The sequence below is a fragment of the Streptomyces sp. NBC_00322 genome (assembly GCF_036147535.1).
GTDB lineage: Bacteria > Actinomycetota > Actinomycetes > Streptomycetales > Streptomycetaceae > Streptomyces.
The window spans coordinates 2,591,850-2,649,520 of sequence record NZ_CP108019.1 but is presented as its reverse complement, the minus strand read 5'-3'; the positions used below and the strand labels follow the sequence as shown (position 1 = coordinate 2,649,520).

The following is a 57,671-nucleotide window of genomic DNA, read 5'->3' as shown; positions in this document are numbered from 1 at the left end:
GCGGGCTATTCACCAGGCCCTGAAGGGCATCGCGAAGGCAGTTCGCGAGGCGGGCCCCGCGTACCAGGCGGGCGACAAGAAGGCTGCCGGCAACTTCTAAGAGTTGTACGGCAGGATAGGCAACAGGGTGGGCACGCGCGGGAGGTGCCCACCTCTGCTTTGCCTGGTGCGTGAGTGGGCTCACGCGGCTCAGCACCTACACGGGGGAAATTGCGCATGGAATGCCTACGCCACGACGACCCGTCACAGATCGGGTCCTACATCACCCTGGCCCGGTTCGACGCAGGGGGCACCGAAGGGACCGTTCCCGACCGCCGCTACTTTGCCCGCAGCGGCTACGGCGATCGCACGGTCTTCGTGCCCATCCCGCGTATCGGCGTCGACCCGCGCCGCTGGGCGGTTGAGGCGGAGAGGGACGCCGGCCAACACCTCCCGGGCAAGCCGCACTCAGGCAGTCGGTAGGCTCTGCTGCTGTTGTCTTGTCGACGGGGGATTCGCACATGGAACGAGCACGCCTCGATGCTCCACGGCAGATCGGCCCGTACTACCTGATCACCCGGCTCGACCCGAGCGGCCCCGGCTTCCCGCCCGCCCCTGAGTGCCGCTTCATCGCACGCAGCGCGGACGGCGACCGTACGGTGCTGGTGAGCGCTCCTCTCGAAGGCGTCCATGCTGGCCGCTTCCTCGTCGAAGCCGACGCGGCCCGCCGTCTGCTGGGCCCCTGGGTCTCGCCCGTCTCCGAAGTCTCTTCTGCGTCTTCGACTCCCTGGTACGCCTCCCCCTATCTCCCCGCGCTTCCGCTCCCCGTGGCACTTGCCGTCCACGGCGGGCCGCTGCCCGAGCGGACGGTACGGGCGCTGGGCGCAGCCTTGGCCGAGACGCTGGTGGGCGCGCACGCCACGGGCATCACGCACGCGGGCCTGTCCCCCGCGGCCGTGCTCATGGCGGGAGACGGCCCGCGCCTCACATGCTGCGGGGCGGTCCGCTCGGCGGCCCCGGACGGCGAACAGCGCACCGGCCGCCCGGGGTTGGAGCCGGGCAGCCTGCCGCCCGAGCAGGCATCGGGCGGCCGCCCACGCCCGCCGGGCGACCTCTACGCACTGGGAGCGGCCCTCGCTTACGCCGCCACCGGCCATACGATGCCCGAGCGCTCCGAACTCCCCCACTCGCTGCGGGGATTGATCTCCGCCTGCCTAACCCGGGACCCGGCTGACCGGCCCTCCGCGGCCACGCTCCTCGCCGAACTGGCTCCCGCGCCCCCACATGCCACAGTCGTGAGCTCGGCGGGCTTCCTGCTGACCCCGGGCTGGCTGCCAGGCCGCATAGTCGCGGCGATCGCCCGCCAGTCCTCCGAAGTACTCGCTGCCGAACTCCGCATCTCCCCCAGGAACTGACGCGATGCTGTCCCCTCTCACCCACGACGACCCTGCCCAGCTCGGCGCGTACCACCTGATCGCCCGCCTGGGCAGCGGCGGCATGGGCACGGTTTATTTGGCCCGTTCCGCCGGCGGCCGTACCGTCGCGCTGAAGACAATGCACGCGGGCATCGCATCGGACCCGGCCTTCCGCACCCGTTTCCGCCTGGAAACCGACGCGGCGCGTATCATCGGCGGCCACCACGGAGCAACGGTCGTCGACGCGGACCCGCTGGCCGAAACCCCTTGGTTGGCAACGGAGTACGTCCTCGGTCCGCCCCTCGACGACGCTGTCGCCCTTTCAGGCCCGCTGCCCGAGCCGTCGGTCCGGGCGCTGGGCGCAGCCCTCGCCGGAGCTCTCGCCCAGCTCCACGGCTCCGACGTCGTCCACCGCGACCTCAAGCCCTCCAATGTGATGGTCACGGCATACGGCCCCAAGATCATCGACTTCGGCATCGCCCGCGCGGCGGGCGACGACCGTCTTACACGTGCGGGGGCGGCGGCCGGCACTCCCGCGTTCATGTCTCCGGAGCAGGCGACGGGCCAGGAACACACCCCAGCCGGTGACGTGTTCGCCCTGGCGGGAGTCCTGGTCTTCGCAGCCAGCGGCCACGGCCCCTTCGGCTCAGGCCAGCCGGCCGACCTCCTCTACCGCGTGCGCTACGCCGAGCCCGATCTGACGGGCGTCCCGGGCGACCTGGCCCCGATCCTCCTGCGCTGCCTGTCCAAGGACCCCACGCAACGCTCCAGGACGACGGAGCTGGCATCCCTTCTGCACGACGGCCAGGGCCATTTCGCGGATCACCTGCCCGACCTCCTGCTGGCGGACATCGCCCGCCGCGCCACCGCGGTCTGGCAGCACCAGCCGTACCGGCTCCCCACACCAGCGGGTGCGGCACCCACGGCGGCTGATCCAGTTACCCGGGCCCTGGTGCGCCGCAAACTCCTGACCCTGGGCGGAGGTTCGGCGCTCGGTGTCGCGGCCGCGGGCTTGGGCGCTTGGGCCTGGCTCGGCTCCCGGCATGCCTCCTCCGGCTCCGGTGGCAAGCCCCGCCCGAGCAGCGCGGCCCACGGTCCCGGGAAGCCGAAGTCGAAGCTGCGCGACTACCTCTGGCAGGTCCAGATCCCTCCCTTGGACGACATCGACTACAGGATCTACCCGGCGGCCGATCCCTTCCCTGTCGCTCTGGGCGATCACGTCATGCTCGTGATCGGCACGGGACTGGCTGCCGTGGACCCCAAGACCGGCAAAGGTGTTTGGACGACCACCGACGGTGAGGGCACATGGCGCGTCGCCACGGAGGACAAACAGATCTTCCGCATCGCCGACCACGGGTTTTTCCCCCTCACGGGCGGAGTCAAGCCCCTGGTCGTCGACTCGGTCGACGCGGCGACAGGAAGGGCGGCAAAGCCACGGCAGACCTTCCCGGACTTCAACGTCCTGCACATGGAGAGCCAGTTGATCTGCTGCGCCGATGACATGCTGTATTTGGTCGGCGGCACGGGCGGGTACGTTCGTACTGGCTATAAGAGCGGCCAATCCTGGTTTCTGGTCGCCGTCGACATGCGCTCGGGAGCTGAGCGCTGGCGTCGCCGCCTCCCGCCGCACAAGATCGACACCCGCAGCCCGCACTTCCTGGCGGGCCGGGTCGTCGGCAACCGGCTGGTGCTGCTCCAGGAGACGGCCGCCGAAAGGGTGACGCTCGCGGTGCACGACTCCCGTACGGGAAAGCCCCTTTGGTCCGCCCCCGCGACCAACGCCGCGCCAGATCTGGTCCGGGGCCTGCTGACCGTGGACGACCGTCACGTCTATCTGGGATTCGGCTCCCTGCGGGCTCTGCGCCTGACCGACGGCAAGGAGGCGTGGAGCCTCGCCAAGAGCCACCCCGACACCGCCTTCGGGCCGCCGGCCGTCAAGGACGATGTCGTGTACGCGGTGCAGGACAAGCAAGGACTCGTCGCCGTTGGCGCGGCCGACGGGCGGGTGCGTTGGCAGGAGAAGGGCGGCGAAGGCGTGAAGGCGGACCGCACAGACCCCCCGGTGATCGGCACGAAGTACGTGTACAGCAAGGGGCCTTCGGGCCTTCGGCAGATCGACATCTCTACGCATACGACGACCGCCACCTACAAAACCTCCGGCACCCGCTTCATCGCCCACGAGCGCGCTCGGATCGTCTTCGCCCAAGGCGGCCCGCTCATCGCGGGGTACCCCCTGGAGTGAGCAGGCCGGCACTGCGCCGGCAGCAATCACACCTCCGACCAACTCCCGGGAAAGCCCCATGAAGCCACTCAGCACCGGTGACCCGCTCCGCCTCAGCCCGTACCGCCTCCTCGGCGTGCTCGGCGAGGGCGGCATGGGCAAGGTCTACTTCGGCCAGGACGGCACCGGCCGCCCCGCCGCCGTGAAGGTGCTGCGCCCCGAACTCGCTCACGACCAGCACCTCGCACAGCGCTTCGTACGCGAGGCCGAGATGGCGCAGGCCGTCACCAGCAAGGGCGTGGCGCGCGTCCTGGGCTCGCAGACCGAGGGCGGCCGCCCCTGGATCGCCACCGAGTTCCTGGCGGGTCCGACGCTCGACGAGGCGATCCTCGCGTACGGCCCGATGGACGAGCCGACGGTACGCGTCCTCGCCGACGCCCTCTCCCGTACGCTCCACGATATCCACACTGCCGGCCTGATCCACCGCGACCTCAAGCCCGCGAACATCGTGCTGACGTCGTCGGGCCCGCGCGTCATTGACTTCGGCATCGCCCGCCCCGAGCACGGCCTGACCCTCACCACCACTGGCCAGACCCCCGTGACGCCCGGATACGGCGCGCCGGAACAGATCCTCGGCCAGCGCGTCGGCCCGCCTGCCGACGTCTTCTCACTGGGCGCCGTTCTCGTGTACGCGGCGAGCGGCCGCCGGGCCTTCGATGCGGGCCACGTGGCAGCCGTCCAGTACGAAGTCGTCCACGGCGAACCCGACTTGAGCCAGGTCTCCGCAGAACTCCAGCCGCTGATCGGCCCCTGCCTGGCGAAGGACCCCGCCCTGCGCCCGGGTCCCGGACAGGTCGCGGCCGCGTTCACACCGCCCAAGGGCTCGGGCAATGTGTGGCGAAGCGGCCCGTTGGCGGCCGACATCAAGACGCGCGAGACAGACATCCGCCGCCTGACCACCACCGTCGACGGGCTCCACCCGGTCTCTCGCCGCCGCCTGCTGACCACTCTCGCGGCAGGCGGCACGGTCCTCGCGGCGAGCGGCGGCGTGGGGGCGTGGTGGTGGCTGCGGGACGACACCGGGACGGGCACCGGCACGAACTCGAAGGGCATGTTGGACCCCTTCGACATCCCGCCCGCCGTACAGGCCAAGCAGGCGAAGCAACTCGACCCGGACAAGGGCGAGTACATCGTCGGCAAAGCCCCGAAGCCCCTGTGGGGCCCTCTGTCGGTCGTCGCGGAGGACACACCCGTGCCCCTGACTGTCGGCGACGTCGTCGTCATCGGGGTGAAAGCGGGCGGAGTGGCGGCTTTCGACATGGTCACCGGCAAGCAGCGCTGGAGGGCCACGGACGCCGTCGCGTCGAGCCGCTATCTCTCCCTGTCCGAACGGCTGGTGGCCCTGGTCGACGCCAAGGGCACGCTCATGACCTACGTTCCCTCCTCCGGTGCCCCCAAGTGGACCGCCCCCGCCGAGGCGATCTCGCTTCTCGCGAACGACGACGACGCGGTGTACGTCGCCACGAAGGACGGCCGCCTGCGCTCCATCGGCCGCTCCGACGCGAAGATCCGCTGGACCGCCACAGTTACCGTGAACCTCCGCACGAAGGTCCACGCGCTGGGTATCGCGGCCGCCGGGCGCCTGGTCCTCTGCACGGCCGAGGGAGACGTCCTCGCCGTCGATACGTCCGACGGCCGCAAGGTCTGGGACCGCCTGAAGCAGTCGGACGAGGTCCTGCGCCCTGCACACCAAGACGGCGTTGTCTATCTGGGCGGTAAGACACTGACCGCACTGAACATCGTCGACGGAAAGGAGCTGTGGTCGGTCCCCGCCGGCAAGGACTCTCAAGGCGACTCGGAACCCTGGCGCAGTCCAACGGCCTACCCCGGCATGCTCTTCGCCTCCCACAAGGACTGGCCCACGCGCCTGGACCCCCAAACGGGCAAGTACCTGTGGAGAAGAGCCAGCGGCGAAAGCCCCATGCTGATCCAGGGCGGCGGCGTCTGGGTCATCGAGACGGACGGGTATTCGCCGAAGGTCAATGGCCTCGACCTCAAGTCAGGAAGCACCCGCATGGTGTACCAGACGGGCGAGGGAAACCGCTGGGGCGTCGCGGTCAGTGGCAACCGCGTGTTCGTCCACGACTCGCACTCACTGACGGCCCTGCCGGTGTTCTGATCCGCCTCAGGCCGAAGGCTTGGGATCGTCGACCAGGCCGACGAACTTCGATCGCTGCGACCGCGTCTTCCGGGCTCCAGTTGCGACAAGGGGCTTCCGGCGCCGGGACTTACGTAGGCAGGGAGCCGCGTCTCGCTCTGTCCGACGAGAAGCCATACTTGGTGAGGCGCTCGTCGTCTCGAGTTGTCGAACGCGTACCCGGTTCCCCCGGCTGACGGGCGGGGGGAACGGACCCTTAGGCGTCCGTGCACTCCGCACTCTTTTGCACCGACTCCGTGTAGTCGGTAATGAGACCCTTCATCGATTTTGCGTCGTCACGGCCCGATGCATATACCTGTATGGCTGTGAACATCGCCTGTCCCTCGAAAGCCGGATCCGCGCAGCTCTCCGTCCTGCCGACCGCGCCGGTGCCCGAGTACAGGTAATTGCCGCTGCTCTCGGAGCTGTCCAATTCCACATGTGCATGGGCGAATGCCACCTTCGTGATGCGCTCGTCCTTCTCCCACCATTCCCGGCTCGCCACGACAGCCAGTTGTCCGTCGACGCTGACGTTGCAGCGCTTGGTTCCCTCGACAGGCGTGGTGTCCTTGACCGAGACCTTCGAGCCCGGCGGCAGGAAAGGTGAGAGCAGATCGGCCCGAACCTTCGCACCGCACAGGGACGCGGGTACGGCGTATTCCCTCTCCTCACCGTTCGAGCAGCCGGTGAGTACACTCGCGACGACCACGGCAGTCGCGACGGGGACGACTCCGCGAAGAGCGCGCGTGAGACGTTCGGCGGCTGAGTTCTTCAACGAGATGTCCTCTTGGCTCGTTGGGGGGGGCGAATCGTTGGGGGCGGCTGGTCGAGCGTGAGTGACTCGGCCTTCCCTGACGGGGCAGCACATCAGATTTCCGTCCGGAGCTCCGGCGCGACCTGGTCCGCGTAAGTGCCGGCACTGAGATAGCCGTCCCGTGACCCCGTGCGTGCCCACTCGCCGATGTCTCCCGACTCGGGAAGATGATGGGCCTTCGCAGCAGCTTCGGCGGCGTTCCGAGTGTACTTGAGATTGCTGTCCTGGCCGTTTTCCCAGTTCTCACCCATTTTCGCACCGGCCTCGTCCTTCGCCTTGCCCTCGGCGTCCTGGAAAAGCTCCTCAAGGATCATGCTGCTCACGGTGCTTGCGCCACCACCGACGGCAGCACCCACGACCGGGCTTGCGATGAATGAGACTCCCACGCCGATTCCCGTACCGACGCCGCCCGAGATACCATTCTTCCACTGCGCCACGGACTGATCATAATTCTTGTCAGCCTCGTCCGCAGGCCCGGCAACCGCTTCCTGGCGACCCACGTTGAGCGTTCCTGACACCTCACCCGATGCGTGAGCGATTTCGCTGACGAGGAGCTGCTTGTTCTCGGTATAGCGCTGGTCCGCCGACAGATCCGGGTTGAGGTGGTAGTCCATGAGGTTGGCCATGTAGGCCTTCTGACCCACTTCGACTGCGGCGTATCCCTCGGGGTCCTGACCGACTGTGAGCAGGATACGCGAAACATCCCTGTGGTCCATCACGGCTTCGGATCCTGCGATCGGGAACAGTTTCTCGATCCTTGCGCGGGCCTCTTTGTCCTCCGGATCGGTGTCCGTGGTGGCCCGGTTGATGTCCGGCAGATACTCGGACGCGATCTGCCCGATGCTGTCCGACATGTACCCGTGCTTCGTGAGACGCTCGTTGTCGTCGGAGATTGAGTGGACGAGATTCTCCATGAGCTTGGCCTGCTCCGCGTTGTGCGGCGGCGTGTCGACGGTGGGCAGCTCGCCGGCTGGGTGACCCGTCGTCGCCGCTTCCAGGGCCAGTGCCAGGTTGTTGCGGCCCTCGATGCTGTCTTCCCGTTCGCTGTCCATCTCCGGCGGCCAGTCGCGCTCCTCGAAGAGGTAGTCGAAGTTGGAGAGCTCGTCCTTGACCTCCTTCCCGTCTTTGTCCTTCGTCTTGAAGTCGTGATCCTCGTCCTTCGTGACAAAGTCGTCGTTGAAGAAGTCGGTGGCAGCATCAGGGCTGTTGGACAGCGCCTTCAAGAAACCGATCATGGGGTCATGCCCGCTGTCTGTGCCGGTACGGTTGAGATCCGGGTCCATCCCCATCGGCGACCACACGGCCGCCCCGTGGCGGCCGTTGCTGGTGTGCTTCTTCTCGGTGTCCATCAACGCGGAGCCGTAGTCCGTGAGGAACCTGTCCTCGAAATTCCCCCAGCGCATGAGGTTGCTCATCACCTGGAAGCCCATGGGCCCGCCGTTCTTGTGCACGGGCTGGCTGCCGAGGTTCGTCATGTCGACCCGCCATTGGGACATCTCAGGCGTGTCCGCCTGGGAGGCCGTGGCAAGCGTGAGGCTGAGGTTCTTCTGCAGATCGTCGAGCTGTTCGCGGCGTTCGGTGTAGACGTCCCGGTTCTTGTAGGGGTCGGTGATGTCGGTCCAGAACTCCAGCGTTCCCTGTGCCTTGAGGGTCGAGGCGAAGTGTTCGGCGAAGATCTCATCGCCGGAGTACTCCTTCAGCCCGGCATTGAGCTCGTCGAACTCCTTGACCGTCAGATCCTCGGGATTCTTGCCGGCCAGCGCGGCCAGCCTCTCCGCCTTCTTGATCGCGGCGTCTGCCGAGTCGCGGTCCTTGTACACGGCCCCGGAAAAGCCGTAATCCGTGAGGTCAACGAGTGCCTTGAGGGCTTCGGAGGCGGAACTGTCTATCCGCGTGGCCTCCTTGAGAATCCTCTCAAGTTCATCGCGCAAGTCATTGGCATCCTTCTGACCCGTGGAGCTCTTCGAGTCCGGATTCTCGTCGACACGGAACCCGCTGCCCTCTGCCTTGACCGTCAGATGCTTCCCGCGTCCCCGTTCGATAGCTTCCTTGAGCAGGCGCTGCTGTGTCTTCAGCTCGTCACGCGTATCCTGAAGAATGTCGCGAATCGACTTCGCCTGCTTCTGCGCGTCGTCGAACTCGCCCGCGGTCTTGCCAATGAACTCGCGGGAGACCGTGGCGTTGTAGCCGGCCCAGTTGGCCTTGAAGGCCTTGCCTCGGAGTCCTTCCCGTGCGTCTTTCTCCAGCTCTTTGAGCTTGGTGAGCATGCTCGTCCAGTCGGTGACCGTGTCATCGAGCAGCTTGAAGTTGGCCGAGTGAAGGGCTTCGAAATCCATGAGGTTTACCCCTAGTCCTTCTCGTCCTTCTTGTCCTTCTCGCCGTACACCGCGTTCTCCTTGCCCGGCGGTGCGTACGACTCGTCGAAGCCGCTGTCGAGTGTGTAGATGCTGCTCACGTGGCGCTCGATGAAGATCTCGTCGCCCTGGTGCGCATTCTTGGTGAAGTCCATGTGGTTCGAGATGAGCGCGCAGGCGTCCATGACCGAGCCGAGCTGCTTGTCCCAGCGCAACGAGACATGTGACAGCGCCCCGCCGAGGGCGAAGCCCTGGGTTGTGAGACTCGTTCCGGCCGAATCGGTGCTGGTGACCCGCGCTTCCGTCCACAGCCGGTTGTACAGCTTGAACGCCTCGTCACCGATCGCGGCCAAGTCCTTCTGGTTGACCTGGAGATCACCCTGCGGGCTGCCCGCGTTGGGCCTGTCCTCCGGCGGTAGCCCGTTGAGCTGCATCCGCGTCGACTCCCTCACAGCCGCCGACGCCTTCAGCTGCTCCCACTCGTCCCACGCCATCTGCGGGTCCTTCCCCCGTGCGTACCGATGGACGGTCACATTCCGCCCAACCTATTGATGTGCTCCGACTGCTCGCAAGCGCTGTCCGTGACATCGGTTTTGAGGCCGTACATGAGGTTGCCCATCGCATACGCCTGTTTGGACTGGCCGGGCATCGGCGTCACCGTCAGGCAGATCCCGTCCACTGCGTAGGGCTCCTCGTCCCCGGACTTCGAGGCGAGGGTTGCGATCGGGTCGTTACCCGGACCCTGGAGCCTGGGATTGATGAACGAACCCCACGAGCCTTCGCGCTCGAGCCCTGAGAGCTTGTACCGACCGTCCTTGGCCGTTTCCAGATCAGCCGCCACCGACTCCACACGTTCGAGGATCTCGCCGTGATCCGGACCGGAGTCGAAAACACCTTCGAGGCGAAGCATGCCCACGCACTGCCATGCCAGGAACGCAGCGACGCCCACCAGCGCCACCCGGCGCCACTTGAAAGAAGCCGGCGACGGCTCGTGTTGCTCCGGGTTGTCGAAGCGTCCGGCTTGGAAGTGCCACCACAGCTTGCGGTGGTCCACGAGTGCAAAGGCGAAGAACGCCAGCGTGAACAGGGCCGTGAAGACCGCCGCACCGATCACGAGTGAAGGTCTGTGGCCATGAGCCCCGTCTGAACCAGCGGATTCCCCCGCTGCCGCGAGACGAAGATGCCCCGTCCCGCTGGCATCGGGCGCATCCTCGCGCCGCCGAGTACGTCTCCCTCTTGCGGGTCACCCGAAAGGAGCACACCCTGCGCGCCCAGTTCCATCATCCGCTGCATGAAGGGTTCGTACGCGGCGCGGCTGGCTCCGGCCCCGCTGCGGGCGATGATGAAGCGGACGCCCACGTCGCGTGCGAAGGGCAGCAGTTCCGTGAGCTTGCCCAGAGGGTTGCCGCTCGACGTGGACACCAGGTCGTAGTCGTCCACGACCACATACACCGACGGTCCCTGCCACCAGCTGCGGTCCCTCAGCTGCTGTGCCGTGACATCCGCCGACGGAGTACGGCGCTGCATCAGATCTTGCAGCGCGTCGACGTGGTGGTCCATGTTGTTGGACATGGGCACGTACTCGGCCAGGTGTGTGGCCGGGGTCGCGTCCAGCAGTGCGCGACGGTTGTCGATCACGAAGAGCTTGCAGGAGTTTCCGTCGTACCGCTCGGTCAGCTGCTTGATGAGCAGCCGCAGCAGATTGGACTTGCCGGACTCGCTCTCGCCGAAAACGAGGAAGAAGGGGTCGCGCTCGAAGTTGACGAAGACCGGTTCCAGGTTGTTCTCGTCGATGGCGAAGGCGACTCCGCGCTCGGGATGAACAAAGCCCGCCGGAAGGCTGTCCACCGGTAGTTCGCGCGGCAGCAGTCGCACTGCTGGGGCTCCCGGTGCCGTCCAGTGCCGGGTGACTTCCTGTGTCATGGCCGCCGTGGCCTCTGACAGGTCGCTGTCGGAGTTGATGCTGTCGATCCGCGGCACGGCTGCCATGAAGTGCAGCTTCTCCGGGCTCAGACCGCGTCCCGGTACGCCGGCGGGGACGTTGACGGCGGCCTTGCGGTCCAGCTCCGAGTCCATGGTGTCGCCGAGCCGCAGCTCCAGCCGGTTCATCAGGTGGTCCTTGAGGTTCGCGCGGACCTCCATCGAGCGCGAGGCCGTGAGGATCACATGGATGCCGTAGCCGAGACCGCGCGCCGCGATGTCCAGGACCGCCGGCTCCAGGCCTTCGTAGTCCGTACGGAAATTGCCCCAGCCGTCGATGACCAGGAACACATCACCCCACGGCTGTTCCGACACCGAGATGTCACCGCGCCCCCGCAGCCTGCGGAAAGTTCCGATGGAGTCGATGCCCGCGCTGCGGAAGTACTCCTCGCGCCGCGACAGGATGCCGTACACCTCGGCGACCGTGCGCCGTACCCGCTCAGGATCGAGGCGGGACGCGACCCCGCCGACATGCGGCAGGCCGGCGATCGAGGACAGGCCGCCGCCACCGAAGTCGAGGCCGTAGAACTGCACTTCCTGCGGCGTGTGCGTCAACGCGAAGGCCGAGATGAGCGTCCGCAGCAAGGTCGACTTGCCCGACTGCGGGCCACCGACGATCTGCATGTGGCCCGCCGCGCCGGAGAAGTCCCGGTAGAGCGTGTCACGGCGCTGCTCGTACGGCTTGTCGACCACACCCAGCGGTACGACGAGACGGCCCGCGCCCTCGAACCCGGGCTGCGTCAGCCCGCGGCCCTCCACACCCGCGAGTCCCGGCAGCAGCTCGTCCAGCGGCGGCGGGTTGTCCAGCGGGGGCAGCCATACCTGGTGGGCCTCCGCGCCCCGCCCCTCCAGCCGTCGCACGATCACATCGAGTACGGAGTCGGCCAGCGCGTCGTCCTCCGCCGCACGCGCCTCCGGCACCTGTGACTGAGCGGTCGGCTGGACGTAGCGGACCGGCACCGGAGCCGCCGTGAACGGCACGGGCCTGCGGTCCACCGGAAGCGGACCACCAATGGCGGCGGACTGCTGAGGACTCGTGCGGTACACCCCGGAGACGTACGCCGCCTTGAACCGCACCATCTCGTCAGTGCCGTACTTCAGATACCCGGAGCCGGGAACGTTGGGCAACTGGTAGGCGTCGGGCACGCCCAGCGCCGCGCGCGACTCGGCCGCGGAGAAGGTCCGCAGACCGATCCGGTACGACAGATAGGTCTCAAGCCCGCGCAGCCGGCCCTCCTCCAGGCGCTGCGAGGCCAGCAGCAGATGGACGCCCAGCGAACGCCCGATGCGTCCGATCTGCACGAACATCTCGATGAAGTCCGGCATGGCGGTGAGGAGTTCACTGAACTCGTCGATGACCAGAACGAGTGACGGGATGGGCTGCAGCGGGGCACCCGCCGCGCGCGCCTTCTCGTAGTCGTGGATGTTGGCGTAGTTTCCCGCGTCGCGCAGCATCTCCTGCCGGCGGTTGAGCTCGCCGCGGATGGAGTCGCCCATGCGGTCCACCAGCGTCAGGTCGTCCGCGAGGTTGGTGATCACCGCGGCGACATGCGGCATTTGGGACATGCCGGCGAAGGTGGCGCCGCCCTTGAAGTCCGCGAGGACGAAGTTCAGCGTCTCGGAGGAGTGCGTGACAGCCAGGCCGAGTACGAGCGTGCGCAGCAGCTCCGACTTGCCGGAACCGGTCGCACCCACGCACAGCCCGTGCGGGCCCATACCTTCCTGGGCCGCCTCCTTCAGATCCAGCATCACCGGCGTGCCGTCTTCGCCGACGCCGATCGGGACGCGCAGCCGCTCGGCCTGGGAGCGCGGGCGCCAGGTGCGGCTGACGTCGACGGACGCCGCGTCGCCCAGATTCAGCAGATCGGTGAAGTCGAGGTTGGCGAGCAGCGGTTCGTCGTCGTCCCCGCCCGAGGCCATACGAAGAGGGGCGAGCTGCCTGGCGAGTGCCTCGGCGGCCTCGCGGCTCAGCCGGTCGGGCGTCCCGTCGTACACCAGGCCGTGTCCCGACTCCAGCCGGAGCGAGTCCGGCTGCACGGTCACGGACAGGCTGCCGCGCGCCCCGGTCACCTCGCCCGGTACGACCTCGATGACGGTCACGCCCTGCAGACCCTCGGCCGCCGCCAGCGCCGATACGGCGGGCACCGACTGGCCGTCGAGTACGACGACGATGTGCGGCTGATCCATCAGCGGTTGGCCGCCGCCCTGGAAGCGGGGACGGCCGTCGAGCCGCCCGGCGAGCATCTCTTCCAGATCCCGTGCGTCGGTCGTGATGAGGCGGCGACTGCCCGCTCCGTCACCGGCCCCGGGGGCCTGGACGTGCGGAAGCCACTTCGCCCATTCCCACTGCGGGGCTGCCTCGCGCCCGGCCGCGATGGCGATGACCAGGTCTTCGGGGGAGTGCAGGGAGGCGAGCGAGCCGACCATCGCGCGGGCCGTGGAGCGGACGGACTCCGCGTGGCCGCTCACCGTCAAGTGATAGAAGGCGCGCAGCGAGACGGCCATGGGCAGGCCGTCGAGCGTGCCGTGTGCCGTCAGGAACTGCGCCATCGCACCCGCGGTGAGCGGTTCCAGCTCGTCAACGGGCGCTGTGTCGGGGGCGATGATCGGGGTCGCGAGCTGCTGGCTGCCCAGGCCGATGCGCACCTGCCCGAAGTCGTCGTCGCCCACGCGGCGTTCCCAGACGCGGCTTCCTTCGGCGACCAGCGCCCACAACTGCTCCGGGGACGGGTGCAGATAGAACTGCGCGTCACGCTGCAGGTGCGCGGTCCGCAGAACCGCACGCCGGGTCTGTGTCAGGTACTTGAGGTAGTCGCGTCGCATGTCGGCGAGCTGCCCCTGGGTGCCGCGCCGGTAGCGGACCAGCATGGCGATGCCCATGCCGACCGTCGACGCGATCATCACCATGCCCATGATCCGCATGATCGGATTCGGGGTCATGAAGAAGAAGACGACAGAACCGCCCATCCCCAGCATCGGCAGCAGCTGCATCAGCGCCCCCTCCTGCTGCCCTCGTGGCAGCTCGGGCGGGGGTTGCAACTGCACCTGCTCGCCGGGTACTTCGGAGGGCAGGGCCCGAGGTGGGCGCTTGACGACGATCTGGCTCACAGCTCACCAATTCCCTTGCCGGATGGAAATGTTCCTATCGGCGCCCCCGTGGCGACGGGTTCCATCCGCGGGGAGGGATCCTACTTGCGTGGCCGGTCAACGGTTGGCGGTAGGGTGGCGCGACGCGTTTGCTCGCCCGTGAACTACCGCAAAAAAAGGGTCATTCGGGGAGCAAAGCGAGGCTCACGATCCATGAGAATCACGAGGGGGAGCAGCAGGTGAGTATGACGGCCTCAGCGGCGGCCACCGGAACCGGTCACCCGGGTCCCGGAACTCCGTCCGGCGGCGGAACCGGTTTCTGCCGAGTCACGGTCGTCGCGCCGGACGGTCGCGTCGACGTGGCACTGCCCGAAGACATCCCCGTCGCCGACCTCTACCCGGAGATCCTCCGCCTGTCCGGGCAGAGCCCCGCGGAGGGTGCCCCGGTCGGGTACCACCTCGTGCGTCGCGACGGCACCGTGCTCGACGGCGCGCGCTCCCTGGCGGCCCAGCGCATCCTCGACGGCGAGCTCCTGTCGCTGCGGCCCTTCGCCGAATCGCTGCCCCCGGCGGTCTTCGACGACGTCTCCGATGCCGTCGCCTCCGCCGTCGCCCGCGACCGCACGCTGTGGAACGACAGCCTGATGCGCGGCGCCGGGCTCTTCGGCGGATCCGTCCTGCTGGTCCTGCTCGCCTTCGTGCTGTGGACCGCCGACCCCCGGCACGACATGCACGGCCTGCCCGGCGTCCTGGCCGCCGTCAGTGGCGTACTGCTGCTCGCACTCGCCGGTGTACGGGCACGGGTGTACGACGACCGGGCCTCGTCCGTCGCTCTGGGTATCGGTTCCATGGCCAACGCGGCGGTCGCCGGAGCCGGACTCCTGCCACTCGCCGAGGGGCAGGGAACCGGGAAGCTGCAGTTCCTGCTCGCCTGCGCCGCCGTTCTCGTCGCCGCGGTGATCCTGATGATCGTCGCCCCTGGCGGAGACGGCCCCTTCGTCGCGTTCGTCTTCGCCGCCGCCGTCGGCCTGCTGGTGACCTTCGCTGCGATCACGACCAACATGGAGCCGGCCGAGACCGCGGCCGTGTGCGCCCCGCTCTCCGTGGGAGCCCTGGCTTTCCTGCCGGGCCTCTCCACGCGCTTCGCCCGCCTCCCCATCGGCTTCGAGCCGCCTCGTACGACCGTCGGCGACTACGGAACCGAGCCCGCCCCTCAGGGCCCGGTCGACGCCGAGCGCATCGCGGCCCAGGTCCGGCGCGGTCACGAGCTGCTGGTCGGCCTGGTCGGCGGCTGTGCGCTGGTGGCCCTCGGAGCCTCGGCGGTGCTCGGATTCTCCGACAACGTGTGGGGCCAGCTGCTCGCTCTCGCCACCGGCATCGCCATGCTGATGCGCGCCCACCTGTTCCGCTACACGGCGCAGGTCGGCTGCGCCCTGGCGGCCGGCCTCGGCTCATTGGCTCTGCTCGGGGTCGGACTGTGCCTCAACCCGCCGAGAGGGCTGATGCTCGACGCCCTGAAGGGCGACGGCACAGCGCTCGACATCCGTACGGTCTGGCTCACGGCCGCGGTCGCCGCGGTCGCCGCGGTGATCACCGCCATCGGACTGATCGTGCCGCGCAAGGGCGTCACGCCCTTCTGGGGCCGCTCTCTGGAGATCGCCGAAGCCGCTGTGCTGCTGACGCTCGTACCGCTGTGCCTCGCGGTCTTCGACGTCTACCACGCCATCCGTGCGATGACCTCCTGACTCACTGGTACTGTGGGTGACGGCCGTTTGTGTACGCGCTCCCGGAGCATCTGGGTGCAGCGCTCATCGGACCTTCGCCTCCGAGTCACGGAAGCTCCCCTGAGATCAAGACCAGGGGCACTCGTGGGCGCATCGAACATCAAAAGAGGAGTACCGAGTGTCTCTCGACGCCGCTACGAAGAAGCAGATCATGGGCGAGTTCGGCACCAAGGAGGGCGACACCGGCTCCCCCGAGGTCCAGGTCGCGATGCTCTCCCGCCGGATCTCGGACCTGACCGAGCACCTCAAGACGCACAAGCACGACCACCACTCCCGCCGTGGTCTGCTGATCCTGGTGGGCCAGCGCCGCCGTCTGCTGCAGTACCTGGCCAAGAAGGACATCCAGCGCTTCCGTGCGCTGGTCGACCGCCTCGGCATCCGCCGCGGTGCGGCCGGCGGTGCCAAGTAAGACGCCGTGAAGGGAGCGGTTCCCACTCTTAGGGGGCCGCTCCCTTTGCTGTACGTGCGCGACCTGCCGGACGGCATTTAGTCTGGTCGCACAAGGCAGTACCGAACGACAACGCAATACCGAACGAACGAGAAGCCGCCTCACCGCCGCCGGTCCTCGGTAGTGGCCCCCGGAGAACCAAGCCCCGGGTGCTTCGATCGAAGACCGGCCCGCAGAACGAGCGCTTCTCGGCCACCGTCCCCCGCCACACGGGCGAGGGGACGAAGACGAGGAGAAAACGCTAGTGGAGAACGAGACCCACTACGCCGAGGCCGTCATTGACAACGGTTCCTTCGGCACCCGCACCATCCGCTTCGAGACGGGCCGCCTGGCCAAGCAGGCCGCCGGTTCCGCCGTGGCGTACCTGGACGACGACACCATGGTGCTGTCGGCCACCACCGCTTCCAAGAAGCCCAAGGACCAGCTCGACTTCTTCCCCCTGACGGTGGACGTCGAGGAGCGGATGTACGCAGCCGGAAAGATCCCCGGCTCCTTCTTCCGTCGTGAGGGCCGGCCCTCCGAGGACGCGATCCTCACCTGCCGCCTGATCGACCGCCCGCTGCGCCCCTCCTTCAAGAAGGGCCTGCGCAACGAGATCCAGATCGTCGAGACGATCATGGCGCTCAACCCCGACCACCTGTACGACGTGGTCGCGATCAACGCCGCCTCCTGCTCCACGCAGCTGGCCGGCCTGCCCTTCTCCGGCCCGATCGGCGGCACCCGTGTCGCCCTGATCAAGGGCCAGTGGGTCGCCTTCCCGACGCACACCGAGCTCGAGGACGCCGTCTTCGACATGGTGGTCGCCGGTCGCGTCCTGGAGGACGGCGACGTCGCGATCATGATGGTCGAGGCCGAGGCCACCGAGAAGACCATCGAGCTCGTCAAGGGCGGCGCCGAGGCGCCGACCGAGGAGCTCGTCGCTGCCGGTCTCGAGGCCGCGAAGCCCTTCATCAAGGCGCTGTGCAAGGCCCAGTCGGACCTCGCCGCCAAGGCCGCCAAGCCCACCGGCGAGTTCCCGGTCTTCCTCGACTACCAGGACGACGTCCTGGAGGCGCTGACCGCGGCCGTCAAAGGCGAGCTCGCGCAGGCGCTCACCATCGCCGGCAAGCAGGAGCGCGAGACCGAGCTGGACCGCATCAAGGAGGTCGCCGCCGAGAAGCTGCTCCCGCAGTTCGAGGGCCGCGAGAAGGAGATCTCCGGTGCCTACCGCGCGCTGACCAAGAAGCTCGTCCGCGAGCGCGTCATCAAGGACAAGGTCCGCATCGACGGCCGTGGCGTCACGGACATCCGTACGCTCGCCGCCGAGGTCGAGGCCATCCCGCGTGTGCACGGCTCGGCGCTGTTCGAGCGTGGCGAGACCCAGATCCTGGGCGTCACCACCCTGAACATGCTCCGTATGGAGCAGCAGCTGGACACCCTTTCCCCGGTGACCCGCAAGCGCTACATGCACAACTACAACTTCCCGCCGTACTCCGTCGGTGAGACCGGCCGCGTCGGTTCGCCGAAGCGCCGCGAGATCGGCCACGGCGCGCTCGCCGAGCGCGCCATCGTGCCGGTGCTGCCGACGCGCGAGGAGTTCCCGTACGCCATCCGCCAGGTCTCCGAGGCGCTGGGCTCCAACGGCTCCACGTCCATGGGCTCGGTCTGCGCCTCCACCATGTCGCTGCTGAACGCCGGTGTGCCGCTCAAGGCCCCCGTCGCCGGTATCGCCATGGGTCTGATCTCCGAGGAAATCGACGGCCAGACGCACTACGTCGCCCTCACCGACATCCTCGGTGCGGAGGACGCCTTCGGTGACATGGACTTCAAGGTCGCCGGTACGAAGACCTTCGTCACCGCGCTCCAGCTCGACACCAAGCTCGACGGCATCCCCGCCTCGGTCCTGGCCGCCGCGCTGAAGCAGGCCCGCGACGCCCGCCTCCACATCCTCGATGTGATGAACGAGGCCATCGACGTCCCGGACGAGATGTCCCCGAACGCCCCGCGGATCATCACCGTCAAGATCCCGGTGGACAAGATCGGTGAGGTCATCGGCCCCAAGGGCAAGATGATCAACCAGATCCAGGAGGACACCGGCGCCGACATCACGATCGAGGACGACGGCACCATCTACATCGGTGCCCAGCAGGGCTCGCAGGCCGAGGCCGCCCGCGCCACGATCAACTCGATCGCCAACCCGACCATGCCGGAGGTCGGCGAGCGCTACCTGGGTACGGTCGTCAAGACCACCACCTTCGGTGCCTTCGTCTCCCTGATGCCCGGCAAGGACGGTCTGCTGCACATCTCGCAGATCCGCAAGCTCGCCGGTGGCAAGCGCGTGGAGAACGTCGAGGACGTGCTCGCGGTCGGCTCCAAGGTGCAGGTCGAGATCGCCGAGATCGACTCCCGCGGCAAGCTCTCCCTGATCCCCGTGATCGAGGGCGAAGAGTCCGCCGACGAGAACAAGGACGACGCTGCCAAGTGACGTCCCGTAGTTCCAGGACGACGGCCCGCACCTCTTCGGAGGCGCGGGCCGTCGCCCGTACCCAAACGCTTCTCAAGGGCGAGCACGGCATCGGCACCGTCCGCCGCACCGTCCTGCCCGGCGGCCTGCGCGTCGTCACCGAAACCCTGCCCTCCGTACGCTCCGCCACCTTCGGCATCTGGGCGAACGTCGGCTCCCGCGACGAGACGCCCTCGCTCGGCGGCGCCACGCACTACCTGGAGCACCTCCTCTTCAAGGGCACGCGACGGCGCTCCGCCCTCGACATCTCATCGGCGATCGACGCGGTCGGCGGCGAGATGAACGCCTTCACGGCGAAGGAGTACACCTGCTACTACGCGCGCGTGCTCGACACCGACCTGCCGCTCGCCATCGACGTGGTCTGCGACATGCTCACCGGATCGTTGATCCTCCAGGACGACGTCGACGCCGAGCGCGGTGTCATCCTCGAAGAGATCGCGATGACGGAGGACGACCCGGGCGACTGCGTGCACGACCTGTTCGCGCAGACGATGTTCGGCGACAGCCCCCTCGGCCGTCCCGTTCTCGGCACGGTCGACACGGTCAACGCGCTGAGCGCCGACCGCGTCCGCCGCTTCTACAAGAAGCACTACGACCCGACCCATCTGGTCGTCGCGGCCGCGGGCAATATCGACCACGCCACCGTCGTACGCCAGGTCCGCAGGGCCTTCGAGAAGGCCGGCGCCCTGTCCCGTACGGACGCGGCCCCCACCCCGCCCCGCGACGGGAGCCGGACCCTGCGCACCGCCGGCCGCGTCGAGCTGCTGGAGCGCAAGACCGAGCAGGCCCATGTCGTCCTCGGCATGCCCGGCCTCGCCCGCACCGACGACCGCCGCTGGGCGCTCGGGGTACTGAACACCGCCCTCGGCGGCGGCATGTCATCCCGCCTGTTCCAGGAGGTCCGCGAGAAGCGCGGCCTGGCCTACAGCGTGTACTCGTACACCTCGGGCTTCGCCGACACGGGCCTCTTCGGCGTCTACGCGGGCTGCCGCCCCAGCCAGGTCCACGACGTCCTGAAGATCTGCCGCGACGAGCTCGACCGGGTCGCGTCCGAGGGGCTCTCGGACGAGGAGATCGGCCGCGCCGTGGGCCAGCTCTCCGGATCCACCGTGCTGGGCCTCGAGGACACAGGCGCGCTGATGAACCGCATCGGCAAGAGCGAACTGTGCTGGGGCTCGCAGATGTCGGTCGACGACATGCTGCGGCAGATAGCCTCCGTCACGCCCGACGAGGTACGCGCGGTAGCAGGCGAGGTGCTGGGACACCGTCCCTCCCTGTCGGTGATCGGCCCGCTCAAGGACAAGCAGGCGGACCGCCTCCACGAAGCGGTCTCCTAACGTTAAGGAAGAGAGCAATGAGCAAGCTGCGCGTGGCCGTTCTCGGCGCCAAGGGCCGTATCGGCTCGGAAGCGGTACGAGCCGTCGAGGCCGCCGACGACATGGAACTGGTCGCGGCTCTCGGCCGGGGCGACAAGCTGGAGGCCCTGGTCGATTCCGGCACCCAGGTCGTGGTCGAACTGACCACGCCGGCCTCGGTGATGGGCAATCTCGACTTCTGCGTACGCCACGGCATTCACGCGGTCGTCGGCACCACCGGCTGGACCGATGAGCGCCTCGCGCAGCTGGGCACCTCGCTCGCCGCATCGCCCGGGACCGGTGTCCTCATCGCACCGAACTTCTCCATCGGCGCGGTCCTCACCATGAAGTTCGCACAGCAGGCCGCGCGGTACTTCGAGTCCGTCGAGGTCGTAGAACTGCACCACCCGAACAAGGCCGACGCCCCGAGCGGCACCGCGACCCGCACCGCACAGCTCATCGCGGCGGCGCGCGCGGAGGCGGGCTGCGCCCCGCAGCCGGACGCGACCGTCACCGCGCTGGACGGCGCCCGCGGCGCGGACGTCGACGGCGTCCCCGTGCATGCCGTACGGCTGCGCGGTCTGCTCGCCCACCAGGAAGTCCTGCTGGGCGGCGAGGGCGAGACCCTGACCATCCGCCACGACTCGCTGCACCACAGCAGCTTCATGCCGGGCATCCTGCTGGGCGCCCGCCGTGTCGTATCCACTCCGGGCCTCACCTTCGGCCTGGAAAACTTCCTCGACCTGGGCTGACGGCCATGGGTGGAAAGATCACGTACTTCTTCCTCGCCACCGCGCTGGTGCTCGTCTTCGGCGTGGTGGCGCTGGAGGGCGTGCTGCTCCTCCTGACCGGTGAGCCCGCCGCCATGGGGATGGGCGCGGTGGCGTTCCTGCTGCCGGTCGTCGGCGCCTGGTTCCTCTGGCACAACACCAGCTTCGCGCGCAACGCGCATCGGCTGGCCCGCGAGCTGGAGTCCGAAGGCGGGCTGCCGGTTCACGAGTCGAGCCGTACGCCCGGCGGGCGGATCGACCGTGACGCGGCCGACGAGATCTTCGCGCAGCGGAGGGCCGAGACCGAGGACTCGCCGGACGACTGGCGCTGCTGGTTCCGGCTGGCCGTGGCCTATCACGATGCCCGCGACACTCCGCGCGCCCGCAAGGCGATGCAGCGCGCGATCACGCTGCGCAAAACAAGCCCCTCCGGCGTTTGAGGAATGGGTCCGGGGCCGATCCGTCGGTCAGGCCCCGCGGTATTCGGCCCCCCAGGCCTCGACGGAGTCCGCCGCCCGGTCGAACGCCTCGGTGCGTGACAGGAAGTCCGCGTTGTGATCGGTCAGCAGGGGCAGCGCTTCCCCGCCCTGCGGTATGGCGACGAGCGCCTGCCCCTGTACGGTGCGCGGCAGCCCGAGCCAGCGCACGGGCTGCTGCACGGTTCGTACCGCCACGACGCGGTTCCACGGCACCGTCGTGGTCGCGAAGAAGGCCACGCGCCGCACTCCGTGCCGGCTCACCCAGACTCCCGCCCGCAGCAGCCTCAGTGAAGTGAAGATGAGCGCGAGCCCGAGGCCAAGACAGACGCCGGCACCCGGCAGCGCACCGGCGAACGCGATGATCATCGCAGCGATGAGCACGAACGAGGCGAGCAGCAGCAACAGCGCCGCGGCGCCGACCCGCCAGGGACCCGGACGGTACGGACGCCGCCAGCGGTCGTGATCGTCGAAGGGCAGCGCGACGTCGTCATCGCTCGTGCCGAACGCACGGTCGGCCGTCAGAAAAGGCAGGGGCACGACTGATCCTCACTCACCAGCACACTCGATTCGGCTGTGCCCGGTGAGGCTACCGAGGCACCCTCGGCCCGACCACCCCCGGGGGGCCATGGGGGTGCCCCCACGCCCATTAGGGCTGTGGGGGAGAGTCAGCGCCCGTCGGACGCCTCGGACTGCTGCGAATGCCCCGCCGCCCGGCCGGATTCCAGCGCGGGAAGCCCGAAGAGCAGGGAGCCGACCAGCCCTGCGACGACGGTCAGCCCGATCAGCGTGTGCCCCGCGAGCTGGGAGCCGCTGGGACGTACACGGGGCGGCGGAGTGACGTTACTGCGGAAGCGGTCGGCCTCAGCGACGAATGCGAACGGGACGGCCTCTCGCCGGCGGAACATCAGGGCACTCTCCTTGGCAACGTGTCGGTGGTCTACTGGTAGAGACGTCAAAAGCAGTCATTTGGTGCCCGCGTTCCCGGATTTGCCCAAAGGGGCCAGAGGCACTGCCGAGGCGTTCCGTCGTTAAAGTGGGCGCCGCCTATGCGTTCAACCGGAAGGACTCCTGGTGCCCGACACCCCCGCCGAGACAGCCACGCCCAATTTCCGCAGCGATGTCACCGTCGAGCTGGTGAAGCACACCGCCGGTGACTCCGACGTGCTGTGGGCCGCCCGCGTTTCCACGGCAGGCGAGCAGTCTCTGGAGGAGCTCCAGAAGGACCCCGAGCGCTCCACGGGACTGATCAACTACCTGATGCGGGACCGCCACGGCAGCCCCTTCGAGCACAACTCGATGACCTTCTTCATCAGTGCCCCGATCTTCGTCTTCCGTGAGTTCATGCGCCACCGTGTGGGCTGGTCCTACAACGAGGAGTCCGGGCGCTACAGGGAGCTGCAGCCGGTCTTCTACGTCCCGGGCCAGCAGCGCAAGCTCGTGCAGGAGGGCCGCCCCGGCAAGTACGTCTTCATCGACGGCAGCCCGGAGCAGCACAAGGTCGTCAGCGACGCCATGATCGACTCGTACCGCCGCTCGTACGAGACGTACAAGGAGATGCTCGACGAGGGCATCGCCCGCGAGGTCGCGCGCGCCGTCCTTCCCGTTGGCCTGTTCTCGTCCATGTATGCCACCTGCAACGCCCGCTCGCTGATGCACTTCCTCGGCCTGCGTACGCAGCACGAGCTGGCGAAGGTCCCGTCCTTCCCCCAGCGGGAGATCGAGATGGTCGGCGAGAAGATGGAGCAGCACTGGGCGAAGCTCATGCCGCTCACCTACGCGGCCTTCAATGCCAATGGCCGCATCGCCCCATAGGGCACAATCGTCCCGTGGAGCACAGATGTACGGGTCAGCGCGGAGAAGTGTCCGCATTGCGGTGTTTCGTGAAGTTCATCTAGGCTGATCAAACGGACCCGGCACTGCTTGAACCCCCGAGCAGGCAGTGCCGGGCTCCGCATGTCACGTCCTACGTCACGTCCCCCGAGGGGACACTGCGTACTGAGCAGCGAGTAGCGTGTTACCCATGGCTCCGATCTCCACTCCGCAGACCCCCTTCGGGCGGGTCCTCACCGCCATGGTCACGCCCTTCACGGCGGACGGCGCACTCGACCTCGCCGGCGCACAGCGCCTGGCGGCCCATCTGGTGGATGCAGGCAACGACGGCCTGATCATCAATGGCACCACCGGTGAGTCGCCGACCACCAGCGACGCGGAGAAAGACCAGCTCGTACGAGCCGTACTGGAAGCCGTCGGAGACCGGGCTCACGTCGTCGCCGGTATCGGCACCAACGACACGCGCCACAGCATCGAGCTCGCCCGCACCGCCGAACGCTCCGGCGCGCACGGCCTGCTCGCGGTGACGCCGTACTACAACAAGCCCCCGCAGGAGGGCCTGTTCCGTCACTTCTCGGCCATCGCCGACGCGACGGAACTGCCCGTCATGCTCTACGACATCCCCGGCCGCAGCGGTGTCCCGATCGACACCGAAACCTTGGTGCGCCTCGCCGATCACTCGCGTATCGTCGCGAACAAGGACGCCAAGGGTGACCTGGGCCGCGCCAGCTGGGCCATCGCCCGCAGCGGTCTCGCCTGGTACTCCGGCGACGACATGCTCAACCTCCCGCTGCTCTCGGTCGGCGCCGTCGGCTTCGTATCCGTCGTCGGTCATGTCGTCACCCCGGAGCTCCGCGCCCTCCTCGACGCCCACCTCACCGGTGACGTCCAGAAGGCCACCGAGATCCACCAGCAGCTGCTCCCGGTCTTCACGGGCATGTTCCGCACCCAGGGCGTCATCACCACCAAGGCGGCACTGGCCCTGCAGGGCCTCCCGGCCGGACCGCTCCGGCTTCCCCTGGTGGAGCTCTCCCCGGAGGAAATCGCGCAGCTCAAGATCGACCTCGCGGCCGGTGGGGTACAGCTCTAAACACAGACTTCACAACTGAATACGCGAAGAAGGCCGACCGAAACCGGTCGGAACCAAGACAACAGCAAGTGCACGAATGTCATGTACGCCACGTGCCGGAGCGGTACGTGGCGTGCGTGGTGAGGAGAGTCTTTTGAGTCATCCGCATCCTGAACTCGGCGCCCCGCCGAAGCTTCCCAAGGGTGGCCTGCGCGTCACCCCGCTCGGCGGTCTCGGCGAGATCGGCCGGAACATGACGGTCTTCGAATACGACGGCCGACTGCTCATCGTCGACTGCGGCGTCCTCTTCCCCGAGGAGGAGCAGCCCGGAATCGACCTGATCCTGCCGGACTTCACCACCCTCCGGGACCGCCTCGACGACATCGACGGCATCGTGCTCACGCACGGCCACGAGGACCACATCGGTGGCGTCCCGTTTCTGCTCCGCCTGAAGCAGGACATCCCGCTGATCGGCTCCAAGCTGACCCTCGCGCTGATCGAGGCAAAGCTCCAGGAGCACCGCATCCGCCCGTACACCCTCGAAGTCACCGAGGGCCACCGCGAGCGCATCGGCCCCTTCGACTGCGAGTTCATCGCGGTCAACCACTCCATCCCGGACGCGCTGGCCGTCGCCATCCGCACCCCCGCGGGCATGGTGGTCCACACCGGCGACTTCAAGATGGACCAGCTCCCGCTGGACGGCCGGCTGACCGACCTGCACGCATTCGCGCGGCTGAGCGATGAGGGCATCGACCTCCTGCTCTCGGACTCGACGAACGCAGAGGTCCCGGGCTTCGTCCCGCCCGAGCGCGACATCTCGAACGTCCTGCGCACGGTCTTCGCGAACGCCCAGAAGCGCATCATCGTGGCCAGCTTCGCCAGCCACGTCCACCGCATCCAGCAGATCCTCGACGCGGCCCACGAGTACGGCCGCCGGGTGGCCTTCGTCGGCCGCTCGATGGTCCGCAACATGGGCATCGCACGCGACCTGGGCTATCTGCGGGTCCCCGCGGGCCTGGTCGTCGACGTGAAGACGCTCGACGACCTCCCGGACCACGACGTGGTCCTGGTCTGTACGGGCTCCCAGGGCGAACCGATGGCGGCCCTGTCCCGCATGGCCAACCGGGACCACCAGATCCGCATCGTCCAGGGCGACACCGTGATCCTGGCGTCGTCCCTGATTCCGGGCAACGAGAACGCGGTCTACCGCGTGATCAACGGCCTGACCCGCTGGGGCGCGAACGTCGTCCACAAGGGCAATGCCAAGGTCCATGTCTCGGGCCACGCCTCGGCCGGCGAGCTGCTGTACTTCTACAACATCTGCAAGCCGAAGAACCTGATGCCGGTTCACGGCGAATGGCGCCACCTGCGCGCCAACGCCGAACTCGGAGCCCTGACAGGCGTCCCGAAGGACCACATCGTCATCGCCGAGGACGGGGTCGTCGTCGACCTCCTCGACGGCAAGGCCAAGATCGTCGGCAAGGTCCAGGCGGGTTATGTGTACGTCGACGGCCTCTCGGTCGGCGATGTCACCGAGGCCTCGCTCAAGGACCGCCGGATCCTCGGCGACGAGGGCATCATCTCGGTCTTCCTCGTGGTCGACTCGAGTACCGGCAAGGTCGTCGGCGGCCCGCACATCCACGCCCGCGGCTCCGGAATCGAGGACAGCGCCTTCGGCGCGGTACTCCCGAAGATCGAGGAAGCGATCGCCAAGTCGGCTTCCGACGGCGTCGCCGAGCCGCACCAGCTGCAGCAACTCGTCCGCCGCGTGGCGGGCAAGTGGGTCTCCGACACCTACCGTCGGCGCCCGATGATCCTTCCGGTCGTCGTCGAGGTCTGACCAGGCCAACTCCGGAGCGGAGCCCCCGATTTGCGTCGGGGCGCTCCGCTCCAGTACGTTTACGTCTCCGCCTGAACGGGAACCCGGCGCACTCGTGCGCTCGGAGCAGTCCCCGAAGGGGCGGGAATTCCGACTCAGAATCTCTGATAAAGTCGGGTCAGCCGAAAGGTAAAGGCCTTCCAACGGCCACTGGATTCGAATTCCTCACCGGAAACGGAATGGAAAAAGAGTCTGGTAGGGTTGGAAACGCAAGACCGAAGGGAAGCGCCCGGAGGGCCCGATGAAAAGGGTCTGAAGGAAGCGTCCGTTCCTTGAGAACTCAACAGCGTGCCAAAAGTCAACGCCAGATTGACAACCCCGGCCCATTTCGGTGGGTTGAGGTTCCTTTGAAAGTCCTGTCGGTCCTTTGTGGCGGGCAGGCAATGACACAGCGAGGACGCTGTGGACGATCGGTCTTATTCCGACCGGTCGTCCCGCTCTTGTGGTGTTCGACCCGATTACGGGTAAACATTCATGGAGAGTTTGATCCTGGCTCAGGACGAACGCTGGCGGCGTGCTTAACACATGCAAGTCGAACGATGAAGCCCTTCGGGGTGGATTAGTGGCGAACGGGTGAGTAACACGTGGGCAATCTGCCCTTCACTCTGGGACAAGCCCTGGAAACGGGGTCTAATACCGGATACCACCTCCCGAGGCATCTTGGGGGGTTGAAAGCTCCGGCGGTGAAGGATGAGCCCGCGGCCTATCAGCTTGTTGGTGGGGTGATGGCCTACCAAGGCGACGACGGGTAGCCGGCCTGAGAGGGCGACCGGCCACACTGGGACTGAGACACGGCCCAGACTCCTACGGGAGGCAGCAGTGGGGAATATTGCACAATGGGCGAAAGCCTGATGCAGCGACGCCGCGTGAGGGATGACGGCCTTCGGGTTGTAAACCTCTTTCAGCAGGGAAGAAGCGCAAGTGACGGTACCTGCAGAAGAAGCGCCGGCTAACTACGTGCCAGCAGCCGCGGTAATACGTAGGGCGCAAGCGTTGTCCGGAATTATTGGGCGTAAAGAGCTCGTAGGCGGCTTGTCACGTCGGATGTGAAAGCCCGGGGCTTAACCCCGGGTCTGCATTCGATACGGGCTAGCTAGAGTGTGGTAGGGGAGATCGGAATTCCTGGTGTAGCGGTGAAATGCGCAGATATCAGGAGGAACACCGGTGGCGAAGGCGGATCTCTGGGCCATTACTGACGCTGAGGAGCGAAAGCGTGGGGAGCGAACAGGATTAGATACCCTGGTAGTCCACGCCGTAAACGTTGGGAACTAGGTGTTGGCGACATTCCACGTCGTCGGTGCCGCAGCTAACGCATTAAGTTCCCCGCCTGGGGAGTACGGCCGCAAGGCTAAAACTCAAAGGAATTGACGGGGGCCCGCACAAGCAGCGGAGCATGTGGCTTAATTCGACGCAACGCGAAGAACCTTACCAAGGCTTGACATATACCGGAAAGCATCAGAGATGGTGCCCCCCTTGTGGTCGGTATACAGGTGGTGCATGGCTGTCGTCAGCTCGTGTCGTGAGATGTTGGGTTAAGTCCCGCAACGAGCGCAACCCTTGTTCTGTGTTGCCAGCATGCCCTTCGGGGTGATGGGGACTCACAGGAGACTGCCGGGGTCAACTCGGAGGAAGGTGGGGACGACGTCAAGTCATCATGCCCCTTATGTCTTGGGCTGCACACGTGCTACAATGGCCGGTACAAAGAGCTGCGATGCCGCGAGGCGGAGCGAATCTCAAAAAGCCGGTCTCAGTTCGGATTGGGGTCTGCAACTCGACCCCATGAAGTCGGAGTTGCTAGTAATCGCAGATCAGCATTGCTGCGGTGAATACGTTCCCGGGCCTTGTACACACCGCCCGTCACGTCACGAAAGTCGGTAACACCCGAAGCCGGTGGCCCAACCCCTTGTGGGAGGGAGCTGTCGAAGGTGGGACTGGCGATTGGGACGAAGTCGTAACAAGGTAGCCGTACCGGAAGGTGCGGCTGGATCACCTCCTTTCTAAGGAGCACTTCTCACCAGACCCCGGTCTGGTCAGAGGCCAGTACATCGGCGTACGTCCGATGCTGGTTGCTCATGGGTGGAACGTTGACTATTCGGCACGGTTTCAGGACTTCACTAGTACTGCTTCGGCGTGGAACGTGTGAGTCAGGGGATCGTGCCGGGCGCGCTGTTGGGTGTCTGAGGGTGCGAGCGTTTGCTCGCCCTTCGCGATGCCGGCCCCAGTGAACTCGTTGCTTGTCGACGGGGTGGTGGGTGGCTGGTCGTTGCTTGAGAACTGCACAGTGGACGCGAGCATCTGTGGCCAAGTTTTTAAGGGCGCACGGTGGATGCCTTGGCACCAGGAACCGATGAAGGACGTGGGAGGCCACGATAGTCCCCGGGGAGCCGTCAACCAGGCTTTGATCCGGGGGTTTCCGAATGGGGAAACCCGGCAGTCGTCATGGGCTGTCACCCGCTGCTGAACACATAGGCAGTGTGGAGGGAACGAGGGGAAGTGAAACATCTCAGTACCCTCAGGAAGAGAAAACAACCGTGATTCCGGGAGTAGTGGCGAGCGAAACCGGATGAGGCCAAACCGTATGCGTGTGATACCCGGCAGGGGTTGCGCGTACGGGGTTGTGGGATCTCTTTGTCATCGTCTGCCGGCGATGAGACGAGTCAGAAACCGTTGATGTAGGCGAAGGACATGCGAAAGGTCCGGCGTAGAGGGTAAGACCCCCGTAGCTGAAACATCAGCGGCTCGTTTAAGAGACACCCAAGTAGCACGGGGCCCGAGAAATCCCGTGTGAATCTGGCGGGACCACCCGTTAAGCCTAAATATTCCCTGGTGACCGATAGCGGATAGTACCGTGAGGGAATGGTGAAAAGTACCGCGGGAGCGGAGTGAAATAGTACCTGAAACCGTGTGCCTACAAGCCGTGGGAGCGTCGCGCGCAGAGTTTACTCTGTGCGTCGTGACTGCGTGCCTTTTGAAGAATGAGCCTGCGAGTTTGCGGTGTGTTGCGAGGTTAACCCGTGTGGGGAAGCCGTAGCGAAAGCGAGTCCGAACAGGGCGGTTTAGTAGCGCGCTCAAGACCCGAAGCGGAGTGATCTAGCCATGGGCAGGTTGAAGCGGAGGTAAGACTTCGTGGAGGACCGAACCCACCAGGGTTGAAAACCTGGGGGATGACCTGTGGTTAGGGGTGAAAGGCCAATCAAACTCCGTGATAGCTGGTTCTCCCCGAAATGCATTTAGGTGCAGCGTCGTGTGTTTCTTGCCGGAGGTAGAGCACTGGATAGGCGATGGGCCCTACCGGGTTACTGACCTTAGCCAAACTCCGAATGCCGGTAAGTGAGAGCGCGGCAGTGAGACTGTGGGGGATAAGCTCCATGGTCGAGAGGGAAACAGCCCAGAGCATCGACTAAGGCCCCTAAGCGTACGCTAAGTGGGAAAGGATGTGGAGTCGCAGAGACAACCAGGAGGTTGGCTTAGAAGCAGCCACCCTTGAAAGAGTGCGTAATAGCTCACTGGTCAAGTGATTCCGCGCCGACAATGTAGCGGGGCTCAAGCGTACCGCCGAAGTCGTGTCATTCGTACATATATCCCCAACGGGAGTACGGATGGGTAGGGGAGCGTCGTGTGCCGGGTGAAGCCGCCGCGTAAGCGAGTGGTGGACGGTTCACGAGTGAGAATGCAGGCATGAGTAGCGATACACACGTGAGAAACGTGTGCGCCGATTGACTAAGGGTTCCTGGGTCAAGCTGATCTGCCCAGGGTAAGTCGGGACCTAAGGCGAGGCCGACAGGCGTAGTCGATGGACAACCGGTTGATATTCCGGTACCCGCTTTGAAACGCCCAGTATCGAGCCCATTAATGCTAAGGCCGTGAAGCCGCCCCGGAGCCTTCGGGCAAAGGGGAGTGGTGGAGCCGCCGAACCGAGGTGGTAGTAGGTAAGCGATGGGGTGACGCAGGAAGGTAGTCCAGCCCGGGCGGTGGTTGTCCCGGGGTAAGGGTGTAGGCCGTGTGATAGGCAAATCCGTCACACATTGAGGCTGAGACCTGATGCCGAGCCGATTGTGGTGAAGTGGATGATCCTATGCTGTCGAGAAAAGCCTCTAGCGAGTTTCATGGCGGCCCGTACCCTAAACCGACTCAGGTGGTCAGGTAGAGAATACCGAGGCGTTCGGGTGAACTATGGTTAAGGAACTCGGCAAAATGCCCCCGTAACTTCGGGAGAAGGGGGGCCATCACTGGTGATCTGTCTTGCACAGTGAGCTGGGGGTGGCCGCAGAGACCAGCGAGAAGCGACTGTTTACTAAAAACACAGGTCCGTGCGAAGCCGTAAGGCGATGTATACGGACTGACGCCTGCCCGGTGCTGGAACGTTAAGGGGACCGGTTAGTCACATTTCGGTGTGGCGAAGCTGAGAACTTAAGCGCCAGTAAACGGCGGTGGTAACTATAACCATCCTAAGGTAGCGAAATTCCTTGTCGGGTAAGTTCCGACCTGCACGAATGGCGTAACGACTTCTCGACTGTCTCAACCATAGGCCCGGTGAAATTGCACTACGAGTAAAGATGCTCGTTTCGCGCAGCAGGACGGAAAGACCCCGGGACCTTTACTACAGTTTGATATTGGTGTTCGGTTCGGCTTGTGTAGGATAGGTGGGAGACTGTGAAGCTTGGACGCCAGTTCAGGTGGAGTCGTCGTTGAAATACCACTCTGGTCGTGCTGGATGTCTAACCTGGGTCCGTGATCCGGATCAGGGACAGTGTCTGATGGGTAGTTTAACTGGGGCGGTTGCCTCCCAAAGGGTAACGGAGGCGCCCAAAGGTTCCCTCAGCCTGGTTGGCAATCAGGTGTTGAGTGTAAGTGCACAAGGGAGCTTGACTGTGAGACCGACGGGTCGAGCAGGGACGAAAGTCGGGACTAGTGATCCGGCGGTGGCTTGTGGAAGCGCCGTCGCTCAACGGATAAAAGGTACCCCGGGGATAACAGGCTGATCTTCCCCAAGAGTCCATATCGACGGGATGGTTTGGCACCTCGATGTCGGCTCGTCGCATCCTGGGGCTGGAGTCGGTCCCAAGGGTTGGGCTGTTCGCCCATTAAAGCGGTACGCGAGCTGGGTTTAGAACGTCGTGAGACAGTTCGGTCCCTATCCGCTGTGCGCGTAGGAGTCTTGAGAAGGGCTGTCCCTAGTACGAGAGGACCGGGACGGACGAACCTCTGGTGTGCCAGTTGTCCTGCCAAGGGCATGGCTGGTTGGCTACGTTCGGAAAGGATAACCGCTGAAAGCATCTAAGCGGGAAGCCTGCTTCGAGATGAGGACTCCCACCCCCTTTGAGGGGTTAAGGCTCCCAGTAGACGACTGGGTTGATAGGCCAGATGTGGAAGCCCCGCAAGGGGTGGAGCTGACTGGTACTAATAGGCCGAGGGCTTGTCCTCAGTTGCTCGCGTCCACTGTGTCAGTTCTGAAGTAACGAACTGTCGAGTCCCCCACGGTCACAGGGGGGATTCCGGAATCGATATCTTCACAGTGTTTCGGTGGTCATTGCGTTAGGGAAACGCCCGGTTACATTCCGAACCCGGAAGCTAAGCCTTTCAGCGCCGATGGTACTGCAGGGGGGACCCTGTGGGAGAGTAGGACGCCGCCGAACAATTTTTAGCCTCAACCCCCGGACTCTGTCCGGGGGTTGAGGCATTTTTGCGTTCAGGGTGCTGACGCCGGCGTCCACGTGGACCTGAGCTCGTGGACCAAGGTGCGGACCGGAGGTGGTGGTTCAAAGCAGCCGTCTGTTCGGTGTACGATCTATCTCGTTGCCGCCGCGCAGCACGCCCCAATAGCTCAGTCGGTAGAGCGTCTCCATGGTAAGGAGAAGGTCTACGGTTCGATTCCGTATTGGGGCTCGTACAGACGAAGGCCCTCGCCAACTGGCGGGGGCCTTCGGCGTGTTCAGGACCTGTGGGGCTCCGGGACGCGCATCGCCAGGATCGCCATGTCGTCGGATGCGGGCTCGGCGGCGAAGCGTTCTACCGCGCGCAGGACGCGGGAGGCGACCGCGCCCGCGGTGAGGCCCGTGCAGTTGGTGAGGACGTCGATGAGGCCGTCGTCGCCCAGCATGCGGGTGCCCTCGCGGCGTTCGGTGACGCCGTCCGTGACGCAGAGCAGTACGTCGCCCGGGTCGAGGGTCACCATCTGCTCGTACAGCTCCAGGTCGTCCATGACGCCGAGGAGGGGCTGGGGTTCGGCTGCCGCTTCGACGCTGCCGTCCTGGCGCAGGCGCAGCGGGAGCGGGTGGCCGGCGCAGACGACCTTGAGGATCGCGCTGCCGTCCTCCTGCGGCCACAACTCGCCATAGAGGAGGGTGAGGAAGCGGCTGCGGGCTCCCTCGTCGAGGATCGCGGCGTTCAGCCGCTCCAGGACCGCGGGGCCTCCGAAGCCCTCCCGGGCGAGCAGACGCAGGGCGTGGCGGGCAAGGCCGGTGACGGCCGCGGCTTCCGGGCCCGTACCGCAGACGTCGCCGATGGCGAAGCCGTAGGCGCCGTCGCGGATCGGGAAGAGATCGTAGAAGTCACCGCCGACTTCGTTGCCTTCGCCGGCCGCCCGGTAGATGACTTCGACCTCCACGCCGGGGACATGGGGGAGTTCCGGCGGGAGGAGGCTGCGCTGGAGGGACTGGCTGATGGCCACGCGCTCGGAGTACAGGCGGGCGTTGTCGAGGGCGAGGGCCGCTCGGCGGGAGAGGTCTTCGGCGAGTTCCAGGATCTCCTGGCGGAAGTGGTCGTCCGAGGGCTTGCCGAGGGTCAGCATGCCGATGACGCGGTTGCGGGCGACGAGCGGCAGGACGACTGTCTCGCCGCCGACCGCGGCGGCCGTGGCGAGGGTGGCGCCGATGCCGGAGGAGACCGGTGGGCTCGAGCCCAGGCCGAGTTCGCGCCGGGAGGTGCGCAGGGCGGCCCGGTGGGCGGCGTCGGCCGGCGCGGTCCACACGCGGGCGCCGGGGGTCGTCACCGGGTCGGGCGGGTCGATCTTGGAGAGGAGGGCCTTGAGGCCGTCGATCCTCTCCTCGTCCTCATGGAGTACGAAGCTGAGATACGGCTCGGAGGCCTGGTCGGCGATCGTGTAGACGGCGCACCAGGTGGCGAGCGTGGGAACCGTCATCTGGGCCATCAGGGCCAGGGTCTGGTCGCGGTCGAGTGTTCCTGCGAGCAGGTCGGAGGCCTCGACGAGGAAGGAGAGGGAGCCGCGGCGCAGCCGTTCCAGTTCGCCGAGGCGTGCCGATTCGACGGCCAGGGCGATGCGGTCGGCGGCGAACTGGAGGCGCAGGGCCTCCTCGTTGGAGTAGCGGCCCGCGGATTCGGCGGCGACGCCGAGGGAGCCGGTGAGGCGGCCCTCGACCTTGAGCGGGACGGTGACGACCGAGCGCATGCCGGTGGAGTTGAGGAGCGGGACGGCGCCGGGGACGGCGGTGAGGTCCTCGTGGACGGCGGGCATACGGGCGGAGCCGTAGCGTCCGGTGCCGGCTTCGACGGGGACACGGGCGAACCGCTGGCGGGCCGAGGGCAGTCCGGTGGTGGCCCGTACCTCCAACTCGGTCTCGTCGTCGGTGGCGAGCAGCAGGAAGGCGGCGTCGCCGTCGAGCATGTCGCGGGCGCGTTCGACGGTGCGCTGGAGGAGGCCGTCGAGGTCGTCGGGTGCGGGGGAGCCGATGAAGATCTCGAAGGGGTCGGTGGTGCGCCTCTCGGCGCCGGTTTCGGTCACGGGGGCGCGCTGCGGGGTCTGCAGGATGGCGCGTTCGTCGTCGCGTACGAGAAGGCAGACGGTGGAGGGCTCGCCGTTCGCGTCCCGCACGCGAAGGTGCGATGCGTAGACGGGGACGACGCGGCCGTCGGTGCCGCGGATGCCGTAACTGCCTTCCCAGCGTGAGAGTCGCAGCGCGTCGGCGATGCCGGTGCCGATACCGGGCGTGTGCGGCCAGGCGGCGACGTCGGTGAGGGGCTTGCCGATGACCTGGTCGGGCGGGTAGCCGAAGAGGTGCTCCGCGTCCTCGTTCCAGACGGAGATCGAGCCGGAGCGGTCGATCTGGAAGACGGCGACGCGTACGCGTTCGTCGGCGACCGGGAGCAGGGCGACGGGCAGTACGGGGCCGGCGGAGCGGGTGCCCACCGGGCGCTGGGGGAGGTCGAGTTGGAACCACACCTGCTTGTGGGTGGGGGTGTACTCGACGCCCCAGCGGGAGGCCAGGGCCGCGCACAGGAGCAGGCCGCGGCCGTTCTCGCGGTCGGGGCTGACGATGATCCGGCCGCTGCCCTGGAGTGGGATCTCCCGTTCCGGGTAGCGGTCGCCGACTTCGACGCGTACGCCGTCGTCCGTGCGCATACACAGGACGTCGGCGGCGGTGCCCGCATGCACGACGGCGTTGGTGACGAGCTCGCTGGTGAGGACGACCGCGTCGTCCACGACGTCGGAGTACCCCCACCCCTGGAGTGTGTCGCGGACAAAGGCGCGGGCGGTCGCGACGGACCGCCCGACAGGGTCGAAGGTGGCAGCCGCCCGCGCGGTGATCACAGAACTCCTCGTACGCGTTTCGACGCCCGGCTCTGCCATGATGCGGCCTGCCCCTCCCGGTGCCCGGTGCTAGTACTCGCCCCACACCACCCCCGCCGGGCGGACCGGGGCGGTTGGACAGCCGGATGCCAGGTTACTTACCTTCGCTGTCCGAGCGGATGCCGGTCGAGACTGTTTCCGCCTACCGGGGGCGGGGACGCTATGCGAAGCTGCCGAACTGTTATGGCCTGGTTCGGCCATGGTGAAACACTGGGCAGGCTTCCGGAGACAGCCCGGGCAGTACGGTCAACCCCTGCGGGAGGGACACGGTGGAGTCTGGCGTGGCGGCGCGTGCCAACAACACGCGCGCAAAAGGCGGACGGTCCCGGAACAATGGGACAACCGAAGTCGATTCGGCGGCCCTGAACAGGCTGCTGGCGGCTCTGGTGTCGATGAGGGACGGGAACTTCCGTCGGCGCCTGACGGTGTCCGGCGACGGCGTGATGGCCGAGATCGCCGCCGTTTTCAACGAGGTGGCGGAGCGGAATCTGCACCTTACGGGTGAGCTCGCACGCGTACGCAGGATGGTCGGGCGCGAGGGGAAGCTGACCGAGCGGCTGGAGACAGGGGCCTGTGAGGGCTCCTGGGCGGCCGCCATCGACGCCTCGAACGCGCTGGTGGACGATCTGGCGCGTCCGGTGTCCGAGGTGGGGCGGGTCCTCTCGGCGGTCGCCGAGGGCGACCTGGAGCAGCGTATGGAGCTGCGCTCGCACGCCCCGGACGGCACGGACGGGTCCGTACGGCCGCTGCGCGGCGAATTCCTGAAGGTCGCCCGTACCGTCAACAACCTGGTGGACCAGCTGTCGGCGTTCACCGACGAGGTGACGCGGGTGGCGCTGGAGGTCGGTACCGAGGGCAAGCTCGGCGGCCAGGCACAGGTGCGCGGTATGTCCGGTTCGTGGAAAGACCTCACGGATTCGGTCAACACCATGGCGTACCGGCTGACCGCTCAGGTGCGTGACATTGCTCTCGTCACCACGGCCGTGGCCAAGGGCGATCTGTCGCGGAAGGTCACTGTCCATGTGGCCGGCGAGATGCTTCAGCTGAAGAACACCGTCAACACGATGGTCGACCAGCTGTCCTCTTTCTCCTCCGAGGTCACCCGGGTGGCCCGGGAGGTCGGCACTGAGGGCGAACTCGGCGGCCAGGCCACCGTGCCCGGTGTGGCGGGTGTGTGGAAGGACCTCACCGATTCGGTGAACACCATGGCCGGCAATCTGACCTCGCAGGTGCGCGGCATCGCCGAGGTCACGACCGCCGTCGCCAATGGTGATCTGTCGCAGAAGGTCACGGTGAGCGCGCGGGGTGAGGTGGCCCAGCTCGCCGAGACCATCAATCAGATGACCGAGACGCTGCGTACGTTCGCGGACGAGGTCACCCGGGTGGCGAGCGAGGTCGGGGCCGAGGGTCTGCTCGGCGGGCAGGCGCAGGTGCCGGGAGCAGCCGGGACGTGGAAGGACCTCACCGACTCGGTGAACACCGTCTTCCGCAATCTGACCACCCAGGTGCGGGACATCGCCCAGGTGACAACGGCGGTCGCGAACGGTGATCTGTCGCAGAAGGTCACGGTCGATGTCGCGGGCGAGATGCTGGAGCTGAAGAACACCGTCAACACGATGGTGGACCAGCTCTCGGCCTTCGGTTCCGAAGTGACGCGAGTGGCCCGGGAGGTCGGCGTCGAGGGCCGCCTCGGCGGGCAGGCCGGAGTGCCGGGCGCGGCAGGCACCTGGAAGGACCTCACGGACTCGGTGAACACCGCGTTCCGTAACCTCACCGGCCAGGTGCGGGACATCGCCCAGGTGACGACCGCGGTCGCCAATGGTGATCTGTCGCAGAAGGTCACGGTCAATGTCGCGGGCGAGATGCTGGAGCTGAAGAACACCGTCAACACGATGGTGTCGCAGCTGTCCTCGTTCGCCGACCAGGTCACGCGGATGGCGCGGGACGTGGGCACGGAGGGCATCCTGGGTGGCCAGGCGCGGGTCGACGGCGTCAGCGGTACCTGGAAGGAACTGACCGACTCCGTCAACTTCATGGCGGGGAACCTGACTTCGCAGGTGCGGCAGATCGCTCAGGTGACGACAGCGGTGGCCCGCGGTGACCTGTCGCAGAAGATCGACGTGGATGCCCGGGGCGAGATCCTGGAGCTGAAGAACACCATCAACACGATGGTCGACCAGCTCTCGGCCTTCGCCGAGCAGGTGACCCGGGTGGCGCGGGACGTGGGCACGGAGGGCCGTCTCGGCGGCCAGGCGCAGGTGCCGGGCGTCGCCGGTGTATGGCGTGATCTGACCGACTCGGTGAACGGAATGGCCGAGAACCTCACCGGTCAGGTCCGTAACATCGCGCAGGTCGCCACCGCGGTGGCCCGCGGTGACCTGTCGCAGAAGATCGACGTGGATGCCCGGGGCGAGATCCTGGAGCTGAAGAACACCCTCAACACGATGGTCGACCAGCTCTCGAACTTCGCCGAGCAGGTCACGCGGGTGGCCCGCGAGGTGGGCACCGAGGGCATCCTGGGCGGCCAGGCCGAAGTGCAGGGTGTCTCGGGCACCTGGAAGGACCTCACCCAGTCCGTCAACTTCATGGCGAACAACCTGACTTCACAGGTGCGCAATATCGCCGAAGTGACCACGGCGGTCGCCAAGGGCGACCTGTCGAAGAAGATCACCGTCGACGCCAAGGGCGAGATCCTCGAACTGGTGACGACGGTCAACACGATGGTGGACCAGCTGCTGGATTTCGCCGACGAGGTGACCAGGGTCGCCCGTGAGGTGGGTACGGAAGGTGTCCTGGGCGGTCAGGCGCGGGTGCGCGGCGTCACCGGCATCTGGAAGGACCTCAGCGACAACGTCAACCTGATGGCCAACAACCTGACCAATCAGGTGCGTAACATCGCCCGCGTCTCCGCGGCGGTCGCCAACGGTGATCTGACCAAGAAGGTGACGGTCGAGGCGCGCGGCGAGGTCGCCGAGCTGGCCGAGACCGTCAACACGATGGTGACGACGCTGTCCTCGTTCGCCGACGAGGTGACCCGAGTGGCCCGCGAGGTGGGCACCGAGGGCGAACTGGGCGGCCAGGCCCATGTGCCGGGCGTCTCCGGTACGTGGAAGGACCTCACCGAGTCCGTGAACTCGATGGCGTCCAACCTGACCGGCCAGGTGCGCCAGATCGCCACGGTCACCACCGCCATCGCCAAGGGCGACCTCACCCGGAAGATCGACATCGATGCCCGGGGCGAGATCCTGGAGCTGAAGACCACCATCAACACGATGGTCGACCAGCTGTCCTCGTTCGCCGGAGAGGTGACCCGCGTGGCCCGCGAGGTGGGCACGGACGGGCAGTTGGGCGGTCAGGCCAGGGTCCGGGACGTCGACGGCACCTGGCGCGACCTCACCGAGTCGGTGAACGAGATGGCCGGGAACCTGACCCGCCAGGTGCGCGCGATCGCGGCCGTGGCGACCGCGGTGACCCGCGGCGATCTGAACCTCAAGATCGACGTGGACGCGGCCGGCGAGATCCAGGTCCTGCAGGACAACATCAACACGATGATCGCGAACCTCCGCGACACCACCCTCGCCAACGAGGAACAGGACTGGCTGAAGGGCAACCTGGCTCGTATCTCCGGTCTGATGCAGGGCCGCCGCGACCTCGACGACGTGGCCTCGCTGATCATGAGCGAGCTCACGCCGGTCGTCTCGGCGCAGCACGGCGCGTTCTTCCTGGCGATGCCGACGGGCGGCGGCGCGGATGTGCCGGGGGGCGGGGAGCTGTCGTACGAGCTGTGCATGCGCGGCAGTTACGGCTACTCCGCCGGTCTGATGCCGACCTCGTTCCGTCCCGGCGAGACGCTCATCGGCACCGCGGCCGAGGAGAAGCGGACCATCCAGGTCAATGTGCCGCCGGGCTATCTGAAGATCTCCTCGGGGCTCGGGGAGGCCTCTCCGGCGTATGTGATCGTGCTTCCGGTGCTCTTCGAGGGGAAGGTCCTGGGAGTGATCGAGCTGGCGTCGTTCCAGCCCTTCACTCAGATCCAGCGGGACTTCCTCAACCAGATCGCCGAGATGATCGCGACGAGCGTCAACACCATCAGCGTCAATACGAAGACCGAGGTGCTGCTCAAGCAGTCGCAGGAGCTGACCGAGCAGCTGCGTGAGCGCTCGGCGGAGCTGGAGAACCGGCAGAAGGCGCTGCAGGCCTCCAACGCCGAGCTGGAGGAGAAGGCCGAGCTGCTGGCGCAGCAGAACCGCGACATCGAGGTGAAGAACACCGAGATCGAAGAGGCGCGGCAGGTGCTGGAGGAGCGGGCCGAGCAGCTCGCGGTCTCGATGCGCTACAAGTCGGAGTTTCTGGCGAACATGTCGCACGAGCTGCGTACGCCGCTCAACTCCCTGCTGATCCTGGCCAAGTTGCTCGCGGACAACGCCGAGGGCAATCTCTCGCCGAAGCAGGTGGAGTTCGCCGAGACGATCCATGGCGCGGGGTCCGATCTGCTGCAGCTGATCAACGACATCCTCGATCTGTCGAAGGTCGAGGCGGGCAAGATGGACGTCAGCCCGACTCGTATCGCACTGGTGCAGCTCGTCGACTATGTGGAGGCGACGTTCCGGCCGCTGACCGCGGAGAAGGGTCTCGACTTCTCCGTACGGGTGTCGCCGGAGCTGCCCGCGACGCTGCACACCGACGAGCAGCGACTGCTGCAGGTGCTGCGAAACCTCCTGTCCAATGCGGTGAAGTTCACCGACAGCGGCGCGGTTGAGCTGGTGATCCGGCCGGCGAGCGCCGATGTGCCGCAGTCGATCCGCGAGCAGCTGCTGGAGGCGGGCTCGCTGCGGGACGCGGACGCCGATCTGATCGCCTTCTCCGTCACGGACACCGGGATCGGGATCGCGGCCGGCAAGATGCGGGTGATCTTCGAGGCGTTCAAGCAGGCGGACGGCACGACCAGCCGCAAGTACGGCGGCACCGGCCTGGGTCTGTCGATCAGCCGGGAGATCGCGCGGCTGCTCGGCGGTGAGATCCACGCGGCGAGCGAACCGGGCCGCGGCTCGACATTCACTCTCTACTTGCCCCTTCACCCGAGCGAACTGCCGCCGCAGGGCTACCCGCAGCTCGCCCCCGGCGCCGCCGATCCGCTGCGCGGCAGCGCCGATGACGGTGGGGAGGACTTCATCCCGCAGGGGCACCAGGAGCCGACGGGGCCCTTGGACGCCCACGCGGGTCCGGCGGCCCTGTTCCGGCGCCGGCGCAACGCTCTCGGCTCCGTGGACCAGCGGCACGCCCTGCCCGGGCGCCAGGGCACGGCGCCCGGCTCGGAGCAGTGGGCCGCGGCGAACGGCAGCCAGGAGGCGCCGGAGGCGAGGCGCACCTTCGTGTTCGACAGCGAGAAGGTGCTCATCGTCGACGACGACATCCGCAATGTCTTCGCCCTCACCAGCGTGCTGGAGCAGCACGGCCTGTCGGTGCTGTACGCGGAGAACGGCCGGGAGGGCATCGAAGTCCTGGAGCAGCATGACGATGTGACGGTCGTACTGATGGACATCATGATGCCGGAAATGGACGGGTACGCCACGACGACGGCGATCCGCAGGATGCCGCAGTTCGCCGGTCTGCCGATCATCGCGCTGACCGCGAAGGCGATGAAGGGCGACCGCGAGAAGGCCATCGAGTCCGGCGCTTCCGACTATGTCACCAAGCCGGTTGATCCGGACCATTTGCTCTCGGTGATGGAGCAATGGATGCGCGGGGAGTGAGCGATCCCTGCCCGGATCGCCGCGAGTTGCTGACTGACTGTGGCCGAAGGCGTGTGAGACGGCGGTATTCGGGGAACCTTCTGGTCTCCCGCTACGTTTCTGCTACGTGCACAGTGACATCACGGTGACAGGGTGTGGCGACAGGCGGGGTGCGGCTACCATGACCGGCACAAGGACGGGCGACGCAAGGGAGTCGTCCCCTGGGGCGGCGCCCGGTGCACTTCCGGGGCGAGGAGGACGGGCCATGGTGCAGAAGGCCAAGATCCTCCTGGTCGATGACCGGCCGGAGAATCTGCTCGCGCTGGAGGCGATCCTCTCCGCGCTCGATCAGACACTGGTGCGGGCATCGTCAGGGGAGGAAGCGCTCAAGGCGCTGCTGACGGACGACTTCGCGGTCATTCTGCTGGATGTCCAGATGCCCGGCATGGACGGATTCGAGACGGCCGCGCACATCAAGCGGCGGGAGCGGACCCGGGACATCCCGATCATCTTCCTCACCGCGATCAACCACGGCCCGCACCACACCTTCCGGGGTTACGCCGCAGGTGCGGTCGACTACATCTCCAAGCCCTTCGACCCGTGGGTACTGCGCGCGAAGGTCTCGGTCTTCGTCGAGCTGTACATGAAGAACTGCCAACTGCGTGAGCAGGCCGCGCTGCTGCGCCTCCAGCTGGAGGGCGGCGGACACCCGGCGGGGAACAGCAAGGAGCCCGCGGGGCTGCTCGCCGAGCTTTCCGCACGGCTCGCGGCAGTTGAGGAACAGGCCGAAGCGCTGTCCAAGCAGCTCGACGACGACTCGGCCGATGCCGCCGCCGTCGCCACCGCAGCCCATCTCGAACGCAAACTCACGGGTTTGCGCCGGGCGCTCGACGCGCTGGAGCCGGGCGCCGGCGGTGGTACGCCGACGCTGCCCTCGCAGAACTGAACCGGCACCGGGAGCTTGAGGGACCGTCAGTCTCCGGCCCCCGGACGACGACACGAACGGGTGAAGCAGTAGGCACACGTGTCCACTGCGGTCGACACCGGTAACCTCACCATCATGGCCTCACGTACGTCCGGCAAGGGTTCCCAGGGCGCGGCGGGCACCGCGAAACCGCGGGCCGGCCGTACGACGGGTGCCGCGAAGAAGGCGGCGCCCGCCAAGAAAGCCGCCCCGAAGAAGACCGCGCCCACGAAGAAAGCACCCGCGAAGAAGGCGGCGGCCAAGAAGGCCGCGCCGAAGCCCGCACCGTCCCCCACGGGGGGCGTGTACCGCCTCGTGCGCGCCCTCTGGCTCGGTCTCGCCCACACCGTGGGCGCGATGTTCCGCGGCATAGGGCGGGGCGCCAAGGGTCTGGACCCCGCGCACCGCAAGGACGGCCTGGCGCTGCTGCTCCTCGCCCTGGGCCTGATCGTCGCCGCGGGTACCTGGTCCAATCTGAGCGGCCCGGTCGGCGATCTCGTCGAGATGCTGGTGACCGGAGCCTTCGGCCGGCTCGATCTGCTCGTGCCGATACTGCTGGCCGCGATCGCCGTACGGCTGATCCTGTATCCCGAGAAGCCCGAGGCGAACGGCCGGATCGTGATCGGACTGTCCGCGCTCGTCGTCGGCGTGCTCGGCCAGGTTCATATCGCCTGCGGCTCGCCAGGCCGCGGGGAAGGCACCGAGGCGATGCAGGACGCGGGCGGGCTGATCGGCTGGGCCGCGTCCAAGCCGCTGATCTTCACCATGGGCGAGGTGCTCGCCGTACCGCTGCTGGTGCTGCTCACGATCTTCGGGCTGCTCGTCGTCACCGCGACCCCCGTCAACGCGATTCCGCAGCGGCTGCGGCTGCTCGGATCCAAGCTGGGCATCGTCCACCCGGTGGACGAGCCGGGGGCGGACGGCGAGGCCACCGACGACGAGCGCTACGAGGAGCAGTGGCGTGAGGCCGTGCCCGGGCGTGCGCGCCGCTCCTCCGCGCGCCGGAGCGAAGCCCCGGCGGACTACGACCCGGACCACGCCGAGCAGGAGGCGCTGTCCAGGCGCAGACGGCCGCGCAGGCCCTCGGTGCAGCCCGCCATGGACCGTCCGATGGACGCCGTGGACGTGGCCGCGGCGGCAGCCGCCGCGCTCGACGGTGCCGTACTGAACGGCATGCCGCCCTCCCCGCTGGTCGCCGACCTCACGCGTGATGTCACTGCCGAGCGCCGACGGGCCGCGAGCCTGCCGGGCGCGCGCGAGCCCGAGGAGCCCGAGCCGAAGCAGAGCGGGTCGAAGGGATCCGTACCGGATCTGACGAAGCCCGCGCCCGAGGAGTCGCAGCCCCTGCCGCCGCGCGCCGAACAGCTTCAGCTCTCCGGCGACATCACCTACGCCCTGCCGTCCCTGGACCTGCTGGAGCGCGGTGGCCCCGGCAAGACGCGCAGCGCCGCCAATGACGCGGTCGTCGCCTCGCTCAGCAACGTCTTCATGGAGTTCAAGGTCGACGCGGCGGTCACCGGCTTCACCCGCGGTCCGACGGTCACGCGGTACGAGGTGGAGCTGGGCCCGGCCGTGAAGGTCGAGCGGATCACCGCGCTCACCAAGAACATCGCGTACGCCGTCGCCAGCCCCGACGTACGGATCATCTCCCCCATCCCCGGCAAGTCCGCGGTCGGCATCGAGATCCCGAACTCCGACCGCGAGATGGTCAAGCTCGGCGACGTGCTGCGCCTCGCGGACGCGGCGGAGGACGACCACCCCATGCTGGTCGCGCTCGGCAAGAACGTCGAGGGCGGCTACGAGATGGCCAACCTCGCCAAGATGCCGCACGTCCTGGTCGCGGGCGCGACCGGCTCCGGAAAGTCCTCCTGCATCAACTGTCTGATCACCTCGGTCATGGTGCGGGCGACCCCGGAGGACGTACGCATGGTGCTCGTCGACCCCAAGCGGGTCGAGCTCAACGCGTACGAGGGCATTCCGCACCTGATCACGCCGATCATCACCAACCCCAAGCGGGCCGCCGAGGCGCTGCAGTGGGTCGTGCGCGAGATGGATCTGCGCTACGACGACCTCGCGGCGTACGGCTACCGCCATATCGACGACTTCAACGAGGCCATCAGGAACGGCAAGGTCAAGCCGCCGCAGGGCAGCGAGCGCGAGCTCACGCCGTATCCCTATCTGCTGGTCATCGTCGACGAGCTCGCTGATCTGATGATGGTCGCGCCGCGCGACGTCGAGGACGCCATCGTCCGCATCACCCAGCTGGCTCGCGCCGCCGGCATCCATCTCGTGCTGGCGACCCAGCGGCCGTCCGTCGATGTCGTCACCGGTCTGATCAAGGCGAACGTGCCCTCACGGCTGGCCTTCGCGACATCGTCGCTCGCCGACAGCCGGGTCATCCTCGACCAGCCCGGCGCCGAGAAGCTGATCGGCAAGGGCGACGGCCTCTTCCTGCCGATGGGTGCCAACAAGCCCACCCGTATGCAGGGCGCCTTTGTCACCGAGGACGAAGTCGCGGCGATCGTCCAGCACTGCAAGGATCAGATGGCGCCCGTCTTCCGCGAGGACGTCGTGGTCGGCACCAAGCAGAAGAAGGAGATCGACGAGGACATCGGCGACGACCTCGATCTCCTCTGCCAGGCGGCCGAGCTGGTTGTGTCCACCCAGTTCGGGTCCACGTCGATGCTCCAGCGGAAGTTGCGTGTGGGCTTCGCGAAGGCGGGAAGACTGATGGATCTGATGGAGTCGCGGAACATCGTCGGGCCGAGCGAGGGCTCCAAGGCGCGCGACGTTCTGGTGAAACCTGATGAGCTGGACGGAGTGCTCGCCGTGATACGCGGCGAGTCCGAGTCGTAATGGTTCTGAGAGCAACCGTTTCCCTTAGTCGTACGTCAAGTTGGAGGGAGGGACAGGCAGATGTCCCATCATCGAGATGGCCCGCCATTCTGATGGCGTACAAACTCCCTCCGCCCGGTTGCCCCACCCTTTCGTACCACCCATAGACTGAACCTCCAGCAGGTGGCTACACGCTCGAAAGGCGCCCCCGTGTCCATCGGCAACTCCCCCGAAGACGACCGGCCTTCAGTCGAACCCTCGGCTGAAGACGACCGGCCTTCGATCGGACGTGCGCTCCAGGAAGCCCGCACCGCCGCAGGTCTGACCGTTGACGAGGTCAGCGCCTCCACTCGGGTGCGCGTCCCGATCGTGCATGCGATCGAACAGGACGACTTCTCCCGCTGTGGCGGCGACGTCTACGCGCGCGGTCATATCCGCACGATCGCGCGTGCCGTCGGGCTCGATCCCGATCCGCTCGTCGCCCAGTACGACGCGGACCATGGCGGCCGTCCCGCCCCCACACCTGCCGCGCCGCTCTTCGAGGCCGAGCGCATCCGTCCCGAACGCGGCCGTCCCAACTGGACCGCCGCCATGGTCGCCGCGATCGTCGCGGTGATCGGTTTCGTCGGCTTCACGCTCGTCAACGGCGGCGACAGCGGCGACAAGGGCAACCATGTGGCGGAGGGCCCGGCGCCCGAACAGAAGCCCACTCCGACCAAGCCCGCCACGACCAAGCCCGTCGATCCAACCCCCTCCGACAGCGCCATCGCGGCGGTGCCGAAGGACAAGGTGACGGTGAAGCTCTCCGTCCTGGACGACAAGAGCTGGATCTCCGCCAAGTCGCACAACGGCAAGCTGCTCTTCGACGGAACCCTCCTCAAAGGCGAGTCCAAGACCTTCCAGGACGACGAGCGGGTCGACCTGATCCTGGGGAACGCCGGCGCGATCGAGCTGTATGTGAACGGCAAGAAGGTCGAGGACGAGTTCGAGACGGGCCAGGTCGAGCGGCTCTCCTACACCAAGGGCGACCCCGAGGTCGGCTAGCCCGGAAGGCGTGGAGGGGCCCATAACCCTGGGGGCAGGGGCGTGGGTCAGGACAAAGTAGTCTTGAGCCCATGCCCGAACGCCGTACCGTCGCCCTTGTCACTCTTGGCTGCGCCCGTAACGAGGTGGACTCGGAGGAGCTTGCAGGCCGCTTGGCAGCGGACGGCTGGGAGCTCGTCGAGGAAGCCTCCGACGCGGATGTCGCAGTCGTCAACACCTGCGGATTCGTCGAGGCCGCCAAGAAGGACTCCGTCGACGCCCTTCTCGAAGCCAACGATCTCAAGGACCAAGGCCGGACCCAGGCCGTGGTCGCCGTCGGCTGCATGGCCGAGCGGTACGGCAAGGAGCTGGCCGAGGCGCTGCCCGAGGCGGACGGTGTGCTCGGCTTCGACGACTACGCCGACATCTCCGACCGCCTGCAGACCATCCTCAACGGCGGCATCCACGCCTCGCACACCCCGCGCGACCGCCGCAAGCTGCTGCCGCTGAGCCCGGTCGAGCGCCAGGAGGCCGGCACGGACGTGGCGCTGCCGGGGCACGGTGCGCCGGCGGATCTTCCGGAAGGCGTCGCGCCCGCCTCCGGGCCGCGCGCCCCGCTGCGCCGCCGGCTCGACACCAGCCCCGTCGCCTCCGTGAAGCTGGCATCCGGCTGCGACCGGCGCTGCTCCTTCTGCGCCATCCCGTCCTTCCGTGGCTCCTTCATCTCGCGGCGGCCGAGCGACGTGCTCGGCGAGACGCGCTGGCTGGCCGAGCAGGGCGTCAAGGAGGTCATGCTCGTCTCCGAGAACAACACCTCGTACGGCAAGGACCTCGGCGACATCCGCCTGCTGGAGACCCTGCTGCCCGAGCTCGCCGAGGTCGACGGCATCGAGCGGGTGCGGGTCAGCTATCTGCAGCCCGCAGAGATGCGGCCGGGGCTGATCGACGTCCTCACCTCGACACCGAAGATCGCCCCTTACTTCGACCTGTCCTTCCAGCACTCCGCGCCCGACGTGCTGCGCGCGATGCGGCGCTTCGGCGACACCGAACGTTTCCTGGAGCTGCTCGAGACCATCCGCGGCAAGGCTCCGCAGGCGGGCGTGCGGTCCAACTTCATCGTCGGCTTCCCCGGCGAGAGCGAGGCGGACTTCGCCGAACTGGAACGCTTCCTCACCGAGGCGCGCCTGGACGCCATCGGCGTCTTCGGCTACTCCGACGAGGACGGCACGGAGGCGGTCTCGTACGACAAGAAGCTCGACGCCGACGTCATCGCCGAGCGCCTCGACCACCTGTCGCGGCTCGCGGAGGAGCTGACCGCCCAGCGCGCGGAGGAGCGTCTTGGCGAGACGCTCGAGGTGCTCGTCGAGTCGGTGGACGGCGAGGACGGTGCGGTGGGCCGTGCGCTGCACCAGGCTCCCGAGACGGACGGCCAGGTCGTCTTCACCACGAGCGACGGGCTTGTGCCCGGCCGTATCGTCTTGGCAAAGGCAGTGGATACGGAAGGCGTCGACCTGGTGGCCGAATGTCTTCCCGAGGAGGCAGGCAGATGACCGGAGTGCCGGCATCCGCGGGGGGCGGCACCGGTAGGCCGGCGCCCGGCGGCAAGCTGGGCGCTGCGGCGGTCAATCAGGCCAGCCTCTGGAACATCGCCAACATCCTCACCATGGTGCGGCTGGTGCTCGTGCCCGCCTTCGTCGTGCTGATGCTCCAGGACGGCGGCTACGACCCGGCCTGGCGGGCCTGGGCGTGGGCGGCGTTCGCCGTCGCCATGATCACCGACATCTTCGACGGCCACCTGGCGCGTGCGTACAACCTCGTCACCGACTTCGGGAAGATCGCCGACCCGATCGCCGACAAGGCGATCATGGCGGCCGGGCTCATCTGCCTGTCGGCGCTCGGCGATCTGCCGTGGTGGGTGACCGGAGTGATCCTCTTCCGGGAGCTCGGAATCACGCTGATGCGGTTCTGGGTGATCCGGCATGGAGTGATTCCCGCCAGTCGCGGTGGCAAAATAAAGACCCTCGCGCAGGGCACGGCGGTCGGTATGTACGTCCTGGCGCTGACCGGGCCGCTGGCCACTCTTCGCTTCTGGGTGATGGCCGTGGCCGTTGTGCTGACGGTGCTCACCGGCCTCGACTATGTGCGACAGGCGATTGTGCTGAGGCGCAGGGGACTGGCGGCGGAACGGGCCGCGGCGGGGGACACGCGGTGACGACCGCGGCTCGGGTGCTTGCTCTGCTTGCGGAGCGTGGCGAGACGCTGGCCGTCGCCGAGTCGCTCACCGGCGGTCTGGTGGCCGCCGAGCTGACCGCCGTACCGGGAGCCTCGAAGACCTTCCGCGGCTCCGTGACGGCGTACGCGACCACTCTGAAGAGGGATGTTCTCGGCGTCGACGGGACCCTTCTGGCGGAGCGCGGCGCAGTGGATCCCGAGGTTGCGCGGCAGATGGCGGCCGGTGCGCGGGAGCTGCTGGGCGCTTCCTGGGGCATCGCGACCACGGGTGTGGCGGGCCCCGAACCGCAGGACGGGCAGCCCGTCGGGACGGTCTATGTGGCGGTCGCGGGACCGGACGGCACCGGGAAGGTCGCCGCTCTGCGATTGAACGGTGGCCGGGTGGACATCCGTAGAGAGAGTGTACGGAGCGTGCTCGAACTGCTCTCGGGCGAACTCCACGAAAATGCGCGGACACAGGATACGGAACAGAACGGGGGGACTTGATGTTTGCAGCCCTGAGTGAACACGACATCGCTCCCCGCACGGCCGCGGCACGAGGCGGTACGGTGGGGCGTGAAGGATGCGGCTACGCGGTCCGAGGAGGGAGCCACCGATGATTCTGCTCCGTCGCCTGCTGGGTGACGTGCTGCGTCGGCAGCGCCAGCGCCAGGGCCGTACTCTGCGCGAAGTCTCCTCGTCCGCCCGAGTATCGCTCGGCTATCTCTCCGAGGTGGAGCGGGGGCAGAAGGAGGCTTCCTCCGAGCTGCTCTCCGCGATCTGCGACGCGCTTGACGTACGGATGTCCGAGCTCATGCGAGAAGTGAGCGACGAGCTGTCGCTGGCCGAGCTGGCCCAGTCGGCAGCGGCCAGCGAGCCGGTGACTGCGCCAGTACGCCCGATGCTCAATTCCGTCTCCGTGACGTCGGTGGCGGGTGTGCCGACGGAGCGGGTGACCATCAAGGCGCCTGCGGAGGCGGTCGACGTCGTCGCCGCCTGATCCGTACGGCTCTGTACGGCTTGGTTTGCAGCTGAGCCCCGACTGGTACTCGAGTGCCGGTCGGGGCTTTCGCTTGCCCTGGATGTCCCGTTTGTGGTGGCTGTGTAATCGTGGGCGGGTAGCTGCGAACCGAGTGGAGGACATGGATGTCTGTCGTGAAGAGCTCTCTGTCCGAGGCGGACCTCAAGACGGTCGGCGACGCACTCAGGGGTGCGCTCGTCGATCTGGTGGATCTCGCGCTGGTGGCGAAGCAGGTCCACTGGAATGTCGTGGGCCCGCGCTTCAGGTCGGTACATCTGCAGCTCGACGAGGTGGTGGACACCGCGCGGCAGCACTCCGACACGGTGGCCGAGCGTGCGTCGGCGATCGGGGTGACGCCGGACGGGCGGGCCGCGACGGTGGCGGCGCAGAGTGCGATCGGCGCGGTGCCCGAGGGGTGGATCAAGGACGGGGATGCCGTGCGGACGCTGGTGGACGCGCTGGGGGCGGTGATCGGGCGCATGCGGGAGCGGATCGAGGTGACCGCGGATCCGGATCCGGTGAGCCAGGACGTGCTGATCGGCCTGACGGCGGACCTGGAGAAGCATGCGTGGATGTTCCAGGCGGAGAGCGCATAGGACCGTGCTTCGGGCTTCGGGCGGCCTGCGGGCGGCTGCGTCCCGGCGCACCCTGGAGAGAGGCGATCGGCGCGCTGTGCGCCGGGTTGGCCTCCGGTGCGCCCTCCCCGTGGGCGATTGCGCCGGTCTAGCGTGGACCGGAGGGAGGCAGCCATGGCAGTACGCGGGGTCGCGCCGGTGGTCGCCCTGGGCCTGGTGGCGGGCGGGCTGTGGTGGTGGGCCGTGCTGCGGCTGGTGATCGTGCCCGAGCAGTCGGGCCTTGTCGAGGGCGCGGTGGCAGCGGGCGGATGGGGGCTGAGCCTGCTGCCCGTGCATGTGACGGCGTCCCGCGGGAGCACGGCCGGGATCGGTGCCGTGCCCGACGTCAGGATCACCAGGGCATCGCGACGCCGCCGTTCGGGCGGATGATCTGGCCCGTCGTGAAGCTGGACGCGTCCGAGGCCAGATGAAGCACCGTATGGGCGATGTCCTCGGGCTCGCCCACGCGGCGGAGCGGCGACAGCCGGACCATCGCGGCCTCGGCCTGCTGCTGGAGGGTCGCGTCGTGGCGGTCGGTCATCGGCGTGCGGATCCATCCGGGGGCGACGGCGTTGACACGGATGGAGTGCGGGCCGAGTTCGGTCGCGAGCGTCCTGGTGAGCTGGACGACGGCCGCCTTGGCCGCGCTGTAGCAGAGCAGACCAGCGCTCGCGGCATCCACGGCGCCGGATGCCATGGTGACGATGGAACCGGGTGTGCCCGCGGCGATCATCACGCGGGCCGACTCCTGGCAGGCGTACAGGATCCCCTTGAAGTTGACCGCGAGGACGTGGTCCAGGTCCTCGTCCCTCGTCTCCAGGACCGTGCTGCTGTGCATGATTCCGGCGACGGCGGCCAGCATGTCCAGTCGGCCGGTGCTCGCGGCGTACTCGATCGCGGACTTGAGCTGGGCACGCTCGCTGACGTCGAGGGGATGGTTGTGCGCGGTGCCGCCCGCCTCGGAGATCAGGGACCGGGTCTCATTGAGGCCTCTCTCGTCGATGTCCGCGCAGTGGACGGTGGCTCCCGCCTCGGCCAGCAGGACGGCACAGGCGCGGCCTATGCCGCTCGCCGCGCCGGTGATGAACGCGGTGCGGCCGGTGAGGTCGTACGCCGTGAGGGGCATGCGGGGACCGTACGACTGGATCTGACGGGGCGTCAACTAGTGTGGCGGGATCAGGGAATGGGTCCGGACTGGCAGCCAGGGCACCAGTAGGTGGGGCGCTCGCGGCTGCCGTCGCCCTGGTCGGCTCTACGGATCGCGGTGCCGCAGCGCAGACACGGCCGGCCCTCGCGGCCGTAGACATGGAGCCGGTCGCCGGGGCGGCGACCGGCCGCAGTGGTGGTGGTGCGGCGGTCGAAGCTGTTCTTGTTCGCTTCAAGGAGGCGGTGGGCCGTGGCGACGAGGCGAGCGGGAGTGTCGGCGGGGAGCTCGCCGACGGGCAGCCAGGGCGTCACTCGGGCCAGAAAGGCCAGCTCCGACTTGTAGACATTGCCGATGCCCGCCAGATTTCGCTGGTCGAGCAGGGCCTCGCCGAGGGGGCGGGCGGGGTCCGAGAGCAGATTGGCGGCGGCGATGTCCGGGTCCCAGTCGGCGCCCAGCAGGTCAGGGCCGAGATGGCCGACCGCTTGGTTCTCGTCGGCCGTACGCAGCAACTCCAGGACGGGCAGGCGGTAGCCGACGGCGGTGTGGGCGGCATTGCCGAGGATCGCGCGGATCTGGTGCGTGGGGCCCCCGCGCCAGCGCTCGCCGGAGCCGTACACCTGCCAGGAGCCCTCCATCCGCAGATGCGAGTGGAGGGTGAGGCCGCCCTCGATGCGGGTGAGCAGATGCTTGCCACGCGGGGTGACGTCCAGGACGGTCCGCCCGGTGAGATCGGCGGTGGCGAATCGGGGGACGCGGAGGTCGGACTGGGTGAGGGCTTGCCCTGCGAGGGCGGTGTGCAGGCGCTGGGCGGTCTGCCAGACGGTGTCTCCTTCGGGCATGGCATCAATGATGCGGGACGGTGCGCCAGGCCCCGTATGCGACCTTCGGCCGCATGTCGGGAAGGGGCGGGGGCAAGCCCGCCGCAGGCGCCCCGCGCCCCGGGTCAGGGCCGCAGCCGCAGCCCCCTCGGCGTCGCGTGGAACCCCGCCGTCTCAAGCGCTCGGCCCAGCGGCGACGTCAGCGCCGGTATGCCGTTCGTCCGCTCGACCGTCACCGTCCCCAACGCCCCCGCGCGAGCCGCCTGGGCCAGCGCCCCCGCCGCCGCATGGAGGACAGGCGAGTCCGGGTCCGTGGCCCAGGCCAGCAGCGTCTTGCCGCCGCGTTCCATGTACAGGGTCAGCTCGCCGTCGACCAGGACCACCAGGGAGCCCGCCTTCCGGCCGGGCTTGTGGCCGGCGCCCGTCGGCGGCTCCGGCCAGGGCAGCGCAGCGCCGTACGCATTGGCCGGGTCGGCGGCGGCCAGCACCAGGGCCTGCGGTGCCGTCTGCGCATCGGTCCGGTCCCGGGCCGTGGCCGCCGCCCGGAGGCGGTCGACCGCGCCGTCCATCGCGAACTGGGCCGCGCCCAGCCCCTCCACGACGTAGCCGCGCCGTGCCTGGCCGCTGTCCTCGAAGGCGGAGAGGATGCGGTACGTCGCGGAGAAGCCGCCCTCCACACCCTCCGCGGCCACCGCCCCACGGGTCACCACGCCGTGGCGGTCAAGGAGCGTGCGGGCGATGGCGTGCGCGCGATGGGTGGGGTCGGGCTCCGCGCCCGGGAGCAGTGACCAGCGGCCGCTGACCGTCGGCGGGCCGGTGCGGGAAGCGGGGCGAGCCGCGGCCGTGAGGCTGCCGTACCGACCGCGGGGCACGGTACGTCTGGCGCGATGGGCCGTGGACCCGGCGGTGCGGCCCGAACCGAGCAGCGAACGGAGCGGCGCCAGACTGTCGTTGGTGAGCCGTCCCGACCAGGCAAGGTCCCAGACGGCGTCGGCCAGTTCGGGGTCGGGGGCGTCGGGGTGGGTGGTGGCCCGGATCTGGTCGGCGATCTGGCGGAAGAACAGTCCGTACCCGGGGGCGAGGGCGCTGAGGACCGACTCGTGGAGCGCGGTGAGTTCCAGCGGGTGGGGCTGGGGGAGGAGCAGCGGGGCGGCGTCGGCGAGATAGAGGGAAATCCAGCCGTCCTTGCCCGGGAGGGAGCCCGCTCCCGCCCAGATGACCTCGCCCGTGGTGGTCAGTTCGTCCAGCAGCGCGGGGGCGTAACCGGAGACGCGCGACGGGAGGATCAGCTTCTCCAGCGCTGAGGCCGGGACCGCGGCCCCCTGGAGCTGCTCGATCGCGCGGGCGAGTCCGTCGATACCGCGCAGGCTGCTACTGCCCAGGTGCTGCCACTGCGGAAGGAACGTGGCGAGGGCGGCGGGCGGGACCGGCTCGAGTTCCTGGCGCAGCGCGGCCAGCGAACGGCGGCGCAGCCTGCGCAGTACGGCCGCGTCGCACCACTCCTGGCCGATGCCCGAGGGGTGGAACTCTCCCTGGACGACGCGTCCGCTCGCGGCGAGCCGGTGCAGCGCGCCGTCGGTGACCGCCGGGCCGAGGCCGAAGCGAGCCGCCGCCTGGGTCGAGGTGAAGGGGCCGTGGGTACGTGCGAACCGGGCCAGCAGGTCGCCGAGGGGATCCTTGACCGGCTCGGTGAAGGCCTCCGGAACGCCCACCGGCAGCGCTGTTCCCAGGGCGTCCCGGAGCCGGCCCGCGTCCTCGATCGCCGCCCAGTGGTCCGCACCCGCGATCCGCACCTGGATGGCCCGGCGCGATGCGGCCAGATCCCGGGCCCACCGCTCATCCCCGCCGCGCTCCGCCAACTCCGCGTCCGTCAGCGGGCCGAGGATCCGCAGCAGGTCGGCGACGCCTTCGGCGTCCTTGATCCGGCGGTCCTCGGTGAGCCACTGCAGTTCGCGTTCCAGCTCGGTCAGCACTTTGGGGTCGAGCAGCTCGCGCAGTTCGGCCTGGCCGAGCAGCTCGGCGAGCAGCCTCGAGTCCAGGGAGAGGGCCGCGGCCCGCCTCTCGGCGAGCGGTGAGTCGCCCTCGTACAGGAACTGGGCGACGTATCCGAACAGCAGCGAACGGGCGAAGGGCGAGGGCTCGGGTGTCGTGACCTCGACGAGGCGGACCCGGCGGGACTCGATGTCGCCCATCAGCTCGGTGAGACCCGGTACGTCGAAGACGTCCTGAAGGCACTCGCGGACCGCTTCGAGGACGATGGGGAAGGAGCCGAACTCGCTCGCCACCTGGAGCAGTTGGGCAGCGCGCTGGCGCTGCTGCCACAGAGGAGTGCGCTTACCAGGATTGCGCCGGGGCAGCAGCAGCGCACGCGCGGCGCACTCGCGGAAGCGGGAGGCGAAGAGCGCCGAGCCGCCCACCTGGTCGGTGACGATCTGATTGATCTCGCCCTTGTCGAAGACGGCGTCCGCCGCGCCGATCGGAGCCTGCTCGCTGTCATACGTGGTGTCGAGATGGACCGGGTCCTGGTCGAGCAGGTCAAGGCCCATCAGATCGGCGTCCGGCAGGCGCAGCACGATGCCGTCGTCGGCGTGCATGACCTGCGCGTCCATTCCGTACCGCTCGGCCAGGCGGGCGCCGAGCGCCAGCGCCCAAGGGGCATGCACCTGGGCGCCGAAGGGGGAGTGGATCACGACCCGCCAGTCGCCGAGCTCGTCGCGGAAGCGCTCGACCAGGATCGTCCGGTCGTCGGGGACATGGCCGCAGGCGCGGCGCTGCTCGTCGAGATAAGCGAGGACATTGTCGGCGGCCCAGGCGTCCAGGCCTGCGGCCAGCAGACGCAGCCGGGCGTCCTCGGGAGAGAGCCCGCCCACCTCGCGGAGGAACGCTCCCACCGCACGGCCCAGTTCGAGCGGGCGGCCCAGCTGGTCGCCCTTCCAGAAGGGGAGCCGGCCGGGAACGCCGGGGGCGGGGGAGACCAGCACCCGGTCGCGGGTGATGTCTTCGATCCGCCAGGAGGTCGTGCCGAGAGTGAAGACGTCGCCCACCCGGGACTCGTACACCATCTCCTCGTCGAGCTCGCCGACCCGGCCGCCGCCCTTCTTGGGGTCCGCGCCGGCGAGGAAGACGCCGAACAGTCCGCGGTCCGGAATGGTGCCGCCCGACGTGACCGCGAGCCGCTGCGCTCCCGGCCGGCCCGTGACCGTACCGGCGACGCGGTCCCACACCACGCGTGGGCGCAGCTCGGCGAAGGCGTCGGAGGGATAGCGCCCGGCGAGCATGTCGAGGACGGCGGTGAAGGCCGACTCCGGCAGCGAGGCGAAGGGCGCGGCCCGGCGTGCCAGCGCCAGCAGATCGTCGACCTGCCAGGTGTCCAGGGCGACCATCGCGACCAGCTGCTGGGCCAGCACGTCGAGCGGGTTGGACGGGATGCGCAGCGCCTCGATCGAGCCGCTGCGCATCCGCTCGGTCACCACGGCCGACTGCACCAGATCGCCGCGGTACTTGGGGAAGACGACACCCGTGGATACCGCGCCCACCTGGTGTCCGGCGCGGCCGACCCGCTGCAGGCCGGAGGCGACGGACGGGGGCGACTCGACCTGGACCACCAGGTCAACCGAGCCCATGTCGATGCCCAGTTCCAGGCTGGAGGTGGCGACGACTGCGGGCAGCCGGCCTGCCTTCAGGTCCTCCTCGACCAGGGCGCGCTGCTCCTTGGAGACCGAGCCGTGGTGTGCGCGGGCGAGGAGCGGTGGTGCTCCGTGCGCGGCTCCGGACTGCGCCATGATCTCGGCCGGTGGCGGCCCGTCGGGCATGGCCTCTCCGGTGGCCCGTTCGTACGCGATCTCGTTGAGGCGATTGCACAGTCGCTCCGCCAGGCGGCGGGAGTTGGCGAAGACGATCGTGGAGCGGTGCGCCTGGACCAGGTCGGCGATCTTCTCCTCGACATGCGGCCAGATCGAGGGCTTCTCGCCATTGCCCGACTCGGACGCGGGGGAGCCGCCCAGCTCACCCAGATCCTCCACCGGTACGACCACCGAGAGGTCGAACTCCTTGCCCGAGGGCGGCTGGACGATCTCCACCTTGCGCTGCGGCGACAGATAGCGCGCCACCTCGTCGACCGGGCGCACCGTTGCCGAGAGCCCGATCCGCCGGGCGGGGCGCGGCAGCAGCTCGTCGAGTCGCTCCAGCGATACGGCGAGATGCGCGCCCCGCTTGGTCCCCGCGACGGCGTGCACCTCGTCCAGGATCACTGTCTCGATGCCCGACAGCGCGTCCCGTGCCGAGGAGGTGAGCATCAGAAACAGCGACTCGGGTGTCGTGATCAGGATGTCCGGCGGCTTGGTGGCCAGCGACCGCCGTTCGGCGGCCGGGGTGTCGCCCGAGCGGATGCCGACCCGTACATCCGGCTCGGGCAGACCCAGCCGCACGGACTCATGGCGAATCCCGGTCAGCGGACTGCGGAGATTGCGCTCCACGTCGACGGCGAGAGCCTTGAGCGGAGACACGTACAGCACGCGGCAGCGCATCTTCGGGTCCGCGGGATGGGGCGTGGACGCGAGACGGTCCAGGGCTGCGAGGAATGCGGCCAGGGTCTTGCCGGAGCCCGTCGGGGCGACCACCAGCACGTCCGAGCCCTCACCGATGGCCCGCCACGCACCCTCCTGCGCGGCGGTGGGCGCGCTGAAGGCTCCCGTGAACCAGCTCCGGGTCGTCGGGGAGAAGGCGTCGAGCGCTGATGCCGTCATGCCCCCCATCGTGCACCGCACCACTGACAACGCGGGCTCCCGCAACCCTGGCGCTGTGAAATCAGGCACCACAGCCGCGACGGAACGAGACTCCTGTCCCTTATGGCACGGAATGCAACGGCCGAACCCCCGGACACACGGTCGGTCATTTGAGCATCGGAGCCGGTTTAATTCTAAATGCTTCCAGAACGATATTGGATCTTGCTAAAGTTATCGTGCTGGGCTTGTAGGCTTGGAGGGGCGATGGGTCGGGTCTTCATCTCGTACAGTCATGCCGATAAATTATACGCGGAGCGAGTCATTCGGCAGCTGAGGTCGGCTCGGTTCGACGTTGTCGTGGACCAGGATGCTCTGCAGGCGGGTCAGGAATGGCGCACCGAACTGTTCCGGCTGATCAGGTCTTCGCAGGCAATTCTTGTGATTCTTACCGAGTCGGCGCGCACTTCCGAGGAAGTGGCATCGGAATGGGCTTATGCCCTGGGAGTCGGCGTCCCGGTTTTCCCGCTGCGCTTCGAGATGACATCTCGCCCGTCCCGGCTCGATCAGCTGCACGGGTTTGATTTCCGTCGACACTCGGCCCCCTGGGGCGACTTGATCAAAACGCTGCACTTTCTGCCGCCCGCCCCTCAGGAGTTCACCGAGGGGCTTGAGGAGGTGCAGAGCACGGCTCAGCAGATTCGCGCGAACCTCGACTTCCAGAGCAACAGATGTTTTCAGCACATCGTCAGCCAGTCGTTACGTGAAATGGGCAGTCAGCTCCAGTCGATCGGGACCGGTTCGCAGTATATGGTGCCGGCCACCCAGTATCCGTTCTATCTGATCTCTGCTCAGAATGTCCTGCGGGCTCGCGTCAAGGCGCTGGCGCTGGTGGACCAAGAGGAATTATTCTGGCAGCAGGGTGTCGGGAGGGTCATCAACGAAAGTGCTCAACCGGAAAGCGTTCGAGTATTCGCATTCACTTCGTCCGGCGATTTTCATCGAATGTTCGAGACGCTGACGTACTATGCCGCCATCTATCGCGTGTATGCCATCAGCTATGAGCACTTGGTGGCGAAATTCAGCGCCTTCGGCAAGGATTTTTCGATCATCGAGGCGGACGGTGACCGAGTTCTCGGCAGCTATGCCGGTCCGGTGGGAGAAAAGGTAATACGCTTTTCCGCCGATGTCGACGAAGTCATCGATCATGAACGCGCATTGGATAGGATTGTTGCCGTGGCGCGCCCGATCGCCCCGGATGATCGAGGGAAAGTTGTGGCTGCAAGTAAGCAGATCTTTGAAGACTGGAAGCTCTCACCGCTCATGCTCAAAACGGCAGAGATGTCGCTGTACATCGCAATCGACGACTATGACGAGTTCGAAGAACGGCATGCCTACTATGTCGAGATGATGGCCGAAATGCTGGCCGTCTTCCGCACTCGGCGCGGCCGCAGGTATTCCCGTGATCATGAACGTTGTCAGGCGCTGGAACTCGGCGCCGGAACGGGGATCTTCACCCGCCGTCTCGCTAATGAACCCGACGTCGAATGTGTCGCGGTCGAGATCGACTTCGCGTGCAGCAATAAGTTGGAGCGCAACCTTCGTGCCCAGTCGAACGCGGTCGCTGTGAATGCCGACAGTCGCACCTACCGGGAGGGTGGCGACGACGGGCGTTTCCAGTTCATCTTCTCCTCCTTCGCGGATCACCACATCAAGCTGGAAGACAAGAGCCGCTATTTCGAGAACATCAAGAACAATCTGGCGCCAGGCGGCCGGATCATCATCGGCGACGAGTTCCTGCCGGAATACGACCCGAACGACGACGAAGCCTGGC

The 57,671-nt window shown here is 67.5% G+C and carries 36 protein-coding genes, 1 tRNA gene and 3 rRNA genes (2 of these 40 cut by a window edge); 29 read left to right on the top strand and 11 right to left on the bottom strand.

What is annotated here, in order from left to right; translation table 11 throughout:
• The 5 genes from OG905_RS11835 to OG905_RS11815 form a co-directional block, all read left to right on the top strand.
• Positions 1-100, top strand: partial view of a WXG100 family type VII secretion target gene (locus tag OG905_RS11835; RefSeq protein WP_406274478.1) — the final stretch only. The gene continues 200 nt to the left of window position 1, outside the view; only the last 100 of its 300 coding nucleotides appear in the window; its start codon lies beyond the left edge, outside the window; its stop codon occupies positions 98-100.
• Between the two features lie 116 nt (positions 101-216).
• A complete protein-coding gene (locus OG905_RS11830) occupies positions 217-462 on the top strand; it encodes a hypothetical protein (protein ID WP_328667693.1) in 246 nt (81 codons plus the stop codon).
• Positions 463-500: 38 nt separating this feature from the next.
• Positions 501-1,394 (top strand): serine/threonine protein kinase, encoded by an 894-nt coding sequence (locus OG905_RS11825; RefSeq protein ID WP_328667692.1) that lies wholly within the window; start codon positions 501-503, stop codon positions 1,392-1,394.
• Positions 1,395-1,398: 4 nt separating this feature from the next.
• On the top strand, positions 1,399-3,636 hold the full coding sequence (locus OG905_RS11820; RefSeq protein WP_328667691.1) for a protein kinase domain-containing protein: 2,238 nt from the start codon (positions 1,399-1,401) through the stop codon (positions 3,634-3,636).
• A gap of 58 nt (positions 3,637-3,694) precedes the next feature.
• Entirely contained in the window at positions 3,695-5,794 is a 2,100-nt protein-coding gene (locus tag OG905_RS11815; protein ID WP_328667690.1) for a serine/threonine-protein kinase, read from the top strand.
• A 235-nt stretch (positions 5,795-6,029) separates the two neighbouring features.
• Here OG905_RS11815 and OG905_RS11810 read toward each other — a convergent pair whose 3' ends face one another.
• From OG905_RS11810 to eccCa, 5 genes are all read right to left on the bottom strand, one after another.
• Positions 6,030-6,587, bottom strand: coding sequence for a hypothetical protein (locus tag OG905_RS11810; protein ID WP_328667689.1), 558 nt, complete (start codon positions 6,585-6,587; stop codon positions 6,030-6,032).
• 92 nt (positions 6,588-6,679) lie between these two features.
• Positions 6,680-8,962 carry a hypothetical protein gene (locus tag OG905_RS11805; RefSeq protein WP_328667688.1) on the bottom strand — a complete coding sequence of 761 codons (2,283 nt, stop codon included), beginning with the start codon at positions 8,960-8,962 and terminating at the stop codon, positions 6,680-6,682.
• Between the two features lie 11 nt (positions 8,963-8,973).
• The gene (locus OG905_RS11800; protein ID WP_328667687.1) at positions 8,974-9,474 is read right to left on the bottom strand and encodes a hypothetical protein; all 501 of its coding nucleotides are present in this window, start codon (positions 9,472-9,474) and stop codon (positions 8,974-8,976) included.
• A gap of 35 nt (positions 9,475-9,509) precedes the next feature.
• On the bottom strand, positions 9,510-10,094 hold the full coding sequence (locus OG905_RS11795; RefSeq protein ID WP_328667686.1) for a hypothetical protein: 585 nt from the start codon (positions 10,092-10,094) through the stop codon (positions 9,510-9,512).
• A complete protein-coding gene (eccCa, locus tag OG905_RS11790; RefSeq protein WP_328667685.1) occupies positions 10,091-14,068 on the bottom strand; it encodes a type VII secretion protein EccCa in 3,978 nt (1,325 codons plus the stop codon). Before eccCa ends, OG905_RS11795 begins: the two co-directional genes overlap by 4 nt.
• A 224-nt stretch (positions 14,069-14,292) precedes the next feature.
• On the opposite strand from eccCa, the gene eccD reads away from it, so the two are divergent.
• The 6 genes from eccD to OG905_RS11760 all read left to right on the top strand — a co-directional run bounded on the left by eccD (position 14,293) and on the right by OG905_RS11760 (position 21,347).
• The gene (gene eccD, locus OG905_RS11785) at positions 14,293-15,792 is read left to right on the top strand and encodes a type VII secretion integral membrane protein EccD (protein WP_328682179.1); all 1,500 of its coding nucleotides are present in this window, start codon (positions 14,293-14,295) and stop codon (positions 15,790-15,792) included.
• A gap of 157 nt (positions 15,793-15,949) precedes the next feature.
• Positions 15,950-16,240, top strand: coding sequence for a 30S ribosomal protein S15 (rpsO, locus tag OG905_RS11780; RefSeq protein WP_328667684.1), 291 nt, complete (start codon positions 15,950-15,952; stop codon positions 16,238-16,240).
• A 283-nt stretch (positions 16,241-16,523) separates the two neighbouring features.
• On the top strand, positions 16,524-18,743 hold the full coding sequence (locus OG905_RS11775) for a polyribonucleotide nucleotidyltransferase (protein ID WP_328667683.1): 2,220 nt from the start codon (positions 16,524-16,526) through the stop codon (positions 18,741-18,743).
• Positions 18,740-20,119, top strand: a complete 1,380-nt coding sequence (locus OG905_RS11770) for a M16 family metallopeptidase (protein ID WP_328667682.1) — start codon at positions 18,740-18,742, stop codon at positions 20,117-20,119. Before OG905_RS11775 ends, OG905_RS11770 begins: the two co-directional genes overlap by 4 nt.
• A gap of 17 nt (positions 20,120-20,136) precedes the next feature.
• Complete coding sequence (dapB, locus tag OG905_RS11765) at positions 20,137-20,889, top strand: 4-hydroxy-tetrahydrodipicolinate reductase (protein WP_328667681.1); 753 nt, start codon at positions 20,137-20,139, stop codon at positions 20,887-20,889.
• A gap of 5 nt (positions 20,890-20,894) precedes the next feature.
• On the top strand, positions 20,895-21,347 hold the full coding sequence (locus OG905_RS11760; protein WP_328667680.1) for a hypothetical protein: 453 nt from the start codon (positions 20,895-20,897) through the stop codon (positions 21,345-21,347).
• Positions 21,348-21,374: 27 nt separating this feature from the next.
• Here the strand turns inward: OG905_RS11760 and OG905_RS11755 are convergent, their stop codons facing one another.
• Together OG905_RS11755 and OG905_RS11750 are read right to left on the bottom strand one after the other, a co-directional pair.
• Positions 21,375-21,923, bottom strand: a complete 549-nt coding sequence (locus tag OG905_RS11755) for a hypothetical protein (protein WP_328667679.1) — start codon at positions 21,921-21,923, stop codon at positions 21,375-21,377.
• A gap of 128 nt (positions 21,924-22,051) precedes the next feature.
• Positions 22,052-22,291, bottom strand: coding sequence for a hypothetical protein (locus OG905_RS11750; protein ID WP_328667678.1), 240 nt, complete (start codon positions 22,289-22,291; stop codon positions 22,052-22,054).
• 166 nt (positions 22,292-22,457) lie between these two features.
• On the opposite strand from OG905_RS11750, the gene thyX reads away from it, so the two are divergent.
• The 7 genes from thyX (at position 22,458) to OG905_RS11715 (ending at position 32,050) form a co-directional block, all read left to right on the top strand.
• The gene (thyX, locus tag OG905_RS11745) at positions 22,458-23,198 is read left to right on the top strand and encodes an FAD-dependent thymidylate synthase (RefSeq protein WP_328667677.1); all 741 of its coding nucleotides are present in this window, start codon (positions 22,458-22,460) and stop codon (positions 23,196-23,198) included.
• Positions 23,199-23,406: 208 nt separating this feature from the next.
• Positions 23,407-24,306: a 4-hydroxy-tetrahydrodipicolinate synthase gene (gene dapA, locus OG905_RS11740; protein ID WP_328667676.1), complete on the top strand. Its 900-nt coding sequence runs from the start codon at positions 23,407-23,409 to the stop codon at positions 24,304-24,306.
• A gap of 133 nt (positions 24,307-24,439) precedes the next feature.
• Positions 24,440-26,125 carry a ribonuclease J gene (locus OG905_RS11735; RefSeq protein ID WP_328667675.1) on the top strand — a complete coding sequence of 562 codons (1,686 nt, stop codon included), beginning with the start codon at positions 24,440-24,442 and terminating at the stop codon, positions 26,123-26,125.
• Between the two features lie 510 nt (positions 26,126-26,635).
• Positions 26,636-28,161: ribosomal RNA gene (locus OG905_RS11730) — 16S ribosomal RNA — on the top strand.
• 302 nt (positions 28,162-28,463) lie between these two features.
• Positions 28,464-31,588, top strand: a 23S ribosomal RNA gene (locus OG905_RS11725).
• 95 nt (positions 31,589-31,683) lie between these two features.
• Positions 31,684-31,800 (top strand): 5S ribosomal RNA (rrf, locus tag OG905_RS11720).
• The 16S, 23S and 5S rRNA genes sit together here with 1 tRNA gene alongside, the layout of an rRNA operon.
• A 177-nt stretch (positions 31,801-31,977) precedes the next feature.
• Positions 31,978-32,050: transfer RNA gene (locus OG905_RS11715), tRNA-Thr, on the top strand.
• Between the two features lie 46 nt (positions 32,051-32,096).
• Here OG905_RS11715 and OG905_RS11710 read toward each other — a convergent pair.
• Complete coding sequence (locus OG905_RS11710; RefSeq protein WP_328667674.1) at positions 32,097-34,751, bottom strand: SpoIIE family protein phosphatase; 2,655 nt, start codon at positions 34,749-34,751, stop codon at positions 32,097-32,099.
• Between the two features lie 269 nt (positions 34,752-35,020).
• On the opposite strand from OG905_RS11710, the gene OG905_RS11705 reads away from it, so the two are divergent.
• From OG905_RS11705 to OG905_RS11660, 10 genes are all read left to right on the top strand, one after another.
• Positions 35,021-40,504, top strand: coding sequence for a HAMP domain-containing protein (locus OG905_RS11705; protein ID WP_328667673.1), 5,484 nt, complete (start codon positions 35,021-35,023; stop codon positions 40,502-40,504).
• Between the two features lie 244 nt (positions 40,505-40,748).
• The gene (locus OG905_RS11700; RefSeq protein WP_266489058.1) at positions 40,749-41,429 is read left to right on the top strand and encodes a response regulator; all 681 of its coding nucleotides are present in this window, start codon (positions 40,749-40,751) and stop codon (positions 41,427-41,429) included.
• A 114-nt stretch (positions 41,430-41,543) separates the two neighbouring features.
• Positions 41,544-44,303 (top strand): DNA translocase FtsK, encoded by a 2,760-nt coding sequence (locus OG905_RS11695; RefSeq protein WP_328667672.1) that lies wholly within the window; start codon positions 41,544-41,546, stop codon positions 44,301-44,303.
• Positions 44,304-44,492: 189 nt separating this feature from the next.
• Positions 44,493-45,326: a helix-turn-helix domain-containing protein gene (locus tag OG905_RS11690; RefSeq protein ID WP_328667671.1), complete on the top strand. Its 834-nt coding sequence runs from the start codon at positions 44,493-44,495 to the stop codon at positions 45,324-45,326.
• Positions 45,327-45,397: 71 nt separating this feature from the next.
• The gene (gene rimO / locus OG905_RS11685) at positions 45,398-46,855 is read left to right on the top strand and encodes a 30S ribosomal protein S12 methylthiotransferase RimO (protein WP_328667670.1); all 1,458 of its coding nucleotides are present in this window, start codon (positions 45,398-45,400) and stop codon (positions 46,853-46,855) included.
• Complete coding sequence (gene pgsA, locus OG905_RS11680) at positions 46,852-47,517, top strand: CDP-diacylglycerol--glycerol-3-phosphate 3-phosphatidyltransferase (protein ID WP_328667669.1); 666 nt, start codon at positions 46,852-46,854, stop codon at positions 47,515-47,517. Before rimO ends, pgsA begins: the two co-directional genes overlap by 4 nt.
• A complete protein-coding gene (locus tag OG905_RS11675) occupies positions 47,514-48,023 on the top strand; it encodes a CinA family protein (RefSeq protein WP_328667668.1) in 510 nt (169 codons plus the stop codon). Before pgsA ends, OG905_RS11675 begins: the two co-directional genes overlap by 4 nt.
• 109 nt (positions 48,024-48,132) lie before the next feature.
• Positions 48,133-48,516 carry a helix-turn-helix domain-containing protein gene (locus OG905_RS11670; RefSeq protein WP_328667667.1) on the top strand — a complete coding sequence of 128 codons (384 nt, stop codon included), beginning with the start codon at positions 48,133-48,135 and terminating at the stop codon, positions 48,514-48,516.
• Positions 48,517-48,662: 146 nt separating this feature from the next.
• Entirely contained in the window at positions 48,663-49,133 is a 471-nt protein-coding gene (locus OG905_RS11665) for a Dps family protein (protein ID WP_328667666.1), read from the top strand.
• Positions 49,134-49,286: 153 nt separating this feature from the next.
• A complete protein-coding gene (locus OG905_RS11660) occupies positions 49,287-49,541 on the top strand; it encodes a hypothetical protein (protein WP_328667665.1) in 255 nt (84 codons plus the stop codon).
• On the opposite strand, the gene OG905_RS11655 is transcribed toward OG905_RS11660, so the two are convergent.
• The 3 genes from OG905_RS11655 to OG905_RS11645 all read right to left on the bottom strand — a co-directional run bounded on the left by OG905_RS11655 (position 49,504) and on the right by OG905_RS11645 (position 55,861).
• Positions 49,504-50,277: an SDR family NAD(P)-dependent oxidoreductase gene (locus tag OG905_RS11655; protein WP_328667664.1), complete on the bottom strand. Its 774-nt coding sequence runs from the start codon at positions 50,275-50,277 to the stop codon at positions 49,504-49,506. The two genes, OG905_RS11660 and OG905_RS11655, sit on opposite strands and share 38 nt — an antisense overlap.
• A gap of 50 nt (positions 50,278-50,327) precedes the next feature.
• Positions 50,328-51,137 (bottom strand): Fpg/Nei family DNA glycosylase, encoded by an 810-nt coding sequence (locus tag OG905_RS11650; protein ID WP_328667663.1) that lies wholly within the window; start codon positions 51,135-51,137, stop codon positions 50,328-50,330.
• A gap of 104 nt (positions 51,138-51,241) precedes the next feature.
• Positions 51,242-55,861 (bottom strand): ATP-dependent helicase, encoded by a 4,620-nt coding sequence (locus OG905_RS11645; protein ID WP_328667662.1) that lies wholly within the window; start codon positions 55,859-55,861, stop codon positions 51,242-51,244.
• 177 nt (positions 55,862-56,038) lie between these two features.
• Here OG905_RS11645 and OG905_RS11640 point away from each other — a divergent pair, with 177 nt between their 5' ends.
• Positions 56,039-57,671: the 5' portion of a TIR domain-containing protein gene (locus OG905_RS11640; protein WP_328667661.1), read on the top strand. Its footprint extends 293 nt past the window's final position; 1,633 of the gene's 1,926 nt are visible here — the first part of the coding sequence; the start codon lies at positions 56,039-56,041; its stop codon lies beyond the right edge, outside the window.

Coding starts and splice junctions, on each gene's coding strand:
- OG905_RS11830 (WP_328667693.1), top strand. CDS start 217: ATGGAATGCCTACGCCACGACGACCCGTCACAGATCGGGTCCTACATC.
- OG905_RS11825 (WP_328667692.1), top strand. CDS start 501: ATGGAACGAGCACGCCTCGATGCTCCACGGCAGATCGGCCCGTACTAC.
- OG905_RS11820 (WP_328667691.1), top strand. CDS start 1,399: ATGCTGTCCCCTCTCACCCACGACGACCCTGCCCAGCTCGGCGCGTAC.
- OG905_RS11815 (WP_328667690.1), top strand. CDS start 3,695: ATGAAGCCACTCAGCACCGGTGACCCGCTCCGCCTCAGCCCGTACCGC.
- OG905_RS11805 (WP_328667688.1), bottom strand. CDS start 8,962: ATGGATTTCGAAGCCCTTCACTCGGCCAACTTCAAGCTGCTCGATGAC.
- OG905_RS11800 (WP_328667687.1), bottom strand. CDS start 9,474: ATGGCGTGGGACGAGTGGGAGCAGCTGAAGGCGTCGGCGGCTGTGAGG.
- eccD (WP_328682179.1), top strand. CDS start 14,293: ATGACGGCCTCAGCGGCGGCCACCGGAACCGGTCACCCGGGTCCCGGA.
- dapB (WP_328667681.1), top strand. CDS start 20,137: ATGAGCAAGCTGCGCGTGGCCGTTCTCGGCGCCAAGGGCCGTATCGGC.
- OG905_RS11760 (WP_328667680.1), top strand. CDS start 20,895: ATGGGTGGAAAGATCACGTACTTCTTCCTCGCCACCGCGCTGGTGCTC.
- OG905_RS11750 (WP_328667678.1), bottom strand. CDS start 22,291: ATGTTCCGCCGGCGAGAGGCCGTCCCGTTCGCATTCGTCGCTGAGGCC.
- dapA (WP_328667676.1), top strand. CDS start 23,407: ATGGCTCCGATCTCCACTCCGCAGACCCCCTTCGGGCGGGTCCTCACC.
- OG905_RS11710 (WP_328667674.1), bottom strand. CDS start 34,751: ATGGCAGAGCCGGGCGTCGAAACGCGTACGAGGAGTTCTGTGATCACC.
- OG905_RS11700 (WP_266489058.1), top strand. CDS start 40,749: ATGGTGCAGAAGGCCAAGATCCTCCTGGTCGATGACCGGCCGGAGAAT.
- OG905_RS11695 (WP_328667672.1), top strand. CDS start 41,544: ATGGCCTCACGTACGTCCGGCAAGGGTTCCCAGGGCGCGGCGGGCACC.
- rimO (WP_328667670.1), top strand. CDS start 45,398: ATGCCCGAACGCCGTACCGTCGCCCTTGTCACTCTTGGCTGCGCCCGT.
- pgsA (WP_328667669.1), top strand. CDS start 46,852: ATGACCGGAGTGCCGGCATCCGCGGGGGGCGGCACCGGTAGGCCGGCG.
- OG905_RS11670 (WP_328667667.1), top strand. CDS start 48,133: ATGATTCTGCTCCGTCGCCTGCTGGGTGACGTGCTGCGTCGGCAGCGC.
- OG905_RS11665 (WP_328667666.1), top strand. CDS start 48,663: ATGTCTGTCGTGAAGAGCTCTCTGTCCGAGGCGGACCTCAAGACGGTC.
- OG905_RS11660 (WP_328667665.1), top strand. CDS start 49,287: ATGGCAGTACGCGGGGTCGCGCCGGTGGTCGCCCTGGGCCTGGTGGCG.
- OG905_RS11655 (WP_328667664.1), bottom strand. CDS start 50,277: ATGCCCCTCACGGCGTACGACCTCACCGGCCGCACCGCGTTCATCACC.
- OG905_RS11650 (WP_328667663.1), bottom strand. CDS start 51,137: ATGCCCGAAGGAGACACCGTCTGGCAGACCGCCCAGCGCCTGCACACC.
- OG905_RS11645 (WP_328667662.1), bottom strand. CDS start 55,861: ATGACGGCATCAGCGCTCGACGCCTTCTCCCCGACGACCCGGAGCTGG.